This window comes from Salibacter halophilus (genome assembly GCF_008806325.1).
GTDB lineage: Bacteria > Bacteroidota > Bacteroidia > Flavobacteriales_G > Salibacteraceae > Salibacter > Salibacter halophilus.
Window position 1 is genome coordinate 1 of the sequence record NZ_WACR01000011.1, and the last position, 57671, is coordinate 57671.

Sequence of the window (57671 nt, forward strand, 5' to 3'; positions counted from 1 at the left end):
CGCTTTAAGGGTTTTTTATTTTTGTCCAATCATGAAATGGATTGTCACTATATCTTTATTAGTTTTTTTTCAATCGGTTTTTGGACAAATCGATTTGGAAGAAGAAACAAAAGATCCTCGTGTAGTTGTTTGGGAGGGTGTTAAGTTTAGGCTTGATACTTCTAATGTGGACTCTATTTCATCATTTAAGGAAAGGATTGATTTTCACAATCCTTATTCATTTAGTTTCAATTCTAACTTTTTCAATTCTTTGAGTTTCCTTGGTTCTCAGAGGATCCATCTTGATAGAGGGTACGATATGTTTTCTTCGTTATTCTCTGATTATCGTTTTGGATCTGACCAAAAATATTTCAATGTAACAGCTCCTGTAACTCATGCTAACTATTGGATAGGGCCAAAGGAGGAACAAGGGATTGAGGTTTTTCACTCACAAAATATTTCTCCCGGCTTTAATTTGTCTGCTAGATACAGAAATGTTAGTTCAGATGGTGTTTTTCCAAATCAATCTACTAAAAATACAAGTTTTTCTTTGGGAGGTAATTTCTTTAGTAGATCAGGTAGCTACTTGTTGTTCTTTGATTTTGGTATTGATAATTCTGAGGTTTCACAGAACGGTGGACTATTTGAATCTGATACTGTAGGGACTAGTGAGTTGGAAAGTAATCCTCTTAATAATAATGCTTTAATTGAGAGTGGATATTTGAATGATAGAGATTTACATTTTAATATTCAACAGTATGCTTTTTTAAAAAATGACTCAACTGGTCATTTTGGTTTTTTGCACTCTGCCAGTTTAGGGCAAAGGAAGAACAGGTTTGTTGATAATAATACAGATTCTGCACATGTCTTAATCTATGACTTATCATCAGAAATTGGTTGGATGACCAGTGAACTGAAATCCAGATCTTATGAAAATAAACTGGGCTTAAGCTATAAGCGTAGAGGACTTGTTTTGGAAGGTGGTTTTGGTTTGTGGGGATCTGAATATGACTATAAATCAACTTTTCATGATTCTAGTCTTAATAGGCAATTCTTATTCTTTGATGGAAATTTAAATATATCAGATGATCTAATACTTTCTCTTGGATCTGAATATACTTTAACGGGTTTCAATAGTGGTGGTTATGAATCATCAGTAAAGGTTAATTATTTCTTTGGTAGTTCAGATAACTGGAATATTGGTGTTCATTCTTCGCTAACAGAAAGAATGCCTTCTATCCAGTTTTTATGGTTTGAATCTAACACTTCGATTGGTTGGCGAAATATTGATCTTGAAAAGCCTCGATCATTAAATGTGGGAGCTTATATAGAGGAGAATAGATGGTTCAGACTTGGTGCAGAATACAATAGAACTGATAATTATTTGTTTTATGATTCTGATGTAAAGATTTCACAGGACGACTTAGAGTATTACAAATTATCATTTGAACCGACTATCGATTTGGGTGTTGTAGGTTTTACTTCAAGTTTAAATTATTTCGTTGTTGAATCTAAAAACTCTATTCGTTTTCCTGAATGGAGAGCTTCTGGTGATTTGTATTATGAGAATGACTTTTTTAAAGATGCTTTAAGACTCAAGACAGGATTGAAAGTGTATTCAGAAGCAATCTACACTGGTTATGGTTATGCTCCTCTTTACCGATCAGTTTATTTACCTGATGAAACAGAAGATGTAGGAGGCTTTTTGTTCCCTATTGTTTATGCAAACTTCACGGTTCAAAATGTGGAGATTTTTGTGAGTGTTTCTAATTTTTATTCAGACATAAATGAGAAAACACCGCATATTGTAGATGGTTATCCTTTACCTCCATCGGCATTGAGGTTTGGATTGAGCTGGACTTTTTTCAGATGATAACTAGAAACAATTTAAGTCTTTCTCTTTTTCTTTTTAGCAGCTGGAAACAATACGTTGTTTAAGATCAAGCGGTATCCAGGAGAGTTTGGGTGAAGATCTAAGTCTGTAGGTGGATCTCCAACAAAGTGTTGATAATCCTCTGGATCGTGACCTCCATAAAAAGTCCATTGGCCTTTACCGTATTTCCCATGAATATATTTAGCTGTCTTGAGAGCTTTCGTTTCTCCCATTATCAAAACATCAGATTTGATTGTCGATTTGTGATAGGCTGTTGTTTGCCCCATGAATCCTTTGATGACATTAGTATGGTTCTGACAGAGCATTGTAGGAACCGGATCCCATTTAGCTGAGAAATCAAAAAGTGAAAAAATATCCTGCTGTTCTGGTGTTTTATTATGTACCCGCGTGGCGTCAATGGTTGAGTATTCGTACTCGAGTGGATTCATCTTCAATTGGTAGTTGTGAAAGGCAAAAGAATTATCAAAGTTGAGTTTTTCCTGAGCATTTGGATCAGCTGGATCGCCATCATACATGTATTCACAGATATCTACATTACTTGCAGCAAGCGCTATGTCATACGAATCAGTACCTGAACACATTGAAAACAGAAAGCCTCCGCCAGCTGTGTATTCCTGAATGTTTTTGGCAACCTGAAGTTTTAGCTCCGAAACTTTACTGAACCCGAGTTCTTTTGCGTCTTTTTCAGCATCGGCAACTTGTTTTTTGTACCAGGATGCATTTCGGTAATTGGCATAAAATTTACCGTACTGACCGGTGAAGTCTTCATGGTGCATGTGTAACCAATCGTATTCAGGAAGTTTGTCATTGATCACTTCTTTGTCGTAGATTTTATCATAAGGAATTTCAGCGTAGGTCAGAACCAGCGTAACTGCATCATCCCAGGGTTGTTTTCCTTTAGGAGTATAGACCGCAATCTTAGGAGCCTTTTCTAGTCGCATCACATCCATGTTAGCTTCTGGATTGCTGATTTCCTCTTTAATTGATAGCGCTTGAGCATCGGCTATTGTTTGATACGAAACGCCTCTAATTGTGCATTCACTTTCAATTTCGCTGTAGTATTCGATTAAAAAACTTCCACCTCTGTAGTTTAATAACCAATCAACTTTTGCATTCTTGGTCAGAGCCCAATAAGCTATCCCGTAAGCTTTAAGGTGATTTTTTTGTGAATCTTCGTCCATAGGAACGAGGATCTTTCTGGCCTGGATCTGACCGAAAAAGAAAATGCAGAGAATAAATAAAAGCGCAGTTTTAGAAAGGAGCGCTTTCGTTTGAAGAGTAGTCATCGTTTTCAAGATCATCCATTCGGCTTTTTCTGATTTGTGTTGTATTGCCAAATTCGTCAGATGTTGGCATTTCGCCACTGTTGAAGTGGAATTCATCACTGGTTTCTAAGTTGGCGAATTTTGCCAGATTAGCAATGAACTTCAGGTGAATATTTTCGAGCGCACCATTACGGTGTTTTGCGATGATAATCTCACCCATTCCTTCAACACTTTCGCCCGCTTCATCAGTTGTGATGCCGTAATATTCTGGTCTGTAAATGAACATTACCATATCAGCATCCTGCTCAATTGCACCTGATTCACGAAGGTCAGAAAGTTGTGGTTTTTTGTCACCACCTCTTGTTTCAACAGCACGACTCAACTGAGATAGTGCTATAATTGGAACATTCAGTTCTTTAGCAATACTTTTTACAGAACGTGAAATGGTTGATATTTCTTGCTCACGATTTCCTTTTTCTCCACCTGCTGTCATAAGCTGGAGGTAGTCAATGATGACCATTTGGATATCATGCTGAGCTTTGAGTCTTCTGCATTTTGCTCTCAATTCAAAAACAGATAGAGCAGGTGTGTCATCAATGAAAATAGGGGCATCAGCTAATTTACCAATTTTAGCGTGAAGCTGCTGCCACTCATGATCTTGAAGTTGTCCTTTTTTGAGTTTTTCAGCCGATAGTTCCGTTTCAGATGCAATTAACCTGTTAACTAACTGAAGTGAGGACATTTCAAGTGAGAATACTGCAACAGGGTGGTTAAACTCAACAGCAGTGTTTCTTGCAAGCGATAGCACAAAGGCTGTTTTACCCATACCCGGTCGAGCTGCAAGTACGACCATATCTGATGGTTGAAAGCCGCTGGTTACTCGATCAAGGTCGTGGAATCCGGTTGGAATACCACTCACACCATCAGTCTTATGACTGAGATCTTCAACTTGCTTAATTGCTTGCTGGATCAACTCAGTCATAGAATCGTAATTCTTTCTGATATTACCTTCAGCAACCTTGAATAGGCTTGACTCAGCTTTATCCAAAAGATCGAAAACATCAGTCGTTTCATCGTAAGCATCTTTGATCGTTTCAGATGAAATACGAATCAATTCACGCTGAATGTGCTTTTGGGAAATGATACGAGCATGGAACTCAATGTTTGCAGCTGAAGCAACTCTGTTAGTTAGCTGTGAGATGTAATAAGGCCCTCCTACTAATTCCAGTTCACCATTTGTTCTCAACTGTTCAGTTACAGTTAAAATGTCAATTGGCTTTGACTCTGCAAAAAGTGTGAGAATTGCACCATAAATCTTTTGGTGAACCTCTTTGTAGAATGACTCTTTAGAAAGTACATCAATAACATCATTGACAGCTTCCTTTTCAAGCATCAATGCACCCAGTACAGCCTCTTCAAGATCGACAGCCTGTGGTGGCATTTTTCCCGGCTCAAAGGCTTGCGGGAGAGATGAAGTATCGATCTTTTTTTTGCGGTTTTGTGCTGAGCTTTCTGCCATTTCCTGTACTCCTGATTATTGTTTAGCTGTTGTTTTCGTTTTCTTAGCTGGTTCTTTGTATGCACCCATTGAGCAGAATTTTTCAATTCTGTGCTCTATTCTATCTTCAGATGAAGAGCTTTCAAGAGCCTTAATGTGCTTTTTGATTTCCTTTTTTACGTTTCCGAAAATGGTTTCTCTATCACTGTGAGCACCTCCGGGAGGCTCCTTGATGATTCCGTCAATGAGCTTATTTTTAAGCATGTCCTTGGCGGTAAGTTTCAATGCATTCGCTGCAATTTCTTTTTGCTCCCAACTTCTCCATAAGATTGAGGAACAAGATTCCGGTGAGATCACCGAATACCAAGTATTTTCAAGCATAAGAACTTTATCACCGATGCCAATTCCAAGCGCTCCACCTGAAGCACCTTCACCTATTACTATACAGACAACAGGAACTTTAAGTTGCGTCATCTCCATAAGATTTCTCGCAATAGCTTCACCCTGACCTCTTTCTTCAGCCTCCAAACCTGGATATGCACCAGGAGTATCGATGAAAGTGATTACGGGCTTGTTGAATTTTTCTGCTAGCTTCATCAACCTGAGTGCTTTTCGGTATCCTTCAGGGTTTGCCATACCAAAATTGCGGTACTGACGCATCTTGGTATTGATCCCTTTTTGATGTCCGATGAACATGTAAGTCTTTCCGTTGATTGAACCAAATCCACCTACAATCGCTTTGTCATCTTTGACATTTCTGTCACCGTGAAGTTCGATGAAATCTCCGTCAGTGATATGCTCAATGTAATCAAGTGTGTAAGGTCTATCAGGATGACGAGACACCTGAACACGTTGCCAGGGAGTTAATCCTGAGTAGATTTCCTTTTTGGTATCGAGGATTTTGTTTTCTAAATCCTTAATGGTTTTTGAAGTATCGACTTTACTCTTTTCTTCAATGTCCCTGGCTCTATCGAGTTGTTCGTAGAGCTCTCTTATAGGTTCTTCAAAATCAAGATAAGTTGGCATAGGCACCAATTTGTTTATTCTCGAAGTTATAAATATTAATGCTTGATCGTAATTTCAAGTTCAAAAAAATAAGGTCGCGAACCTACTGACTCGCACCCTATTTTACAAGTTAAATTTTACAATCGGTTTTCTAAGTTCTTAACAACTTTGTTTTTCCATTCGGAATATTCACCGCTCATGATTTTCTCTCGAGCGGTTTTGACCAAATTTAGGTAAAAACCAATGTTGTGCACTGATGCAATTTGAGCTCCAAGGTACTCTTTTGTTTTCATCAAATGGCGTAAATATGCTTTAGAATAGTCGTGATCTACATAAGTCGTACCTGCAGGGTCAACCGGAGTGTAATCATTTTTCCATTTTTCATTTTTAATGTTGATGATTCCATCCCACGTGAAGAGTAGTCCATGACGTGCATTCCTTGTTGGCATAACACAATCAAACATATCAACGCCTCTTTCAATCCCTTCCAAGATATTTGCTGGTGTTCCAACTCCCATCAGATAACGGGGCTTTTCTTTCGGTAAAATATCGCAAACAAGCTCAGTCATCTTGTACATTTCTTCAGCAGGTTCACCAACAGATAGTCCGCCAATGGCGTTACCTTCAGCTTCATGACTGGCGATTTCCTCAGCAGATTGCTTTCTCAAGTCTTCATACGTACTTCCCTGAACTATTGGGAACAAAGCTTGATTGTAGTCGTAAACCGGCTCTGACCGTTGAAATTCATCAAGACATCTTTTTAGCCATCTATGCGTCATGTGCATTGACTTTTTGGCGTAATCATAATCGCATGGATAAGGAGTGCATTCGTCAAATGCCATGATGATATCAGCTCCAATTGTGCGCTGAATTAGAGTGACATTTTCAGGTGAAAAGAAGTGGCGTGTTCCATCAATATGAGATTTGAAAGTGACGCCTTCTTCAGTGATTTTTCTCTGATTTGAAAGCGAATAAACCTGATATCCGCCACTGTCAGTAAGCATTGGTTTATTCCAACCAATGAATTTTTGCAATCCGCCAGCTTGTTTAATGATATCGAGGCCCGGTCTCAAAAAAAGATGGTACGTATTGCCTAATATAATTTGGCTTTCAATGTCTTCTTTTAATTCGCGTTGATGAATTGTTTTTACTGATCCCACAGTGCCCACGGGCATAAAAATGGGTGTCTGAATTTTGCCGTGATCAGTGGTGATTTCACCTGCACGAGCATTTGATTTAGGATCAGTTTTGTTTAATGTAAAATCCATGCTTGAAAAAATTGGCGCTCAAAAGTACAATTCTCTCCATCAATTCAGCGGTTATCCTACTTTTGAAACCCATGACAGAAAAACATCTTCAAATTATATTTTTCGTTTTTACAGCCTTAATAGTACTGCAACTGCTTTATACGGTGCTTGTTCAAATGCGTTTTATTTTTCGGGTTAAGAAAGAAAAAAAACAAGATTTACCGTTACGGTCAGAGCCTGTCTCGGTTGTCATTGCTGCCCGAAACGAGGAGTCAAACCTCAGGGAGAATTTACCCGCTATTTTGTCTCAAAACCACCCCAATTACGAGGTGGTTGTTGTGAACGACAGATCAAATGATGATACTGCTCTTGTGTTGAGAGAGTTTGAACGACAGGTAAACCACCTGAAGGTGTGTAAAATTGAAGACGATAGAAAAGGTGAATGGGGAAAGAAATACGCACTAACGATTGGATTGAAAGCAGCAAAGTATGATAGGGTTGTGCTTACTGATGCTGACTGTAAACCGGCTTCTGATTCCTGGTTGCAGAGGATGAGTTTGGATCTGACCGAAAAGCAAATTGCTCTAGGTATTTCGCCACTACTTTCTAATGGTAGTTTTTGGGGCAGGTTTATGGAAGTGGATGCGCTCAAAATTGCTTTACAATACACTACTTTGGCAATGTGTGGATTGCCTTACATGGGTGTTGGGCGAAATATTGCTTATCGTAAGGGGTTGTTTTTCAGAAAAAAAGGATTTTCGAAACATATGCACCTGTCATCAGGAGATGATGACTTATTTGTGAATGAAGCTGCTAATGCTAAAAACACTGCCGTTGTGACACATCCCGATGGTTTCACCTTTTCCAAAACAGCACGAAACCTGAAACATTTTATTAATCAAAAGAGGCGACACGTCTCAACTTCGCCTCATTATCGCTTTAACACTAAATTAACGCTTTTAAGTCTGTCATTTAGTCAATATATAGTGTTTGGTCTATTTGTTGTGCTATTAATCACTGAAACTCACATAGAACTAGTATTACCTTTGTTTTTTGTGAGATATTTAACAGAACAAGTACAATGGATTACTTGTTGTAGTGTTATAAAAATGAAGAAATTAGCTCCATACAAAATTATATACGATATAATTTCTCCATTTGTTTATGGATACATTGGAGCTACAGAATTAAAGAATAGGAGTACAGCATGGAAAAGAAAGATGTAAAGCATTTAAATACGAAGGCAAGAGCAGACTGGGAACTTATACAAAAAGCTAAAGACGGTGATGAAATGGCTTACGATCAATTGATGAGTAAGTATTATCACCATGTATATATGGAAGTTTTGTCCAGAGTTAAACGTGATGAAGTTGCACGAGATTTAGCTATAGAGGCTCTGACTAAAGCATTTACTCAATTGCATACTTACGAACCCAGGTTTGCATTTAGCACGTGGTTAAAACGTGTTACTGTTAACCATACAATTGACTATTTGCGTAAAAAGCAACTCAATACAACTTCGATTGACGAGGTGATTAAAAATGAAGATGGAGAAATGAGTATCCAAATTGAATCTTCTGCTTTAACCCCTCAACAACAGTTTGAAAAAAGCCAGCGTATTGATATTGTACGTAATTATGTATCTAAACTAAAAGATGCTTATCGCAGTTTGATCGAGTTGCGTTATTTCAATGAGTTATCATATGAGGAAATAGCTCAACAACTCGGTATTCCGCTCGGTACAGTTAAAGCAAGATTGCACCGTGCTAAAGGAATGCTTAATCAAATGATGGTAGGTTCAAGACACACGATATAATCAATTACTTTTGCGGCATGAACGTTGCAGAATTAATTGAAAAATATTTTGAGTTAAATGATGAAGAGCGACTTAGGTTTCAAATACTTGAGTCGCTCTACTTGTTTTGGAACGATCAGATCAATGTTATTTCCAGAAAAGATACTGATCAACTTTACGAGCGTCACGTATTGCATTCGCTTGGGATAGCGAATTTTATTCAGTTTCAACCCGGAACGAAAGTTTTAGATATTGGTACTGGAGGTGGTTTCCCGGGAATCCCATTGGCAATTATGTTTCCTGATGTTCAGTTTACACTAGTCGATAGTATTGGTAAGAAAATAAAAGTGGTCAATGCCGTTAAAGATGAGTTAGGTCTTGAAAATGTAACGGCTCATCATCAACGTGCTGAGAAGGTAAAAGGTAAGTTCGACTTTGTGGTAAGTAGAGCGGTTACAAAACTCAAACCGCAGTGGAGCTGGATCAATAAAAAGATATCTGCTGAATCATTCAATATCCTACCTAACGGATTTATCGGCCTCAAGGGAGGTGATCTTACAGATGAAGTAGAAGAGATGCACCTCGATGTTGAGGAAGTTCCACTTTCAGAGTTTTTTGAAGAATCCTTCTTTGAAACCAAGAAAATAGTTTACGTTGCTAAGCCTTAAGAATTAGTAAGCTGCAACTCATTCAAGTTTTGATAAACCCCATTTTCTTTTTTAATGAGTTGTGAGTGATTTCCTTTTTCAACGATTTCACCATCTTTCAGAACCACAATTTCATCGGCATTTTTGATTGTGCTCAGGCGATGAGCAATCACAATACTCGTTCTGCCTTTCATCAATTTGTCGAGAGCATCCTGAACGAGTTTTTCAGATTCTGAATCGAGTGAAGATGTAGCTTCATCAAGGATGAGTATTTTAGGGTTTTTCAGAACCGCACGGGCGATAGCTATTCTCTGTCTTTGTCCGCCAGATAGTTGAACACCGCGTTCGCCAACAATAGTTTCTAAACCTTCTTCAAATCGTTCAATAAATTCGAGAGCATTCGCCTTTTTAGCAGCTTCAACAATTTCTTCTTCTGAAGCTTCGGGATCTCCGTAAGCAATGTTCTCTCTGATTGTTCCACCAAATAGGATAACTTCCTGAGGCACAACCGCCATTTGATTACGCAGATTGTTGAGTTTGTAATCCTCAGCCGGCTTGTCGTCAAAGAGTAATTTTCCTTCAGAAGCGTCATAAAAGCGCAAAACCAACTGAATAAGTGTGGATTTACCAGCTCCTGATGGGCCTACTATCGCCAGGTTCTGACCGTGATCGATCTTGAGATCAATATGTTTGAGAACCTCATGATTTTTTCTGCTAGGGTAGTGGAACGAAACATTTTTAAATTCTATTATTCCTTTAAAATCATCGAGCTTTTGGGCCTTTTGAGAAATATCGAGAGGTTCAGTTGTTTCGTCCATCAAATCGAAAAGATGTTCAGTGGCTCCAACAGCCTTTTGAATACGGGCAAATAAATCGGCAGTTCCGCCAAATGATGCGCCAACAAAAACGCTGTATAAAATGAATGAAAACAGCTCACCAATCTTAATTTCACCGGCCTCTTTCAGCAAAACACCCTGCCAAATAACCAAAACGATTGAACCGAAAAGCGCAAAAATGATGAAGCTGGCAAATCCGCCACGCCACGTAGCACCTTTCATCGCTATCTTCCTGATTTCATTTGTACTTTTCGTGTAACGGGCAATTTCAAAAAACTCATTAGCGAAAGACTTCACATTGGCGATGCCGGTAAACGTCTCTTCAACAATAACATTTGATTCTGATACTTTATCCTGCGTTTTCTTTGAGAGCTTTTTAATGAACTTACCAAAGAAAATAGCGATGACAATCATCACCGGTAAAGTAGCCATCATGATGAGCGTAAGTTTCCAAGAATAGAAAATAAGCAGTGCTAAGCCTACTACAATAATGATAATCTGGCGGATGAATTCTGCCAAAACTGTGGTAAACGCTTCCTGTAAAAGTGCAATGTCTGCAGAAATACGGCTATTCAATTCTCCAACTCGCTGACTATTGAAAAAGCTCATCGGTAATTTGAGAAGGTGCTTGTAAGTATCTTGCCTCAGTTTTGCGAGCATCCTTTCCGTGACATCATTGAATATATAGATTCTGAAAAATGAAAAGATTGCGTTTAAACCAAAAATGAGGAAAAGGGCAAGAGCAACATCATTTATGTTATCGAGGTTTAGTAAAGAATCCTGTTCAGATCCGGTTGATGTTCCCGCATCAACTAGTTTACCGGCCAACCCTGGGAAAACCATAGAGGCCAGGCTGGAAAGGAGAAGGAAAACTAAACCGATGCTGAATTTACCGCTGTAAGGTTTGAGATAGGCGAAAAGTCGCAATGCCTTTTTCCAGGCTTGTTTTGAAACTTTGACTTTTTCTTTCTTATTTCGTTTAGGTGCAAACACTAGTATAGAATTTTGCGCAAAAGTAAATCTTTCAAATACTCCGTTGTCATGGAAGAGTAAAGGAGTTTAAAAATGATTGCATCTTAATTTTGTTCAAAACCAAAAATTAAAATACATTTGCAGTCCTTTAAGAAATAGCAATAGCTCGAAGATATGAAACGTACATTTCAACCATCAAATAGAAAGCGCAAGAACAAGCACGGATTCAGAGAAAGAATGTCTTCAAAGAACGGACGTAAAGTTCTTTCTCGTAGAAGAGCTAAGGGTCGCAAGAAGGTATCTGTTTCCAGCGAACCACGTCACAAGCGTTAATTGAACGATACGTAAAAGAATTCAGCCTTTCCTGTTTTCAGGAAGGGCTTTTTTTATTTGTACAAAATCGGTAAGTCACTCATGACGTCTTCACCAAGGAGGGCATGACCTTTTTCTAACTCGATGAAATTTTGGCTCTGACCAATGGACTTACTGAATTCTCTTCCAATATCAGGCGGAATAACCCTGTCGTATTTTCCATAATACTGATAAACCGGTATTCCTTTTTCAATAATTGTGTTTTTTACTTCATCCATATTCGGATTCAGCTTCCTGTAAGTGAGCCACACCGTTTTAGCTAATTCTCTTTGACGGTCAGATCCTAAATTGTGTTCAGCGAACTTTTTCAGCCTCGGGTGAACAAGCCTGAGTTTTGTGGAGAAATTCATAAGATTCTGAATAGCATGTGGGCTTTCCAGTAAGTACCGATAAGTTTTTCTTCCTAAAATAGAATTTGTGGCAAGGTTGTACCAAAAGTTGACTTTCACTCCATCAGGGGCAAAAAGCCAAACTTCATCAATCACGTGAGACATTATTTCAACAGAAGAAAGAGCGATTTTTCCACCAAGACTGTACCCACAAACTGATATTTTAGAGAGATTCAATTCATTTATAAAAGACTCAACAGCGGTTGCTAATTCCTTTTTTGTGATAGGAGCTGAGTCGTTACGTGATTGTTTAAAAGAGCTATTCCCGTGGTGAATAAGGTTGAAAGCGTAAACAGTATAATCGGTTCCGACTTTTGAGGCAAATGGTTTAAAATCTGAAGCATGTCTGCCAAACCCGTGAAATGCAAGCATGGGCTTTTTTCCCGAACCGTAGATGTGATACTCGAGTTTAGCGTGTTTGGTTGTGAATAAATTCCGATTCATACCTGTTTTTTAACCAATGAGTTTAGCCTGAAATTTTACATTTGCAGGAATATTTTCACCAGCGCAAAATTGCGACATCATGCCGAAAGATAACTCAATCAAATCAGTACTTATTATTGGAAGTGGTCCAATTGTTATTGGTCAAGCCTGTGAATTTGATTATTCAGGGTCTCAAGCAGCTCGATCATTGAAAGAAGAAGGAATCGAAGTTACACTTATTAACTCGAATCCGGCAACGATCATGACTGATCCAGTAACAGCCGATAATGTTTACTTACTTCCATTGACAGTTGATTCAATTCGTCACATTCTTTCAGAACGCCAAATCGATGCCGTGCTCCCAACAATGGGTGGGCAAACAGCTTTGAACCTCGCGATTGAGTGCCAGGATCACGGTTTATGGAAAGATTTTGGTGTCAAAATGGTTGGTGTTGATATCGATGCAATTGAGATTACTGAAAACCGCGAGGCTTTTAGGAAATTGATGAGCGATATAGGCGTTGGTGTAGCGCCCTCCGGTACGGTGAAATCATTTCTAGAAGGCAAAGAGATGGCACAGGAACTAGGGTTTCCATTAGTAATCAGGCCATCATACACGCTTGGAGGGTCAGGAGCATCGTTTGTTCACACACAGGAACAATTTGACAAACTCCTCAACCGCGGACTTCACGCTTCACCAATTCACGAAGTGATGATTGATAAAGCGGTACTCGGGTGGAAAGAGTATGAGTTGGAGTTGCTACGCGATAAAAATGATAACGTAATCATTATTTGTTCTATCGAGAATATGGACCCAATGGGGATTCATACCGGTGATTCGATTACAGTTGCCCCGGCAATGACGCTATCTGATACCACTTATCAGCGCATGCGTGACATGGCGATCAAAATGATGCGTGCTATTGGTGATTTCTCAGGAGGTTGTAATGTTCAGTTTGCGGTTTCTCCTGATGAAAAAGAAGATATTATCGCAATTGAAATTAACCCAAGGGTTTCTCGCTCATCTGCACTTGCATCAAAAGCGACAGGTTATCCAATCGCTAAAATTGCTGCAAAGCTAGCACTAGGTTATACGCTTGATGAATTGAAAAATCAAATTACTAAAACCACATCAGCGTATTTTGAGCCAACTCTTGATTATGTGATTGTCAAAATTCCGAGGTGGAACTTCAATAAATTCAAAGGATCTGACCGTGAACTTGGCTTGCAGATGAAGTCTGTTGGTGAAGTGATGGGTATAGGCCGCAACTTCCAGGAAGCGCTTCAAAAAGCTTGTCAATCACTTGAAATTAACAGAAATGGACTCGGAGCTGATGGTAAGGAATGGCGCGATCAGGACAGGATTTTAGAAAGCTTAAAACATCCTTCTTGGAATCGACTTTTTCACCTTTACGATGCCGTGAAGTTGGGAATTCCTTTTAGCACGATTCATGATATTACGAAGATCGATAAGTGGTTCTTACATCAAATTGATGAGTTGATTTCACTTGAAAACGAGATCGAAAAATACCACCTCGATTCGTTACCAAAAGAGTTGTTGCTCAAAGCAAAACAAAAAGGTTATGCGGATAGGCAAATAGCACATTTATTGCGTTGCCTAGAAAGTGAGCTTCACGAAAAGCGCACTCAAATGAATATCAACAGGGTATACAAACTCGTTGATACTTGTGCTGCAGAGTTCCCTGCAGAAACACCTTATTATTACTCAACTTTTGAAGAAGAAAATGAATCACCCAAAAGTGATCGTAAAAAAGTTGTGATTTTAGGTAGCGGCCCTAACCGAATTGGACAGGGGATAGAGTTCGATTATTGCTGTGTTCACGGTGTTTTAGCTGCTAAAGAAGAAGATTATGAAACAATCATGATCAACTGTAATCCGGAGACTGTTTCAACAGACTTCGATACAGCTGATAAACTTTATTTCGAGCCGGTTTTTTGGGAGCATATTTACGACATCATTAAGCATGAAGATCCTGAAGGCGTTATCGTGCAGCTCGGTGGACAAACAGCACTCAAGCTCGCTGAAAAACTCGAGCGATACGGTATTAAAATTTTAGGTACCAGCTACAGAACGCTTGATATGGCTGAAAACAGAGGAGAGTTTTCTGACTTACTTAAAAAGCTGGAAATTCCCTATCCAGAATATGGATCTGTTGACACAGCCGAGGAGGCTATAGAGTTGTCTCGTGAAATCGGTTTTCCATTATTGGTCAGACCCAGCTATGTTTTAGGTGGTCAAAGCATGAAAATCGTGATCAACGAGCAAGATCTGGAACATCACGTAGTGAATATTTTACGTGACTTGCCGGATAATAAAATTCTGCTCGATCATTTCCTCGATGGAGCAATTGAAGCTGAAGCAGATGCGATTTGTGACGGGGAAGATACGCTCATCATGGGAATAATGGAGCACATAGAGCCAGCCGGAATTCACTCAGGTGACTCTTATGCTGTACTGCCTTCATTTGATATGAATGACGATGTTCTCGATCAAATAAAAGAATACACCAAAAAGATTGCTGTTGCCCTTGAAACAAAAGGTTTGATCAATATTCAGTTCGCTATTAAGGACAATAAAGTTTACGTGATTGAAGCCAACCCAAGAGCTTCACGAACAGTACCTTTTATTGCGAAATCTTACGGTCAACCTTATGTGAACTGGGCAACCAAGGTAATGTTGGGAACACACAAAGTGAAAGACTTTGATTACGATCCAAAACTCGATGGTTATGCGATTAAGATTCCAGTCTTCTCATTTGATAAATTCCCTGATGTTGATAAGGAATTAGGTCCTGAAATGAAATCTACCGGTGAAGCAATACGTTTCATCAATCACTTGAGAGATCCATTTTTCAAAAAGGTGTATGCTGAGCGTAACCTATATTTGAGTAGATAATAAATGACTTACCAGGCTGATTTTATCGGATTACTGAGAACCATAGCGATCATAGCACTCGTCTACTTTGGAATAAAGTTGATTGCGAGATACGTGTTGCCATTTTTACTGAGGTGGGGAGCCAAAAAAGCTCAGGAAAAGATGTATGATGATATGAATCAGCGTCAACAAAACCGTCATAATCAGCGATCTGATAAACAGCAGGTGAAGGATGACGGTAAAGTGAAAATAGAATACATCAAGAAAAAAAAGCGACAATCGTATTCAGATAATGATGGCGAATACGTAGATTTCGAGGAAATTAAAGACGATTAAACCAAACTGCTATGCAAATTGACAAGAACAAAACCTTAATTCATGGAATCGCTATTGTCTTATTTTTAGTCATTAGCGGAATATTTTTTTCACCTGCTTTCAAAGGTTTTGTTTTGTCACAGGGCGATATTCAGTCCTGGGTAGGAATGTCACGAGCTATCCTCGACTTTAGAGAAGCTTACGGTTCTGAACCACTTTGGACGGCCAACATGTTTGGCGGAATGCCGGCATTTCAAATATCCATGATTACTGATGGTAATTTACTGGGCTACATCAATGAACTGAGGAATATTTACCCCAGGCCACCATTTTACTTTTTCATCATGATGTCTTCTTTCTACATCCTGATGCTTACTCTAAAGGTAAAACCGAGACTTGCAGTATTAGGAGCACTTGCATTTGCTTTTTCAAGCTTTTTCATGATTTCATTGGAAGCCGGACACAACAGTAAAATAGATGCAGTGAGTTATCTGCCCGCAATAGTTGCCGGTATGATACTTGTGATAAGAAAAAAATATATCGCAGGAAGTATTTTAACAGCCGTTGCGCTAAGTCTTCAAATTTCTGCAAATCACTTTCAAATTACATATTACACAGCAATTACACTCTTAGTTATTGGGATAGCTGAAATGGTCAGAGCCCTAAAGCAGCAGGAACAAAAACACCTGTTGAAAGTGATTGGTTTCCTCGTAGTTGCTGCCCTTTTAGCAGTGAGTTCAAATATCACGCGTTTGTGGACCACCTATACTTATGTAGAAAGTACAATGCGCGGTGAGAATGAACTCACAATTGAAGCTGATGGAGCGAGAAACTTAACAGGACAGGAATCAGGACTTGATAAAGATTACATCACGAACTGGAGTTTGGGAATTGGCGAAACATGGTCACTATTATTTCCAAATGCAAAAGGAGGCCCAACTGGGGCGATAGGCAATAACGAAGATGCTCTTGAGGAAGTATCGCCAAGAGCGAGACAGTATGTTGGGCAAATGAATCAATACTGGGGCAACCAACCTTTTACAGCCGGACCGGTTTATGTTGGAGCGATAATTGTCTTGTTATTTTTATTGGGGGCATTCACAGTTAAACACTGGCTTAAATGGCCTTTAGTTGTACTCACAGCTCTGAGTATCATGCTGGCATGGGGTAAGAACTTCATGTGGTTCACTGAATTGTTTATCGATTACTTCCCGATGTATAACAAGTTCAGATCTGTGACAATGATGCTGATGGTTGCCGAATTCGCTATGCCACTTTTAGGAGTTCTATTCTTAAAAGAACTTATTGAAAAAGATGGCTTTTGGGCAGAGAACAAGAAAAAAATATTCATCGTATCGGGAGTGCTTGCTGGAATCATGCTGCTTTTCATGATGACACCATCTTCATTTTTTGACTTTTACGCCAATGGTGAATTAGCGAGGTTTGAAGCACAAAAAAGCTCAAATCCGCAAGCTGCCAGTCAGATTGATATGATGCTGGCAGAGTTAGAAATAGCCAGAGAGTCGATTTTTAAAGCTGATCTACTGCGCAGTTTCTTTTTAGTCCTTCTAGGATTTGTAGGAGTATTTTTGATCGGACTCAAAAAGATTCAGCCAAAAGTGATAGTGCCAATACTGGCAGCTGTCATTCTTATCGATTTGTGGTTTGTTGATAGAAGGTATATCCACAATGAAAAAAGTGGCAGGAATTACGAAAAGTGGGTTAAGAAAGAAGGTCAAAGACAGCCTTACAAAGCTCAACCGTATGATCTTCAAATTTTACAAACAGAACTTCAAAACAGGCCAGAAGTATCTCAGGAAGTAGAAAGAAACATGGCTGAGCTTCAGCAGAAAGAGGGTAATCTCGATGAATCTGATAGAAACAGAGTTATGTTTTCTACTCTAGATTCAATGAGTAACTACAGAGTTCTCGATCTTGTAAACAATACTTACAATAGCTCTCGATCATCCTATTTCCACAAAACTATTGGCGGTTATAATGCAGCTAAGTTGATGCGTTATCAGCAGCTGATCGAATTCCACATGAGCAGTGGAGGACAGTTCAACCGTTCGGTTCTGAACATGCTCAACACAAAGTATATTATCCAAAAAACTCAGAACGGACCATCAGTCACTCAGAACCCAGAGGCTATTGGGCATGCGTGGTTGGCGAAGAATGTAAATTGGGTTCCGAATGCTGATGAAGAAATTAAAGCGCTAGATAATTTCAACCCTAGAACTGATGTAGTAATCGATGAGCGATTTAAAGATAAAGTATCGCAAAAGGAATACAGTCAGGAAGGGACGATTACGCTGGAACAATTCAAGCTCAATGACCTCAAGTATTCAGTGGATCTGACCGATAAATCGTTCGTTGTGTTCTCTGAAATATTCTATCAGCCCGGTTGGCAGGCTTATATTGATGGAGAAGAAGTCGATCATATAAGGGTTAACTGGATATTGAGAGGAATGGAAGTACCTGCCGGAGAGCACGATATTGAATTTAAGTTCCGCCCGGCAAGTTACGAAGTTGGTGAAAAGGTTTCTTTTGCCAGTTCATTAATTTTGGTGCTTCTAGCAATTGGTGTTCTGATCAAAAGCCTGAGAGGAAAAAATGAATAAGCGAGTATTGATACTCACTTATTACTGGCCACCAGGCTCAGGTCCTGGAGTTCAGCGATGGCTCAAATTTTCTAAATATCTTATTGATTTTGGCTGGAAACCAGAAATCGTAACGGTAAGGGATGGGAGTTACCCATCTTATGATGAATCTTTGATAGATGAAATTCCTTCTGAAGTAAAAGTTCACAAAACTAAAACTATTGAGCCATTTAAGGTTTTCAATGCTTTGACAGGAAATAGAGGGAAGAAGTCATCGGTAGGAATGAGCGGAATTAAAGATTCGGGTTCTCCGGTGAAAAAGTTAGGCCTCTATGTTAGGGCAAACTTTTTTATTCCAGATGCAAGAATGGGCTGGAATAAGTTTGCTCAAAAAAAATGTGAACAGCTGCTCAGCGATAAAGATTACGGAGCTGTTATTACAACAGGACCTCCTCACAGTACACATCTAATAGGTCTAAAGCTGAAAGAAAAGTTTGGTGTAAACTGGATAGCAGACTTCAGAGATCCCTGGACAGGGATTTATTACAATGAGTTTTTACCGCGAACACAAACAGCAAAGAAGAAAGATGCGGAACTAGAGAAATCTGTTCTAAAGTCTGCTGATTCAGTTATAACTGTTAGCGAGGGACTCAGTCAAGAGTTGGCTGATATTTCCAATAGAGAAAGTGGAATAGAAGTTTTGTTCAATGGCTTTGATACTGATGATTTGCCTACCCAATTTCAAAAACGTAAAGACTTCTTTGTAATTAGTTATATTGGTAATTATAAGGACAATCAGGTTGTGCCTGAATTAGAGAGTGCTCTTGAAGAGTTACTCAATGACGATGAAAACTTTAAAAATGATTTCAGGCTCATTATTACCGGAAATATCTCACCGCAAACCTCGAACAGATTTCAAAAAAGCCTGGGAGATGCTTTTATTAGAGAAGACTTTGTTCAGCACAAAGTAGCAGTTGAAAAGATGGTGAGTTCTGGAATGTTACTTTTTGTGATTCCCCAAACGAAAGGAAATCATTTAATTTTAACAGGAAAACTATTTGAGTATTTAGCATCTGGAAGTGATTTATTGAGCATTGGTCCTGTTGATGGAAATGCCTCTAAAATAATTGAGTCTGCTGAACGCGGAGATATGATCGATTATTCAGATAAAGCGTCAATCAAAGATGCTATTATGAATAGTTATGAAAACTGGAAGCAGTCTAAAAAAGAAACTGAAAAGTTTTCACTTTCAAAAAAAGTGCTTGAATATTCGCGTAAAGGTCAGGCAAAAGAGTTGATTAAAATTATTGAAAATTGCAGGAATGAAGATTAACCTCACAGACTTTCAAAGAGATCATGCCTTTTACGGAAACATTGATATTGTAGCAACGATAAAGAGTTTTAACCTCCAGGCAATTCGTGAACGTTATTTAAAGTCTCAAAAAAACGTTTCTGGCAGATCTGGTAGTGTAGAAAGGAGAAAGGTTGATAAAGGAGGCATTGTTTCCATGTCATTGGAGAATGGAGCCTTAAAATTAAATGAAGAGTTTAGAGGCATTCCTGAACCTCGCGGAATAGATTTAAAAAAGAAAACTTTTTCTTTTTCAGCTGAGAAAGAGGTTTATATTCTCTGGCCAAATGGTGAAAAGCAGACAATAAGCAATCCATGGTTTAGCTATATTCACACCGTTGAGCTAAACAGGAATATTACAAAGCTTTTGGTTTCGTCATCTGGCTTTGATATGATTCTAGAGTATGATCTTGATTCAAAAAAACAATCTGCAGAATGGCTGGCCTGGGAAAACGGATTTGATAAGGCAGTTGATCCAAATTCTGGGAAACCATTTCGACTCACAAGAAATAGTGAATTGAAAAATGAAGATGGTTACAAAGTAATTGACGATCCTGAGAATCAGGTTTTACCTACAGCAATGAGATCGGCATTTATCAATTCAGTTTCTTATTGCGAGGATGAAAAAAACGTGTTGGCTACATTTTTTCATGAAGGAGCTGTTTTTAAAATAAACTTGAGTAATGGTCAGAGCCAAAAGCTACTTAGCGGAATGAAAAAACCTCACGGAGGTCGTGAAATACCTAGCGGTTTTATGGCGACAAGTACTGCTACGGGAGAGGTGTTTTTGAGGATTGATGGATCTGACCGAAAAATAGACTTTACTAAACTACCCGGAAAGCCTGATTTTTTATCTGATGCAGAGTGGTTGCAGAACACGATTTATTTAGATGAAAACTTTATTACAATCGATTCAAACAGAACGAGTTTTGTGATCTTCAACCTCAATGAGGAAAAATTCGATGTAATTCCTTTTGATGATAACTGGGCTGTTCAGGATCTTGTTAGCGGAACTCTCTCAGATGCTCAAAAAGAGTTCATTCAAACGATTAGTCAAGAATCCACCTAATAACTTCAAATGCCTCAGCATATTCTGATCCAACCTGTACACCTCTCATCTTACCTAAACTGTAGAAAAACTCATCTTCTTTGTAGGCTCTAAAACTTTGGGATTCATATTGGTTGATAGCCTCGATTTTTCGAGAAATATTCGAGCGATCTAACTTGACATAAAATCGATTTTCAAAAGCTACATCGTTCCAGGGAAGTTCGTAGCCTAAAACTCTTGTCATTTTGAAAGCCCTTAGTGCTTCTTTGTGGATTGTGTTATGATCCTGGTGAATATCTTTGCTGTTGGGAGCTATGACAAGATCAGGTTTAAACTCCCGATTCATTTTGACGAGTTCCTCGAGAATAGCTTGTCTGTGATCACTTAAATATCTTACAGGAAAGTCAAATGTTGTGACGTTTTCTGGTTTAATGCCTAACTTTGATGTCGCTTTGTTGAGCTCCTTGTATAGGATGTCTTTAGGCAATCCATGAGGAACAGAAGCTTCACAAGGTGAAAAAGCTACATAGCGAACGGTAGCACCATTTTGGATAAATTTATTTAAAGTTGCACCGCAACCAAATTCCCCATCATCGGGATGAGGTGCGAGTATTAGTACTTTTTTTATGTTTGGGTTCATGAGCTGACTTTGTATTTAGTTCATCTTGCAAAAATATTCATGTTTTGAGAAAAAAAATTAAAGTATTAGGCAATAATACTGGCTTAGGAAATCAAATCCAATTTATTCCAATAATTGAATTGCTTAAAACTAAATACGATGTTTTTAGTGATTCCAATGTTTTTTACGAATTAGGAATCCTTGGCCCGGCAGCTCCTGCTAAGAAAGCTGATATAAATATAACAGTATTTGGATATGATGTTAAAAAATTTTGGAATGAAAAAATAAGAAATTCTGGTAAGTTTTTTGGATTTAAATATAGGGTGAAAGGAGTTCATACTGGATTTGGATATGATAAATCAATTCGTTTTGATGAAAATAAAAATGAAATTGATAATAACATAGAAGCATTCAGATATTTTTTTAATGATCATTCTTCAGAAATCACTTACAATATCAATAAAAATAGAGAGATTAACTCTAATAAATTAGTAGTTGGAATATCACCCAAGAAAGAAAAAACATTACCTATTAGTTTATGGAAAAGGCTAATTGAGAATTTTGAAGAGATGGGATTCACTGTATACACAGTGGATCATGATATTGGTTATGGTAACTACGTTTCAACTCCTAGTCTATCAGGTCTAAAAGACTTTCTCAAAGACGCTGCTTATTATGTTGGGACAGATAGCGGTGTTATGCATCTGGCTGATATATTAAATATCCCATTATTGATCATGTTTGGTAGTACTAGCATTGTTAAAAATGGACCCTACAATGCAAAAAGTAAAGTCATAAGTAGAGAACTCTCCTGTTCTCCTTGTTACGATTGGGGCAGAGTTAATTGTCCTTATGAATTCAGGTGCATGAATTTTAATGAAGAATATATCTTAAACAATTTTAAAGAACTATGTCAAAGCCAATAATCTTAATATGTGGTGTTCCACATTCTTTTACTTCTATGACTGCAAACTTCTTAATGAATAATGGAGGTTATTGCGATGATACATGGGATAACCCTGAGTTTGATCTAAATTACTCACGCTTTGAAAGTAAGGAATTGCAATTATTCCTTAGAGATAGAAAAAACTTTAAGGATAGAGACTTGAGTGAATTTTTTGATAATTTACCTAAAGACAAGGTCGTTACTTTAAAAGCCCCGATGTTAATCATGTTTATCAATGAGTTTGAAAAATTTACAGATAGGCCTATAAAAGTTGTTTTCGTTTTTAGAAATCCTGAAGACATAATTTTAAGTTCCATGAATAAAGGAAAAAAGAAATCCTTCATATATTTCTTTGAAAGAATTTCCTGGCTCTATGATTTCATGGTTTCATCAAATCTGCCTGTTTTTACTTTAGTTTCTGAGAGGTTATTAAATAAAAATGAAGATGATGCAAGAAGATTATTGGACTTTTGTGAGTTAAATCGGGATGCAATTGATTTTTCCACAATAGATTCTAAAAAAACGAAAAAGAGAAAAGTTACTTATGGTAAGTATCGGTTCGCTAATTTTTTCTGGAAACGGTTAGCTTCTTTTTTCAAAGCAGTGTAATTAAGGAACCACTTTTTTGAATAATTTTTTCATTTCATTTGAAATATTCCAATATTGAATACTTACAATGATTAATAACAATGTAGTGGTTAAATTTACTATTGTTTTGATTAATGTTGATTGTAGGGTGTTGTAATAGATTATTGATTGGATAAATACTAGGATAATAACTGTTTTAAAAGTTGTTCTATTAAAGGGCTGAATTTTAATTTTTATTTTAACAAAAATCAATTTCATTACACTCAAAAGCATTATTGAAATTGCTGTTCCCAAAGCAGCACCCACAATTTGATATTTCGGGATTAGTATATAATTCAATCCAATTACAGTAATTAATGAAATAAGGTTCCAAATGAATGACCACTTGTAATATTTTGATTGAACAATTATGGCACCGTTTACACCTGTTGCTACATTAAATAACTTTGATAGACCCAATAAAAAAGTGACTGCAAATAAGTCTCCAATTTTTTCAAATTTTAAAATGGAAATTATTAAATCAAAGCCTCCAATTATTAGAGAAAATATTGCGCCACATATAATTAGCTGATTTATTGATGACTGTTTATACAGTTTTTCAACTTCTCTAATGTTATTATTTTTGAAGTATTTAGCTAGTAATGGTGTCGATATTTGATGAATTGTCCTGGCTGGAACAGCTACTACGTTAGCCAGAAATAGAGCGATACTATAGACTCCTGCATTCTCAAAGTTCGTCATAGCTCCTAGCATTACAACATCAACGTTATTTAATGCTGTATTTGGAAGTTTATTAAGCACCATGAACCCTGAAAACCGATATAATTCTTTAAGAGTGACTTTTGTGTTCAGCGTAATTTGCTTGCTTAATACAATTAACTTTCTATAGTATAAATATCCAATTATTAATATGGCTTGAATACCATAGGCAATTGCAAACGTCAAGATAAAGCCGTCAAAGTCTAAATAGTTCAGGTAAAAGGCAGATATTACTCCGGTTTGTAGAAGTCTTAAAAAGAATTCTTTTATAAATACCGGAGGAACATTCTTCATTTGAGCTCTGGCATATCCAAAGAGTATTTCACTTACAACAGATGTAACTGAGATTAATATGATACTGTAGTAATAATCAGTAAGTAAGCTGTTGCCTTTTCCAAATTGACTGATGATTAAGGGCTTGAAAAAAAATAATCCTATAATCAGTGTAGCTGATAATATCAGTGCAATCTTGAGTATCCAATTGAAAAAGCCATGGTGGCCTTTTTCCTTGTCCTCAAGATGTGGGAAGTATTTGATAACTGTATTTGATAAACCGAGCTCACCAAATTGAGCCAGAATCATTGAAGTGGATATAATTACTCTGATTAAGCCAAACCTTTCAGCTCCCAGGATGTTTGGGAACAGAACTAACATATTTAAATATCCCAGAGCGAGTCCAAGGTAATTCCAAACTGATGCGAGCGCACTTTGTCTAAATACTACCCCCATCTCAACTAATTTGATTTTTTATATCAATCAATTTTCCTTTACCCCTTGTCCATACGATATTCCAATATGTTTCTGGGACCGGGCTGAAGCGCTCAAAGAATTTGGCTATAGATGGTTTATTGCTGCCATAAAAACAGAACTCTTTTTGTTTATTTACTGCTCCCTTGATCCCAAAATCAATCAGTTGAACTTGATCTCCGGCAATTGAATGTTCCTTATTAATGCCTGAAGCTAAAAAGTAGACCTTTAGATGATCTTCAAGAAAGAGTGCTGTAGCAACAATATCTTTCTTTTCATTCTCAATTCCTTTGATCAAAACACTGTGTTCGTTTCCTACTTTGTTAAGAGCATTTTTTAACCTGTTCTTTTCGTAAGGTAGATTAGCTCCCTGATTTAAAAATGAAGCTTCATTTAAGGAGGTAAATGTCTCAAAATCGGTATCAACTATTTTATGGTGTTCAGTACTCTTTTTGATAAGTGATTTGTGTGACTTATGGTATTGCTGAGGTTCATGGGTATTCAAAGAGAACATGTTGATAGGTTTAACATTAAACTCATTCCATTTGAAGGGCAGCCAATATTCTTCATCGACACAAAAATTCACATAATGAAACTCTTTAAGCTGATAGCTTATGTTCTCAATGATCTTTCTCTTTTTAGAGTAAAGCTTAGAGTTTGTGAGGTTTTGTGGCAAGTCGTAAACAAGTCCGTTTAGTGTGGTCATTTGAGGAGAAATAGCCATCTTAATACCGTATTTAGACTTAACTTCTAAAGGCAAATAGGCAATATACTTGCCGGCTTCTTCATAACCAAAAACATCCCAATTTCCATTTGTCATTGCATCAATCCAGGAGGGCTTGCAATAAAATGGAACTTCGTTATTCTCACAAAACTCGAGATACGCTTGTTTTGCCTGTTTTGACACTTAAAATGGTTGACTTATTCCGATGATATAACGCATTTCTACATATTCCTCTTCAGATGGTGGCCTGTTGAGGAATAACGGCAAATCTACTCGAATATTTAGTGGCAACAAATCATTGTACTTTCCCCACTTTACTTTAATAGCTACTCCAATTCCGGCATCAGCTCTAAAGTCGCCCCATTTAAGATCATTTTCAGGTGAATTGACATTCAGGATTCCGGCATCTCCAAAAAGATAACTCTCAAAATTCAGGAAGTCATTCAAATCAAAAGGATTGAGACTCGATAATTTTGTGAATAGTATCTCTGCATTGAAGGCAGCTCCGCTTGTTCCTCGATAATTACTGACAACTTCCCCGTTTTCAAATTGATAAGGAGCCAGGTAACCACTATAACCACGTAAATTCAAACCTCCACTATGGTGAAACGTATTCGTTGAATTTCCTAACTCGGCTAGTTCAGCTGGCACAATACCTGCGGCTCGGGTAAAAGGGTTGTCAACCATTTCGAGCGGATTTGCACCTGAGAGGTAAAGACTCGATTCCGGAGCCCAGTCCTCGCCAAAACCCATTTGACCAAATATTCTGGTTCTGACCGGTAGCTTACCTAAACGATGCTCATGCTTGCTTTCAAATTGCATGTAGGAATACGAATAATCAGAGAGTAATGCACTTGTAGCCACTTCCAGCCTGATGTTTCCATATCCTTTGTTGTATTGATAGTTGTGGTCGAGTCCAAAATGAATGTTGCTGTTTACGCGATCAACGCCCCAGCCGTAAGGCATAAGCATATACTGTAGTGCGATCTCATCTGGAATGTAATTGAGCTTGTAGAACCCGAAAAATGAAGTTTTTCCATTTGAACTGTTGAATCGCATTCCACCCTTTGCTAATTTGAGTCCTGACATTGAGCGCAATTCAGCAAAAACTTCTGATCCTCTCCACAATCCCGGAGTAGCAGTGTTATATAAAAACTGAACATCCAGTTTGTCAAAATCGTTGTTGTTTTCATCTGAGACATCGTACTGGCCCAAACCTGTGTTGTATAAAAAACGCAATTCAAAATTGTGGACGTTATTCATATATCCACCATTGAAAACAGCACCAACTTTAGCACCATCAAAATGATTATACCAGAGATCAGGACGCCAGTAAAATTTGTATTCATCTTCGTTGTAAAGGTCTCGCTGAAACTTGTTCAACTCGAAAGAAACCGGTTCAAATCGGTGGTTGTTTAAGAAATTGACATCAGGCGTGACCATAGCAGAGTCAACTGCGTATTGACGGTCAGATCCAGCAGGCATTCCCACTTCGTAGCTCGCGTGGTTGACATCGGTTAGCTCTCCCTGGCTCTGATCGTGATGAGAAATTGAAAAGCCGCCAGTGTTTTTAACAGTATAAAAAACCGAGTCGTTTTCATAGTGTTCGTTCGTGAGCTTGTAGTCGAGCGGTTCTGACTGATAGAGGAAAAAAGCCAGCGATTTATAATCGGGGCAGCTTGCAATAATATGATTGGTGAAAGAATCAATCGTTTTTCGGTTCACGCTATTGTAAGTTTCCCAGCATCTCTTTGGAATCTGGCTCTTGGCGTAAAGTAGTTTCTTGAGCAGGTAATAGCTTTTAAAAGCTTCACGATGATTATCGTAATAACTCTCGGTGAAATGTTGGTTCAACGAATCGAGATTGAGATTAGGATCATTCGCTTCATCCCAAAAATGTGAAAAGTCAATCCTTTCAAAATCAGTATACTGTTGATTTTGAGGAAAGCCTGAAAGAGTGATTATAATGGTCAGAACCGAAAGAAAGATCGTTCTCATTTTCATAATTACATCGCTTTTAAGCTGAGGTCAAGGCCGGTAGCTGAATGGGTTAATGCTCCAACTGAAATAAAATCGACACCGCATTTTGCGTATTCACCAACAGTGTCAAGATTAATTCCCCCGCTCGACTCAGTTTCATATCTCGAACCGATTAACGCCACCGCTTTTTTTGTGTCTTCATAGTTGAAGTTGTCGAGCATAATACGATTTCCAATTCCCACACTTAGGATTTCTTCAACTTCTTTTAAATCGCGTGCTTCAATCTCAATGCGTAAATCCTTGTTATTCTTTGAGAGGTATTCCTGCGTTTTTTCGAGAGCTTGTTTTATTCCGCCAGCAAAATCAATGTGATTGTCTTTGATCATAATCATATCGAATAAGCCAAAGCGGTGATTGTGCCCGCCACCAATTTTGACTGCCATTTTCTCAAACTCACGCAAATTTGGTGTCGTCTTGCGAGTATCTAGTATTTTCGCTTTTGTTCCCTCACATTTTTGCACATACTGATTAGTAAGCGTTGCAATTCCGCTCATTCGTTGCATCAGGTTTAATGTGAGTCTTTCGGCCTGTAAAATATTTCTACTACTGCCTTCAGCAGTAAAAGCGATATCTCCATTTTCAATTTGATCTCCATCATTAAGCTTGAATTCGAGATTGACTGAAGGGTCAAATTTTTCAAATACTTTTTTGGCAATTTCAATGCCGGCTAAAATTCCGTTTTCTTTTACAAGTAATTTGGCCTTTCCTTTTGCAGAGGAAGGAATGCAAGCTAATGAAGTATGGTCGCCATCACCAATATCTTCTTTGATGGCTTCATCGATGAATGTAGAAATATTCATTTTTTGGGAGTTAATCCTTATCGATCATCAATTGTTGAATGCGGAGTTTTCCGCTATCTTTTTTCATGTATAGTGAAACTCTGAACTCTCCGTTTTTTGTGGAAAGAGTTCCAATCGAGTATTCTAATCCGGTTTTCGATTTACCTGAGTGTAGGATTTTGAAATCGGAGGGCGGGTTCTGATCAAAAAATGCCTGTAATTTTTTTTGAGCTTGAGCTTTAGGTACAATTGCATCTTCATCGAGTAGTGTGAGATCTACTTGTTTGGTGAAATATGGAGCTAGTTTGCTCGCTTTGCCCGTTTTAAATGCTTGTGAAATTTCATCGGCAATTGGTGTAAAGGCAAAGATGAAGGGCAGAAATAGGATAAACAGTATTTTTGACGTTTTCATACACGACTATTTTGTTTCACTAAATTAAGCAAAACTCTATTAATTGATTGGTTAACACTCATGAGAATCAAAATTCTTGCCATAGGGAAAACCCGCTCAAATTATTTGAACGAAGGTATCGATTTGTTTTTAAAACGGTTGCAGCATTATGTCAATGTTGAGCTTAAAAATATCCCTGATGTTAAGGGAGTAAAAAACTTATCAACTGATCAACAAAAGGAGAAAGAAGGTGAGTTTATTTTAAAAGAGCTTTCGACAAGTGACCGGGTTTATTTGTTAGATGAAAAAGGGAAGGAATACACATCAAAAAAGTTTGCTCGATTTATTGAAAAACAGCAGGTAGCGGGATACAAACAAATTGTTTTTTTAGTCGGAGGTCCTTATGGTTTTAGCCAGAGTGTTTACCAGAGGGCTGATGGTAAAATTCAGTTATCATCAATGACTTTTTCGCATGAAATGGTGCGGTTGTTTTTTGTTGAACAGCTGTACAGAGCTTACACGATTTTAAATAACGAGCCCTATCATCACGAATAAAAATCCCCTTTCGATCTTGTCAAAAGGGGATTGTAGATTGTGAGAATCTAAATGTTAAATATCGAGATTAGCGTATTTAGCGTGTTTTTCGATGAATTCTCTACGTGGCGGAACTTCATCCCCCATCAACATAGAAAAAATTCGATCAGCTTCAGCACCAGATTCAACAGTAACCTGTCTCAGCGTTCTGTTTTCAGGATTCATTGTTGTATCCCATAGCTGAATTTCATTCATTTCACCAAGACCTTTGTATCGCTGTACGCTAATGTTTGATGATTTAGCCGTCCTCAATTGTTGTAACAATCGATCGCGTTCGTCATCATTCCATGCATAATGCGACTGCTGGCCCTTTTTGATTTGATAGAGTGGCGGAGTTGCAATGTAAATGTAACCCGCTTCAATCAGCTCGCGCATGTGGCGGAAGAAGAATGTTAAAATGAGTGTTTGAATGTGAGATCCATCGACATCGGCATCACACATGATTACTATTTTATGGTAGCGCAACTTTGAAGTATCCAAAGCTTTGCTGTCTTCTTCGGTTCCCACTCTAACACCAAGTGCAGTATAGATATTTTTGATCTCCTCATTTTCAAAGATCTTGTGCTGCATCGCTTTTTCAACGTTCAGGATTTTACCGCGTAAGGGCAAAATAGCCTGGAAGTCACGATCTCTACCTTGTTTTGCTGTTCCACCTGCAGAGTCACCCTCAACGAGATAGATTTCAGATTTATAAGGATCCTTTGATGCACAATCAGCAAGTTTACCCGGTAAGCTGTTTGAGCTCATTACCGTTTTACGCTGAACCATTTCACGCGCTTTCTTAGCAGCATGACGAGCCTGAGCAGCTAAAATTACTTTCTCTACAATTACCTTAGCATCTTTTGGATGCTCTTCAAGATAATAGGAAAGCATTTCACTCACGCCCTGTGATACAGGTGCTGAAACTTCTCTGTTACCGAGTTTTGTTTTTGTTTGACCTTCAAACTGTGGTTCTGCAACTTTAATTGAAATGACAGCTGTAAGACCCTCGCGGAAGTCGTCACCGGAAATTTCAAACTTGAGTTTTGATAGCAGACCTGATTCCTCAGCGTACTTTTTTAGTGTATTTGTTAATCCGCGTCTAAAACCTGTAAGGTGCGTTCCCCCTTCGTGAGTACTGATGTTGTTCACGTAAGAGTGAAGGTTTTCAGAATACGAATTGTTGTAAACCATTGCCACCTCGATAGGTATTCCTTCACGCTCACCATCCATGTAAATTACATCTTCAATGATTGGGTCACGGGTTTTATCGAGGAACTGAACAAATTCTTTGAGACCACCTTCAGAGAAAAACTCTTCACTGCGCGGATTGCCCTCTTCATCGAGCTCGCGCAAATCAGTAAGGCTGATACGAATTCCTTTGTTGAGGAAAGCCAGCTCTCGCATACGCTTCTCGAGGATCTCGTAATTGTAATTTGTTTCCTGGAAAATGTCAGCATCTGGTTTGAAAGTGATTTTTGTTCCGGTCAGATCCGTATCACCAACTTTCTTAACATCTTCAATTGGCTTTCCAATATTGTATTCCTGAACCCAAAGTTCACCTTTTCTGTGGACTTCAGCACGTAAATCTGAAGATAGAGCGTTCACGCAGGATACACCCACACCGTGCAATCCACCAGATACTTTGTAAGAATCTTTGTCGAATTTACCACCGGCATGGAGAACGGTCATTACAACCTCAAGCGCAGATTTTTTCTCTTTTTCGTGGTAGTCAATCGGAATACCACGACCGTTATCTTCAACAGTTATTGAGTTGTCTTCATTTATGACAACTGATATTTTATCGCAATGGCCTGCTAAGGCTTCATCAATCGAGTTATCTACTACTTCATAAACGAGATGGTGCAATCCTTTTACACCTACATCTCCAATATACATGGCGGGGCGCTTTCTTACAGCTTCAAGTCCTTCGAGGACCTGAATACTCCCCGCGGAGTAATCCTTATTTTCTTTCTTTTCTTCGCTCATTTTCTATAATTCTATTTATAGCATGAATTCATACAAAGATAACATTCTGCACGCCATACGAGTGGTTCTGACCGAACCTTTAGACCTGACTTTTCAACATGAATTTAACAGTCTCTTAATTGCCCCAAAAACTGTAGGTAAATCCTGCCAGCACTGATATCCGCTGAACGGGATAATTCATCCAGCGATTGTATTGGATTGATGCGAGATTGTATCCTTTGAGAAACGCACTAATTTTCTTGTTGTACCGGTATTCAACACCGAGGTTTATATCTACGTAAGTTGGCAGTTTTTGTGCGTAAATACCGTTGGCTACTTCTTCATCAGAATTGGATTCATAGAGTGTTTGTGCATAGCGATCAGTTACAGCGAAAATATCTGCCGTGGCGATAATTTTATCGCGCATGTTGTAACGACCACTTAATGTAGCTTTAAACCTGGGCATGTGCCATGCTTTGGGGAAGTTGTTAGGATCGTAACTGTAGTAATCAACTCTTGCTGTTGCATTGATCTTTTCAGCGTGGAAGTATGAAACCTCAGCAGTTAATTGCGTTACATTCATTGTGTCATAAACTACGCTGAATGTTCCATTGTCGCGAAAAATTTGATCGACTGATGGAGGTATAAACATATTTTGCACCCCAAAAAATGGATTGTTCGCAATTTGTTTGCGAGCTGCTTTTAAGTTGAAGGAGAGCTCAGATGTAAAGGCACCGCGAACACCACCGTAAAAGTTGTAGCGAGTATTTTTGTTTTCAACAGTTGATATAGGGGCTACAAACCTGTTTGTTTGACGCAATGAATTTAGGTTTACGCGTTCCAAACCTCCGTCAATACCGGCATAAGGAATAATGTAATCTTCGTAAATGTTGTAATTCACAAAAACATCAGGGTAGAAACGGAAATCTGTTTCGTTTTCATTTTCGATGAATGCACTTATTCCAAACTTAGCACGCCATTTTTTTCCTTTTACTTCAATTTTTGGGTTGATTTCAACGAAGAGATTAGGATCATTGTAAGCAGAGTCGTAAATTGTTTGATCATTGTAATCTGCATTGATATCAATTACTCCAAGTTCAGATCCAAAATAGCGACTAAAAGTTGAATTCAGTTTAAGGTGATGTTCCTGAACAGCATCGTCTAAGCTCGTGAAAAGGTAGTCGTACTCAGCGTCAAAGCGGTAATTTACCATTTGCGAATCGGCATGAAAGCTGGCAAATTCTGCTGTTGCATTCAAGTTGTTGTAAATCCTTTTGATTTCATCCTTTTCGATGTCATCATAATTATAGGTAACACTGTCAGAGAAAAACTCAGGATAACCGTAATTATGATGTACATCGCGACTGTAATTGACATCTCCTTTTAACTGGTGCGATTTAAAAAAGCGAGTTCCGTAAACTGATGCGCTATTATTGCTGTATCCGCTAAACGGGACATCATCAATTTCACCCTGGCTCGATAAATGGTCCAGAGCAACACCCCACCGGCCATTTCGCGAACGAGTGTTGTTTAATCTTACTTTTCCGTATGTAGTGAGGTAATTCCCCATTCCTAATTCTGCATAGCCACGGTAAAGCCTGTTTAATGGCTCTCCTTTTATGCGTGCTGCTTTTATCGTATCGGGCAGATAAGATGTTTGAAAGTTTGTTGGGATAAACTTGTAGTCAAACTCCATTTTTTCTGGCTTAACATCGAGTCGTTTTGGTGAATCTGTGATTTTAATGGCGTTTGAAATTGTGGGTTCAAACTCCTTCACGATAATGACGTTCTCCGTTGATAACGTGTCGCCATTTCCGCGTTGGATCTGACCAAAACCATTGATACCAAACGTCAATAAAAGCGCGAATATGATTGTTGCTCTTGTTCTCATGATTATTCGTTTTCCCATTCTTCGGTTTCCATTTCTTCCTCAGGCATGAGTTTTTCGTAGTTCACCGAGTCGATGGATAAATCGATTTCTGTTTCTTCCTGTTTCTCAGGTTGAGGGTTTTCAGCTTTGATGATTTTGTCGAGTTTTTCCTGAGCTTCGGTCAGAACCGACTCGTCACCATCGTAGTTTTCTAAAATACTCTCAAGCGTGGCTTTGGCCTGGAATGAATCGTCCTGTGCAAGGTAGATATCCGCCAGGAGAATTAGTCCATTAGCCAGCCAGTAGTCGTAAGTTGGTGTGTGGTTGATCAGTTTGAAGACAGCCTTTTTAGCTGTGTCGAGCTGAGCCGAATCTGCCTTATTTTGTTCGTAGAGCAAGCTCGCAATTCTGTATTTCGATTCTGCCGCTTTTTGATTTTGAGTGGTATCGGTAACAGAAGTGTAGTACTCTATCGCTTTATCTTTTTGCCCTGATGTTTCAAGACTCTTAGCAATAGTAAAGAGCGACTCAACATAAAGAGGCTCTTTGATTTTTTGCATGTCTTTTACCTGGCGGGCATACTGGATAGCATCGCTGTATTTTTCGAGTTCAAAAGATGTTCTCATCAACCCGATGATCGCTTGCTGTTTGTTTTCCTCGTATTGTGCAATGCGCTGCAATTTTTCGTAATAGCGGTGAGCTTTTATGAAGTTGTCGTTTTTGTAGTTGAGATAGGCAGCCTTGCTGATAGCCGGTTCTGAAAATTTGTTGATTGGCTCGTCAGCTACACGCTGGTAGTATTCCATTGATTCTGGCAGGTTGTTCTTTTTGTAAAGGCATTCTGCGATGTAGAAATTTGCGTTTTTCTCAAAAATCGGTTGGTCGAATTTTTCGAGGTAAGCTTTGAAGTCTTTCACTGCCTGACCACAATTTGATGCCATGTACTGAAGCTCGGCACTTTCATAATTGAGCGAGTCTAGAGCGCCATCGCTTACATTCATGAAATCGAGTCCTGTGATGTAATCCTCGTATTCCTGAACGCGGCCGGTTTCTTTGTAAATGTTTTTGATGGCCCGCATCGCTTCTTTAGAATCAGAATAGCTCGGATTTTCATCAACCACTTTCTTGAAAATGGAAAGTGCTTTTTCGTTTTGGCTCTGATTATAATAAATAAGCCCGATGCTGACCTGTGCGCGTTTTTTATACGGACTGTAAGGGTAATTCTCTACGATGTCTTCAAATGTTTGAAGTGCTTTATCTGTGTTCTGATTATTGAGATAACTGCGTCCCAGTTCATAGGATGCAGCTGCAAAATAGTCTGAGTTTGGATATTCGTCAACAAGCTTTGTGAGGAGTCTTATTTTTTCTTCAGGCTTTTTGAGAACACCATTTGCCTGAGCGTATTGATAGAGAACATAATCAGTGTCACGTAATTTGAGGTTCAGCGCTTTTTGATAATACTCTAGTGATAGCAAGTATTGTTTTGTCACGAAATAAGCGTCACCGGTTCTGATGTATGCATCGTTGAGTTTGAGACTGTCAATTCCTTTTTTGTTGATGTACTTTCTGAACCAGTTTGCTGCCTCAGTGTATTTTTCTTGTTGAAAATAGGCGTACCCGATGTTGTAATGAGCAGGCTTAAACTCATCGAGCAGAATTGCACGTGGTTCAAATAAAAACGCTTTATACGATTCTATACTACTGTTGTAGCGGTTTAGCCTGTAAAGAGCTTCGGCTTTCCAATAGTGCGATTTTGTTGAAATTTCTTTATCGCCAGATGTCTCTGTGATTTTTTCAAATGTTTCTGCTGCTTCGTTGTACTGTCCGTTTTGGAATTCTTCTGTCGCCAGGTTGTAGAGTAGTTTTTGGTAAACTTTCTCCAATCTGGGGTCGAGATCTTTTGTGTTTTCGAGTGAGGCAATTGCAGAGCGATAATTTTTTGAGTTGAGGTAAATGTTTACCAAATAGTTGTATGCTTCTTCTTTCCTTATTGCATCAGGGTATTTTTCAAGGTATTGGATGAAAGCATCAATAGCTTTGCTGTACGGGTCGTAATCCAATTCATACGATAACTGTGCGAATGAGAACAGTGCATCTTCGGCAACTTCCTCGTTGTACTTCATTTGTGAAGCATCGTAAAAACTACTGCGAGCTGCTTTTTTGTTGCCCTGTTTTAACTGGCACTCTGCAAGTAAATAATTCGCTTGTTGGGCGAGTGAGTCTTTTTCATAAGTAACACGTTGCAAGTACTTGATGGAATTCTCGCAATCTGTTGTTTTGTGGTAAGCAAAGCCTAGTTGAAAGTAATCCTGTCTTTCGGCTGCGCGGCTTATTTTGATGTATTCCTCCAGATAAGGAATCGCGTTGTTGTAATCTTCCTGGGCAAAATAAGCTTCACCGATGAGTCGGGAAATTTCATCCTGTCTCTTTGTTCTTGGATTTTCTAAAAATGGCTTTCCGTAACTGATGAGTGAATCATACTCTTCCTGCAGGTAGTAAAGTTGTGTGATATAGTAAGGGACAATTCGCTCAAACTTCTCGTCCTTCTCAATTTTTTTGAAACGCGTTATAGCTGTTTGGTATTTGCCCTGCTCATAAGCGATCTGACCGTAATAATAGTTAGCCGGAGAGTAGTACAGGTTAGGCACATCGATTATTTCGTAAAAGTTTTGTTTCGATTTTGTGAGTGAGTCGAGTTGGTAAAGTGCGTAACCATTTCTAAAGTAAAACTCGTGACTTTCTTTATTGGTCAGATCCAGGAAGTCCAGCTTATCGTACCAGTAGAGAACATCTTCCCAGTCTTTTTTTCGGTAGTAGTATTTTCCCAGTTGGAAGTAAGCATTTTTAACCCTCGGGCTCTCAGGGTAATCCTGAACAAACTTTTTGAGAAGATAAGCGGCATTCCTATTAAACAGATTGAGGGAGCTCAATGCTTTGTAATAAGCCGAGTTTGAATAAACTTCTGATGTGGGATCGTCAACCTCTTCCTGCGCCTTCTCAAAAGACTTGATGGCCGCACTGTATTTTTCTTTTTCATACAAATCCAGCCCTTCATTGTAATATTTGATATCACTAACGCGAACCTCAGTTTGTTGTGCAAAACCGATCACACAAACTGCATTTATAAGGAGTAGTAAAACTGCTTTTCTCATAACTTTATAGACAGTATTATTGCCAATCTATTGAGGTGTAAAATTACAGTTGTAAGTCCAGAGAAAAGTTGTGGCTTATTTTAGTTTTCAACCTAAAACTGTTGAACGCAAAACGCACAGGTTATCATATTCATGTGTCCATTAATGCTAAATTTGTGCAAAACCTGAAAGATGAGCGAAAACACGGTAATTGAAATTAGTAACGGCAAAATAAATCAGGGAAAGACTACTGTCCTTGAGGAAGTAAATGTGCAGGTAGACAAAGGTCAGTTCATTTACCTGGTTGGTAAAACCGGGTCAGGTAAAAGTAGTTTGCTCAAAACGCTTTACGGTGAATTACCTTTAAAAGAAGGTGAAGGACAGGTTGCCGGTTATCAACTCAATAAGTTGAAAAAGAAAGAAATTCCGTTTTTGCGTAGAAAGCTGGGTATCGTTTTTCAGGATTTTCAATTATTGATGGATCGCTCAGTTAATCAAAACCTTGTTTTTGTGATGAAGGCTACCGGCTGGACAGACAAGAAAAAGATGAAAGAACGGATCGATAAAGTGCTTACTCAGGTTGGTTTACAAGATAAAGGTCCCAGTATGCCGCATCAACTTTCAGGAGGTGAACAACAACGCATCGCCATTGCGAGAGCACTTATCAATGAACCCGAACTAATTCTCGCTGATGAGCCAACAGGAAATCTCGATCCTGAAACATCTGATAAAATCATCCATCTCCTCAGTGATATCAGCATGAATGGTACGGCAGTTCTCATGGCAACTCATGATTATGCACTCATGGAAAAGTACAAATCCAAAACCATCACGTGTAAAGATGGTAGGGTTGAAATGAGTTGATGATGAGGTTGTCGGTTCTAATCCCGGTAAAAAATTACACGCTCGTCCCTTTCGCAAGTGAATTGGTTGATCAGCTCGGTCAGAGCCTTGATAAAGCTGACTTTGAGTTACTCATTGCTGAAGATGGTAGCGACAGCGAACATGTTGAGCTCAACAGTGAAGTGAATCAACTTGAAGGTTCAAAGCAGCTTGTGATAGCAGAAGATATTGGGAGAGCTTCTGTCAGAAACTATCTCGCTAACGAAGCCAATGGAGACTGGCTTATTTTTCTCGATGCAGATTCTGATATCGATTCTGACTTTATCGCAAATTATTTGAGAGAAATTGAAAAGAACGAAGCTGAGGTTATCGTAGGCGGAACTAAATACAGAGACGAAATGCCGGCTGAAGGAAAGCTTCGCTGGTATTATGGAAAAGCTCGCGAGGAACGCTCTGGATCTGACCGAAACAAATATCCTTACAGTGGTTTTGCGGCCAATAATTTCGCGATTCTAAAAAGTGCTTTTGACAAGGTCAGGTTTGACGAATCATTAACTGAATACGGTCACGAAGACACATTATTTGGAAAAGAATTACAGCGTAAAAAAGTTAAGATTCAGCATATAGAAAATGCTGTTTATCACATCGGGTTGGAGACGAACAGTGATTTTTTGGACAAGTCAAAAGTAGCCGTTGAGTCACTTTTTAATCTTTGGCAAAACGGAAAATTGAAGACTCGGGATAGTCTGTTATTGCAGACATACATAAAGATGAAGCCTTTCATTCCGGTTCTGAGGTTTTTTAAAAAAGGTTTTGAACGGAATTTGATATCAGCCACTAAACCAAAGATTGGCTATTTTGATTTGCTGAAATTGATTTGGCTTTACCGGGCAGATAAAGCTCGCTCATAAACCTCAAGCAATGTTTTTTCGTCCTTTTGCCAATTGTGAACTTCACGTGCTTTTTTAGCGTTTTCGATTAGTTGCTGTCGGTACTGCTCATTTTCTAGGACTTCCTTGATTGCGCTTGCAAGTGTTTCGGCATCCAGTGAGTCGATCAATTTTGCTACTTCAAACTCATTATTGAAGTTTTCATACTCAGGATATTTCATCGCAATTTGCGGAATTCCGCTGTGGTAATAATCGAAAAAACGATTTGCGAGGGAATGTTGATTACTGAGACCTGCATTGCTGAATAGCGTGAATCCGAGTTTGGCTCCCACTGTGAATCGCTTTAATTCATCGGGATCGACATAGCCCTTAAATGTGATTTTAGAATCAAGTTTTTCATTTTTCACAAGTTCTCGCATTTCATCGTAAGCATTTCCCAGTCCGCAAATGATGAGTTCGTGATCGTTGATTTGATGCATTGCAAGAATAAGCTCTTTCAGACCTCTGCCAACATTTACAGCTCCCTGATACAGAATGTAAGGTCGATCGTTTTGAATAGGATCAGGATCTGGTTTTCGTTCACTAACATTGCGCACAATTTGATAATCAACTCCGTATTTCTCCTTAAAAAGCCTGGCGTAACCTCTTGAAACTGTATAGCCAAATTTGATTTTAGGAACAGTCCATTTTTCAATTCGGGTCCATACTTTTTTGACGAAGGGGCGCTCAACAACTTCTTCCATTTCAGTGAAGTACTCGTGAGCATCGTAAATGATGGTCTTGTTTTTAATTCTGGATGCTGAATAAGAGGCTGCAATTGAGTCGAGGTCAATCGTATTGATAACATCTAACTTTTGACCTAATAAAAAGAAAAACAACCTGATGTTGTATTCGGCATAGAACAAAAATCCTTTTTCAAACCAGCCATTTAAACGGTGTTGTTCAAAAGGTTGATCAGTTAGCGGTTCACTAAAAGGACGCTTTCTACCCACTAGAAGTACATCGTAGCCGGCTGTGGATAGCGATGTGCATATACGCTTCATCCGCTGATCGTAATTGAGATCAGTAGTTACGGTACAAACGATTTTGGTCATTTTATTTTATCGAGTTTGTCGAGGGTAAGTTCAACTTTTTGGCCGTTTTTGATAGCGTAGGGAGGTGGGAAAGGAGGCAGGTGCGTTGCCCTAATGTGTTTTTCGATTTTTTCTTTAGGCCAGTTTAAATCTATCTTTTTTACTTCATCAATCTCGTGGCGGTAATGGTATGATGAACCTCTTTCTTCTTCGAGATCTGATTGTGAAACAGGGGAGTAGTTTCCTTTAATCAAATCCTCAATTTTTTCGCTGAAGAGCTTTTTAGAAGTTTCTACAGTATTTTCATACAGCTCTTTAACTGTACATTTCTCAGGAATTGGGAATCGCTTTTCAAACAATATGCTGCCGCTGTCAATTCCGGGTTCTAATCGATGAAGTGTGGTTCCAAAAGTTTTGGCTTCGTCCAGAATTGCAAATGTGAATTGATTACATCCGCGGTATTCGGGAAGTGGAGCCATGTGTAAGTTCACAGCAATTTGGCTTGCCAGCTCGATGTGCTCTGACCGTAAAATCTCATGATGCTGAACCGATAAAATGATATCGAGATCATCGATTTCTTTTAAGTCGTTAAGGCTTGTCAGAACCGGAATTTCGTTCTCTTTGGCTAATGACGAAACGGTTTCACCGGAATCGAGTTTATTGGCTTTTGTCAGTACAGCTATAACTTCAGCCTTGAGTTCATCCTGCCTGTTGATCAATTCTGAAAGACAAAATGCCCCAATAGCCTTACTGCCCAAAAACGCTATTTTGCGAATCTTACTCACTGCTCACAAACCTACTAAATAGCGCGTTCACAGGGCGTGGTTTATAAAAGTTTTTGTGATTGAAAGTGTCGAGCTCAGGTTTGATTTAGCTTTGAAATGTAATAGAACCATTATGAAAATTGAGAAGAATATTGATTTGAGTCCGTACAACACGTTTGGGATAAAAGCTCTCGCGAGTAAGCTGGTTAAAGTTGAGCGTGTTGAAGACTTACAGGAGTTGGCCAAAAAGGGAGAACTCAAAATTGAGGATGTGTTGCTGATGGGAGGAGGGAGCAATATGCTTTTGCGCAATGATGTGGATGGGCTTGTGGTTCTGAATGAAATTCCGGGTATTGAAAAAGTTGACGAAACAAGCGATGAGGTTTTTGTAAAAGTTGGCGGAGGTGTTGTGTGGCACGATTTCGTGATGTGGGCTGTTGGTCAGAACCTGGGAGGAGTCGAGAATCTGTCACTTATTCCGGGAAGTGTTGGAGCCGCACCGATGCAAAATATCGGGGCTTATGGAGTTGAGTTGAAAGAAACCTTTTGGAAACTCGAAGCTGTTCATCGAGAATCTGGTGAAATCCACACCTTTAACAAGGAACAATGCGAATTTGGTTACCGATCAAGTGTTTTTAAAACTAGTCTTCGAAATCAGTATGTCATAGCAAGAGTTTACTTCAGATTGCAGAAATCACCTCACCTCAATACGAGTTACGGAGCAATTGAAGCCGAACTTAAAGAGATGGGGGAGGAACCATCGGTCAGAACCGTTTCTCAAGCTGTTATCAACATCAGGCAGAGCAAACTTCCCAATCCGAAAGAAATAGGAAACAGCGGTTCATTTTTCAAGAATCCTATTGTTTCAAAAGAGTTTTATGAGGAATTGAAAAAACAACATCCTGATGTTGTTGCTTATCCGGTAAAAGAAGGGGTTAAACTAGCTGCTGGTTGGTTAATCGATCAGGCAGGATGGAAAGGAAAAACTTTTGGTCATTATGGTGTACATAAGAAACAGGCACTCGTGCTTGTAAATTATGGCGGAGCAACCGGTGAAGAGATTTACCAGCTCAGTGAAAAGATCATTGAAGATATAGACTCCAAATACGGAGTAAAACTCGAAAGAGAAGTGAATATCATCAAATAAAAAAGGCGAGCATTTGCTCGCCTTTAGTGGTATATGAAAGATTTTTCTTCTCTCTTAGATATCCATTCCGTCAAGAACTTCAAGTACAGATTTAACTGATTTTGCAGAATCTTCGAGAAGTCCTTTTTCGTCATCGTTGAGGTCGAGCTCAATAATTCGCTCAATACCGTTTTTACCCAATACAACAGGAACGCCAAGGTAAAGATCTTTCATTCCGTATTCGCCCTGTAGCCAAGAGCAAACTGGGAATACACGCTTTTGATCTTTTACGATCGCTTCAACCATTTGAGCTGCTGCTGCACCCGGAGCATACCATGCAGAAGTACCGAGAAGTTTTACAATCTCACCACCTCCAAACTTAGTACGCTCAACGATAGAGTCTAGTTTTTCTTTGCTGATCAGTTCAGTTACCGGAATACCACCAACAGTTGTATAACGCGGAAGTGGAACCATTGTGTCTCCGTGTCCGCCCATCAATACAGCCTGAATATCCTTAGGCGATACATTCAATTCCATTGCGAGGAAAGAGCGGTAACGAGCTGTATCGAGGATGCCAGCCATACCAAATACTTCGCGGCTATCTTTCTTAGAGCTGAGGAAAGCCTGATAAGTCATCACGTCAAGTGGATTAGCCACAACAACGATTTTAGCATCAGGAGAATGCTTAACAACATTTTCAGTAACAGATTTAACGATACCGGCATTTGTCGCGATAAGATCGTCACGGCTCATACCCGGCTTACGTGGAATACCTGAAGTGATTACCACAACCTCAGATCCGGCTGTTTTTTCATAATCGTTTGTTGAGCCAGTGATGCGAGAGTCGTAAAGGTTAATCGGGCTGGTTTCCCACATATCAAGAGCCTTACCTTCAGCAACACCTTCTTTAATATCAACTAAAACAACTTCATTGGCTACTTCATTGTGAGCCAAAACATTTGCGCAAGTAGCACCTACGTTACCGGCACCTACAACTGTTACTTTCATAATAAATTTATCGTTTATTTTGTTTTTATTCTAACGAGGTCAAAATTAAAAAAATAGCCTATTCCACGGCAGTCATTTACGACTATCTTGCGAGGTTTTTAATACTTTAGCCTTCTCTACCAGCCAACTCCTAGCCTCATTACACGTTTTATTAGTGAATAATAGTTTGAAATTATGAAGAGTGTATTGGGATTTTTAGTAGTGTTTTTTCTGACACTAATTGTTAATGGTCAGAACCATGATCCGCGTGTTGATGAGGTTTACGGGACTTCTTTTATAGAAAAGCACGAGGGAACAAATGTCTTGAGCTGGCTTGAATTCAAAGCTAAAAATGGCTACTCTTTTGAAACGGTTCCGACCGAAAAACTGCAAGAATTAGAATTAGCAAGTTCCTATTTTCCAAATGATACAGATTGGAGTACTACTGAGAAATTCAATGTATTAAAGTTTAACGGGAAGCACGATCCTGATGAACGTGTTTATTTACGAGTTCCCGGTGAGGATAAAGTACTCATAATTTACTCACATGATGAATTGCTCGAGCAATATAAAGCGAGCAAAATGGAGGAGAAGTAAGATGAAAAGGAGCATTTGCATAATAATTTTTTTACTGGTACTTTTTTCAATTGATTTGAGTGCCCAGCAAAATATAACCATGCATACTGGCAACGTTACAATGACCGGTTGTAATGGTAACTTTTTTGATGACGGAGGTAACTCGGGGAATTACTCTAATAATGCTAACGATACATTAACGATTTGTCCGGGGCCTAACACCGGCCTTCCTCAAATATCTTTTTCAAGCTTTAATCTTGGAGCTGGAGATATTATGGAAGTTTATCAAGGGACTAATTATACACCTCAAACTTTAATTGGGACATTTGATCAAACAACTAATAATCCTGGGGTTATTCAGGGCAATACTAATGTTAGTCAAAATGGATGTTTGACTTTTGTATTCATCTCAAACAATTCAACCACTGATCAGGGATGGAGTGCCGAGATTGGATGTTATTATCCTTGCCAGGTAGTCGATCCATTTATATCGACTATTAATCCAGATTCAACTGACGGGTTTCTTGATTTATGCCAAAATGATACCGTTTCTTTCTATGCAGGAATTAACTTCCCTGAAAACGATACTTTCTATCATCAAAGTGCAAATACAACTACATTTTACTGGTATATTGATACTGTTGCAAATGTTGTTGATTCGGGACAGTTTGTTCAAATACCTTTTGATAGTGCTAGAGGTCAAATTTTAGGGCTTTACGCAGTTGATTCTAATGGATGTAGCTCAATTTATGATAATGAATTACCAGTTCGTGTTTCAACAACTCCGCATTTTGACAGCGCTGGAGCTTCAACTGATACTGTTTGTTTTGGGGAAACATTTGATCTTGAAGGTAATGTAGAGCCGGTTGAATGGTCAAATGCCACTCCAACAAATATTGCTGGAGTTACTTATTTGCCTGATGGTAGTGGTGTATCATATAGTTCAACACTGACATTTAATGATTTTGCTCCAGGTGCAACAGTAAATAATGTGAATGATATTATAGATGCTTGGTTAGATATTGAGCATTCATATTTGGGAGACCTTGAGATAGAGATTATTTGTCCTAATAATCAGAGTACTGTGTTAAAACAGAATCCGGGAGGAGGAGGAACATGGTTAGGTGAACCCTGTGATAATAATTCAACCTTGACTCCAGGGAATGGCTATGTCTACAGTTTTCCAACTACTACGCCAACTTTTGGAGTAATGAATACAGCAGCTACTGTACCTGCAAATGATGCATGTAATAACAGCCCAGGGAATACCTTACCTGCAGGATCATACACATCTGACCAACCTCTTTCTAATTTAGTTGGATGCCCTCTCAATGGGACATGGGAGCTAAAGATAACGGATAATATACTTATAGATAACGGCTTTATTTTTGCTTGGGGAATTAATTTTCAGAGCTATCTTTATCCATCAAATATTTTGACTTATAAGCCTGGTATTGATAGTCTTGGCTGGATTGTAGATTCCAATTATAATGATGTGCTTTCTTCAACCACAATGGGGGATACAATGACTGTTGAACCAACTGTTTTTGATACTACTCTTGAGTACACTTTATTTTACAGAGATAGTTTTGATTGTACTTATGATACTACGATTTCCGTATTTGTTCGTCCTCCCTGGGAACCTGTGTGCTGTGAAGCTGTACCACCAAATATGACGAGTTATCCTGTTGGATGTCCGGGGGATAGTACGGGTTATGCAGTAGCAAGTCCTGTAGATTCATTGGGGCCAGCTCCATGGTGGTATACCTGGACTGATCAAAATGGCGATACAATAGCACAAGTAGATTCTGTGTTTACAGCTGATACGCTTTTCAACTTACCTTTAGGCCAGTACACAGTTGAGGTTCGAGACAGTATTGGGTGCTTTGCTTACAATAATGTTCAGGTGAATGAAGTTCCGCCAATGCAATTATCGATTAGTGATATTGAAGCTATTTCGTGTGCAGGTAACTTTTGTGATGGATCAGCTACGGTGAATATTAATTCTGGCGGTACTAGTCCTTACTCATTTCTTTGGTCGAATGGTGACACTAATCAGATCCCAAATTCATTGTGTTCTGACACAAACACTGTGTTCGTAACTGATGCAAGAGGTTGTATGGATACAATTGGCACGAATATTCCATCCCCTGATTCCATTGATGTAGTGGCTTCCGGTTCTGACACAATTTGTATTTCGAACTCTACTCCAATATCGGCTCAGGCAACCGGAGGGAATGGAGACTATGTTTACAATTGGACAAACACAGGAAATGGTTCACCATTAAATGTTTCACCAATAGTTACAACTACTTATGAGGTTGTGGCGACAGACTCGAATAATTGCCCATCAGCAGTTGATTCTGTAACGATTTATGTTCGCGACTCTATTAGGGTTAATCTTGATTCACCAGATACAATTTGCCCCGGAGATACGGCTCTGATTCTTGCAAATACAACAGGCGGAGATGGTAATTTTACTTATAACTGGAAAAACGGTTGGGGATCTGACAGTTTAGGCGCAGCTCCATTGCAACAGCCTGGTTATGTAGATGTAGCGATAAATGATGGTTGCGGATCGCCAACACGTGTAGATTCTGCATTTATTCAGGTTGGAGGTTACGACCAGTTGAAAATTGCAACAAATGGAGATGATACTATTTGCCTTGGTGAAAGTGCTGTACTCAGTGCTCAGGGACGCGGTGGAGATGAAGAATTCACCTACGTTTGGGATAATGGTTTGGACACAGGCAAAGTACATGCTATTGTTCCGCAAACAACAACGACTTACAATGTTACAGTAAGTGATAATTGCTTGACTCCAACTAATACGGCTTCGATTACAATAACAGTTGGAAATCAAAAAGACTTTGATTTACTGGTTGATCAGCCTAAGGATTGTAAACCGGGTGAGTTCAAATTTGCTTTTGATACGATCAGGCCTGATTTTAATTATGAAATCAACTTTGGTGATGGTTACAGACCGGTTTTTGAAGATTCAATAGGTCACACATTCCCAGGTATTGGTTGTTATGATATCAAAGCCAAAATTTACACTGATCTGGGTTGTCTTACACAAAAGACATTCCCGTGCTTAGTTGAGGTTCTTGAAACACCAATCGCAGATTTTTCATTTAATCCGTTAAATCCAACCATTTTAGATGGGCAGGTTGAGTTTATCAATGAATCGGCTTATGCAGATTACTACAAATGGTTTATCGATGATTCACTTTCTAGTCAGAACCTTGAGTTTGCGCACTTGTTTGCAGACTCGGGAAAATACGCTGTTAAGTTGATCGCAGAAAATGAAAACGGTTGTGTTGACTCAACTCTTAAAGATGTGTTCATCGATTATAAATCTGCTATTTGGATACCAAATGCTTTTACACCAAATGGTGATGGTGTTAATGATACATTCCTTCCTAAAGGTGACGGATTAACTAAGAAGAATTACTCACTTTTCATTTATAACCGTTGGGGAAATGTAATGTGGAGCACCAATAATCCTAAACAGGGCTGGAACGGAATTGGTCCTGAAGGTCTTCCAGCTGAAAACGGAAGTTATGTTTATGATATTTCATACATGCTTGAAGGAGGTAGAGAAATACACGAAAGAGGAGAGTTTAAATTGATCAGATAAGTTTATTCATCATATATTCATTAGAAAAACCATTGCATATTTGCGATGGTTTTTCGTTTTTAAAAGCTAAAATTACTACGATTTGAATTGGTTTAAACAGTTTGCAAAGGGCTTTAGCGCAAATTTTAAAGCCATGAGTTTTATTAAAGATCACAATATGTGGGGATTTTTCATTTTCCCAATTGTGATCAATATTGGTCTGTTTTACCTGGGCTTTTCAGTAACAAGCGGATTGAGCGATTCCATTTTTGATTGGCTCAAAGATTTTTTAGGAATTAGCTCTTGGGAATTTGATGGAGCTGATACACTTTCTTCTGTCATTTGGTTCTTGATATGGATTGTATTGAAAATCCTCTTCTTCTTTTTATATGCCTATCTGGGTGGATATATTGTTCTTATTTTAATGTCACCTATTCTTGCATGGGTGAGTGAGCGAACAGAAAAGCTTGCTACCGGCCGAGATTATCCCTTTAGCTTGAAACGGTTTATTACAGATGTAATTCGAGGTATCTTTATTGGTGTGAGGAGTTTCGTACTCGAAGTGATTATTACGCTGGCTATCGTGATAATTGGCTTTATTCCAATCCTTGGCTTTTTGAGTCCCATCTTACTTTTTGCCGTGTCGGCTTACTTTTACGGTTTTTCATTCATCGACTATTCCAGCGAGCGAAAAGGGCTTAAGATGAAAGAATCGATGAGTTATGTGTCGAGGCGAAAGGGATTAGCGGTTGGAACTGCTATGCCTTTTTCAGCACTTTTACTGATTCCGTATATAGGTCAAATGTTAGCCGGGTTTACTGCTGTCATCGGGACTGTGGGAGCTACTTTGGCCGTTTTAGAGGTTGATGGTCAAAGCCAAACTGAAATCACTTCACACGCTTGAGCTCGATGTTTTCAGATACGGTTGTGAGGTAATTGTTCAGTACTTTCAATCCCTCAGGCATTTCAATCATGCCAACGATTTTTTTCTTCTCACCACGGTAGTTGATCACGGTTGTTACAGTTGGAAGATCAGTGACTTTAGGCTCTACGTAGGCAGAGTCCATTTCCATAATCTTATTGCTATCGATGAGGTTGCCGATTTCCTCTAATGTGGACTTGCGAACTTTCCCTTCAAATACACCTTCGTACTCAACATATTTTCTCCCGATGTATTTGACACTTCCATCGTAGTTGATGCTCATCTTAAAGATCGGGCAAGTACCAAAGCAGCCAGATTTCTCGATGGACACAAAAAGCTGCTCACCATCCATCTCACTGATTACATCCTTTGCAGTCGGTTTGGTTTGGCTCTGACCGTTGTTGTTCTCTGTTGATTTTTCACTGTTCTTGCAGCCGATAATGCTCAGTGAAATGGCTAAAAGTGTGATAAGAGTAAAGCGCATATTATTTATTTCTTCTCATTTTGCGATTTGAGGCTTGCTGTTGTTGATCCTGCATATCCTGTAATCGCTGTTGAAATTTACTCTTTTTCTTTGGCTTTTTCTTGTTCTCTTCAATTTTCGCCCTGATTTTGTCTTCATTGATGAAGAACTTGCGAATTACAAACTGTTGACCTAGTGTGGTCATGTTAGCCGTGAAGTAGTACAAACTGAGACCAGCACTGTAATTATTGAACCAGAAGAGAAGCATTACAGGCATGAAGTAAATCATGATGGCCTGAATTTGCTTGGCTTGAGCATTTCCGCCTCCCATTGATGCTGATTGCATGTTGTATTTTGAAGTGAGGAACATTGAAATGGCCATGAGAATTGTCAGTCCACTCACGTGATCTCCGTAGAGTGGAATGTCAAATGGCAAATCAAATAGCACATCGTAAGAAGAAAGGTCATCAGCCCAGAGGAAACTTTTTTGGCGAAGTTCAATTGAGGCAGGGAAGAAGCGGAACATCGCGATCAAAATTGGAAGCTGAATAAGCATCGGGATGCAACCGGCAAAAGGATTGACGCCTGTTTTTTGGTACAGGGCCATCGTCTCCTGTTGCTTCTTCATTTGATCTTTTTCACCGTACTTCTTATTGATCTCTTCAATTTCGGGTTTTATAGCACGCTGCTTGGCACTTGATAAGTAGGTTTTGTAAGTAATGGGGAAGAGGAGTGTTTTGATAAACAAGGTGAGAATCAAAATCACTAACCCGATGTGTATATTAAAAGATGAAAGGAAGTTGAAAGTTGGGATGATCAATATTTGGTTCATCCAGCGGAAAAGTGCCCACCCTAACTCAACCTGATCTTCCAGGTCTAAATCGTATTTCTTGAGGATACTGTACTTGGTTGGACCCAAATACATTTTGAAATTTCCGTTATTGCCGGCCGGTATTGTAAATGTGGCTGACATATCCTTCGTAAACTCATCGCTTTTAGCTGTATTGTACGCTAAATTTGAGTTTGTGGCTTTGAATTTATCTTCAGCTATGAGGGTTGTGGAGAAAAACTGCTGCTTGAAGGAGATCCATTTGAGGTCTTCTTCAGGCGATTCGCTGTCTTCGTCACCCATGGTGGTCAAATTATCTACATCATCACCGTAAAGCTTGTAGTAGATAGTCGTGTATTGACGTTCATTATCAACGGCTTTTTCAGATTTTGGAGCGAGTTGATTCCAGTTGACAAGTAGATCATTCGTAGCGATGTTTTGGCGATTCATGCTGAATTCAAGCATGTTATCGTTAGCTCCTAAAGTGTAGTTGATGGTCAGAGCCGCTCCTGTGGCATCCTTCATACTAAATACCAACTGAGAGTCGCTCGGTTGCTCAACATCAAAAAAGAGCTCAGTAGAATTGATCTTTCTGTTTTGATGGTCAAATTGGAGGTTGAGTGTATTGTGATTCTCAGTAAAGAGCATTAGGGGAAGCGAATCATAAGTCGTGTAGTTTTTCAACTGCGCTTCAACCGGTACAGCTCCTTTGTTGGAGAATTTGACAATTACTCGTTCGTTTTCAAGCGTAAAGTATTCTTTTTCACCAGATCCAAAAGGAGCGAGGCTTCCGTATTTTTGCTCGTTGAGAACACTTACAACTGAGTCATTATTCGCTTTTTGGATGGTGTCCTGTACCTGAGCTGATTGTCCAGCCTTCGGTTCTGACTGTGAAGCTTCCTGCTTTGCTTTTTGATCAACCCTTTCCTTTGCTTCAACGGCTTCAATAGAATCCTGCTTCTTGCGCATAGCTTCCATTTCAGCATCAGATGGTTGCATCCAAAATTGCCATCCCAGTAGAATAGCACCTATAACGAGTAATCCAATAACAGCATTTCTGTCCATAGTCAAGATAAATTGGCTGCAAATGTACTATTTAACAGCAGCCTTAGAAGTTTTTTTGTTTTTCAATTCTTTTACCGCTGCATTAACGAACTTCACGAAGAGTGGATGCGGGTTGGCAACGGTACTTTTGTATTCTGGATGAAACTGAACGCCAACGAACCACGGGTGATCATTCAGCTCTACAATTTCAACCAATTCAGATTCAGGATTAGTACCGGTTGCAATCATTCCTGCATTTTCAAATTGCTCCAGGTATTCGTTGTTAAATTCAAAACGGTGACGGTGTCTCTCCTGTATTTGGTCAGATCCGTAAACATCAGCAGCTAACGAGCCGGGTTTTATGTTACATGGATAAGAGCCTAAACGCATCGTACCACCTTTGTCAGATACATTTTTCTGCTCTTCCATCAGGTCGATTACCTTGTTTTTGGCAGATGACTTTAGCTCAGCAGAGTGACAATCTTCAAGGTTCAAAATATTTCGGCCAAATTCAATTACCGCGCATTGCATTCCGAGGCAAATACCCAGGAATGGGATTTTGTTTTCCCTTGCAAATTTTACTGCATTCAATTTTCCTTCTATTCCGCGCTCGCCAAAACCGGGAGCTACAAGGATAGCATCCATTTCACCCAGTTTTTCCTGAACGTTGTCCTTTTCAATTGACTCTGAATGTACCCACTGCAAGTCAATGGCTGTTTCGTTTTGAGCTCCGGCATGGATAAAGGCTTCAGCAATTGACTTGTAAGAATCTTTTAGCTCAACATATTTACCCACCAAAGCAATTTTCAATTCATGCCTGGGCATTTTGACTTTACGTAAAAACTCTTTCCACTTAGTGAGTTTCGGTTCAGCCTCAACCGGAAGTTCAAATCGTTGAAGAACCACTTCATCCAGGCGCTCTTGCTGCATCAGGATCGGAACATCGTAAATCGTTTCAGCATCAATTGACTCGATGACTGCATTTTGCCTGATGTTACAGAACAGCGCTAATTTTTTTCTGATGTCGTTTGTCAAATGATACTCAGTTCTACACACAAGGACATCTGGCTGGATACCTGCGCTCAATAATTCTTTCACACTGTGTTGAGTGGGTTTTGTCTTGAGTTCTCCTGCAGCACGTAAGTAAGGCACTAAAGTGAGGTGAATAACCATCGAGTTCTTTTCGAGCTCCCAACGCAATTGACGAACAGCCTCTATGTAAGGTAGTGACTCAATATCGCCAACAGTTCCGCCAATTTCCGTTATAACAACATCGTAATTCCCTGTATTCCCCAGAATTTTTATTCTGCGCTTAATTTCATTCGTGATGTGTGGTACAACCTGAACAGTTTTGCCGAGATAATCACCTCTTCGCTCTTTGTCGATAACGGCAGAGTAAATTCTACCGGTTGTTACATTGTTTGATTGAGAAGTAGGGCGATTGAGAAAACGCTCGTAGTGACCGAGGTCGAGATCCGTTTCAGCGCCATCATCAGTTACGTAACATTCACCGTGTTCATACGGGTTTAATGTACCCGGATCAACATTGATATAAGGATCAAATTTTTGAATGGTTACGTTGTAGCCCCTTGCCTGGAGTAGCTTGGCAAGAGATGCTGAGATTATTCCTTTTCCTAAGGAGGAAGTTACACCACCGGTAACAAAAATGTATTTACAGGGAGCCGCCATCTTACTGGTATCAATTAAAGATTAACGGGAGACAAAGGTAATATTAATTGTTCCTCTGGCGGACTTTCTATCCTTTAAATAAAAGCTATTTTTTTAGAATGAGAGCGTCAACCCGGCACTTGGCATAATTGGGAGCTGATCAACTCGTTCGTATTCAATTCTATCAAAGTAGAAAATGTTGTCTCGGTTATAGGCATTGGTAACACCAACATTGGCTTCCAATACAGTGTTAACCGATAGCGCGAATGTTCGTTTAACATTCAGGTCGAGGCGGTGATAGGATGGTAATCGTCCTTCGTTGATTGTTGCGTATTCAATTCCGCGGTCACCATTTGCTTCTGTATAATCAGTTCCAATGCCATCGCTAAAGTCAAACTTCTCGTAAAAACCCTGAGTTTGTGTGAAAGGGAATCCTGAACCGAAGTTCCAGCGAGCACTAACTTCCCATTGCAAATCTTCTCCAAATGTGTAATTGGTAACGAAGTTTACGTTGTGTCTGCGGTCAAAAACTGGATTGTAAGTTCTCACTCCATCCCAGCGATCAACATAAGTTAAACTGTAAACAGCCCACAGGTAAAATTGCTTGTAGTCCCATTTTAAGTTGAAATCGACACCATAAGCCTGGCCGTCTTCAATAATAAAGTCTTTCGTGAGGCGATCAGGTTGATCGGGTTGATCTTCGTTAAAAATTCGGTAACGGTTGAGTGTAGTTAGCTGTGGGAAATACTTGTAATAACCCTCAAGGTTAACGGTAAGGCTGTTGGTCAGATCCACTTCAGCTCCCACGATTGCGTGATAAGCACGTTGTAATTTTGAATCTACTGTACGAGTTCCGCCATCGCGAGTAGTGAAATTGTCTTGTAGGTTTTCAGGAGCAGAAAGGAATCCGTTAAAGAGGTTCACGACATCGCGGTTACTCTGTGCCGATATCAGGTTCTGACTGTAAAGACCACCGGCAGCTTTTAATCGGAAGTTATCTGTGGCGTTGTATTTCAAACCGAGTCTCGGTTCAGGAGAAAGCTCGTTGAGTGCTGCGTAATACTGAAGTCTAATACTAGGATCCACAACGAATTTCCCACGCTTGAACTTATACTTGAAATAACCCGCGAGTTGAGTTGTGTTTTGGTTCTGAGAGATAAGTCTGTCAAGCGTGTTGCGGTAGCTGAATTCTGTTGAGAATCCCTGAATTTGAACACCGTACTCGATAGCATCTTCACCCATGAAATAATTGAAATCGAGCGACATGTTAAATCCGTTGATTCCTGAAGTTCTAATTCTGCCAGCTTCCTGCTGCTCGATAAGGTAATTAGAGAAGTTGAAAGCACCTTCAATCAAAACAGGGGAACTACCGGGAACGAGCACGAAATTAGCTCCGGCACCATACGAGTTCCAGTCTAGCTTTGAAGTTGAGTAGTCAACTTTATCAGTGAAATTAAATCCAAAAGCACTGAATTTACTACCTGTTTTACCATTGAATGAGATCTTCCCAAAAAGATCAGTAAACGAATACGGCAAGCCCTCTTCGTTTTCGATGTATGGATAAAAGAGGTCGTCTGTTCTATCGAGGTAAGATGATTTGGCAGACAGGATAAAAGAAGCAGAGTTGTCACCAGGTTCATCTGGTTTGTTGAGCGGACCTTCTAAAATTGCTTTACCACCAAATGTGTTGATTCCTACTTTTCCTGCAAGGTGCTGATTGTTTCCGTCTCGGGTTGTAATGTCCATTATAGAGGAAATTCGGGTTCCGTATTCAGCACCAAATCCGCCTGTGTAGATGTCAGCGTTTTTCATGATGTCGGTTTCAAAAACGGAGAACAATCCAATGGAGTGGAACGGATTGTAAATAACCATTCCATCGAGAAGCACTTTGTTTTGAATGGGAGAACCACCTCTAATGTAAAGTTGTCCACCCTGATCTCCAGTGAAAACTACACCGGGGAGTACCTGTAAATATTGAGCTAAATCTGCATCACCACCAATTGAGGGGATTGACTTGATCTCTTTAGGAGTCACTTTTTGGACAGACATCTTAACTTCTGTCTTTCGTTCCTGCTTCTCAGCCGAAACTTCAAAGCTTTTCAAAGTCACACCCTTCTTCGATAGAAAGAGTTTTTGGTTGGTGATATCGCCTTTTTCAATTGTTACCTGAGCGCGGGCAGTATCAAAACCCATTGATGTAGCGAGGACAGTATAAGTCCCGGGTTTTATCTTGGTAATCGAGTAGTAACCATTGATATCCGTTGTAGTTCCTATTTGCGTGCCTTTGAGAAAGACATTCGTGAAGATTGCCGGTTCGCCAGATTCCTTTTCGTAAACAAATCCTCTAAGCGTTCCCTGTGCCAGGCTGAGGGTACTCACACAGAATAACAATACAATGGTTAACAAGATATTTCGCATGCTCAAAATTTTAAGAAAGGTGACAAATGTAATTGAACTTGCCCCAGCATTCAAGAATTTTTTGGAATCTACCTGAAATACTAAATAATCAATGCATAAGACGGTGAACGAATTCTTTTATGAGCTCGCCCTCAGGAATGTTTCCTGCATTTACTCCTTTATACCTCGCATCGTATTCGCGAATGAGTGAAATGTTTTCCTGTACTTTTTTTCCGCTGTAGTTTTTAGCAGCAATTAAATAATCATCCACAAAAAATGGATTCACTTTTAACTTTGAAGCTAAATGTCGCTTGTCTTTGTTCTTTTCAAAAAAGATGCACATCACTTTTGAGAAGTAACTGCTCAGTATTGAAAGCGTCATCACGAATGGATGATCTTTCGTGTTTTGAGAGAAATAGCGAGCAATTTGTGTCGCTTTGAAAACATCCTTTGCTCCAATGGCCTTCTGTAGCTCAAAGTTGTTGAAGTCCTTACTGATCCCAACATTTTTTTCAATGTCGTTTTCGTCAATTGTAGCACCAGGGTCAATATTCAACTTTAATTTATCCAGCTCATTGGCGATTTTCCCCAGGTTATTCCCCAAAAACTCCCCCATCAAGATTGAAGCCTTGGGTGTTATTTGATAGTCAGAACTCTTTAGATAGTTCTGAATCCAGTCTGGGATCTGATTATCGTAAACGATTTTCGACTCAAAGACAACTCCACTTTTCGCAATGTTTTTGGCAAACTTCTTACGGCCGTCTACCTTTTTGTATTTGTGAGCAATGACCAAAATAGTAGTTGAAGTAGGGTTGAGAGCATAATTCTCGAGTTTGTCGAGCTGTCTCAAATTTTGCGCTTCACGAACGATTACAACCTGTCGTTCAGCCATCATGGGGAAGCGTTTTGCCGCTTCGATGATTTGATCAACATCAGTATCCCTGCCGTACAGAATGGTTTGGTTGAATTCTTTTTCATCTTCAGAAAGTGCATGCTCTTCCACGGCATGGGTGATTTCATCGATGAAGAATGGTTCTTCACCGTGAAGAAGATAAACAGGCTTGAACTTTTGTTGCCTTATGTCAACTATTAATTGCTTGTAATTCATGATCAATCAAATCGTAGGTGACGAACAGATTTACGATTATCTTTAATTTCCATCAATGACTCAATCCCAATGCGGATGTGTTTTTCCACAAAGTTTCCGGTTACTTTTTTATCGCTGGCAATCGTCTTTACTCCTTCAGGAATCATCGGCTGGTCAGATACGAGGAGTAGAGCACCGGTTGGAATTTTATTGAAAAATCCAACACTGAAAATCGTTGCTGTTTCCATGTCTATAGCCATTGCACGCAATTCACGCAAATAATCTTTAAATTTTTCATCGTGCTCCCAAACTCTGCGGTTTGTTGTGTAAACAGTTCCCGTCCAGTAATCGAGTCCAAATTCGCGAACGGTATGGGAAACAGCTCGCTGTAGAGTAAAGGCCGGTAGTGAAGGAACTTCAGGCGGAAAGTAATCATTTGAAGTACCTTCTCCGCGAATGGCAGCAATCGGCAAGATAATATCACCGATTTTATTCTTCTTTTTGAGTCCGCCACATTTCCCCAAAAACAAAACAGCTTTAGGTGAAATAATACTCAACAAATCCATGATTGTTGCCGCATTTGCACTGCCCATGCTAAAATTGATCATCGTAACACCATTGTGAGTAGCATTAGGCATTGCTTTATTTTTACCTTTGATCTCAGCTCCGGTAATTTCAGCAAATATCTCAACGTAATTATTAAAATTTGTGAGCAATATATATTGTCCAAAATCATTTAACTCCGTACCAGTGTAGCGCGGAAGCCAATTTTTGGTAATTTCATCTTTTGTAAGCATAGTGAATCAGTTTTATGCAAAAATTAAACTTTCCCAAATATGAATTTTCTATTCGGAGTGTAGCAAAGAAAACGCAAATTTTCGATCAAACACGAAAGCGGTACTATGTTTTAACACCCGAGGAGTGGGTAAGGCAACATCTGGTTGAATTTTTAGTTCACGAACGCAACTTTCCAAGAAGTTTGCTCGAAATTGAAAAGTCACTCACCCTTAATAAAATGCACAAAAGAGCAGATTTACTTGTACGCGATAAAAGCGGAAATCCTATTTTGCTGGCTGAATGCAAGGCGTCTGATGTCAAGGTGACTCAAAAAACATTCGATCAGGCTGGTCGTTATAATATGGTGTTTCGGGTTCCATACTTGCTAATCACAAACGGAGTACAACACTTTTGCGCGCAAATTGATTTTAACCGAAATTCGTATAAATTTTTGAGAGAGATACCATCGTATGAAGAGCTTTAAACTCATTTTATTTTTCCTCGCTTTTGCCGGTTTAGCTTACGGTCAGAACCAGCAGGCTGGTAAGGCGATTGTCAAAATAAAGCCGCAACATCTGGCTTCTTGTGGATCTGACCATATAGAGATAGAAGCCTTGCAACAATACTTTCAAAATCAGGGGATTTCAATTATCCAAAAATTCCCCAATGCAAAGGCGCCTGTAGCTCGATCGTTTGATGGAGCAGGAGTGGAGATAAGAACCATTTATGAACTCACTTTTAATCAGAGCCAGAATATTCAAAAGATAGTCAATCGGCTAAAAAGATTTGAGCAGATTGAATACGCTGAGCCTAAATTCATCGATAATGTTGTTTTTCAGCCTAACGACACGCGATACGCTGATCAACAGCCAGATTTAGAATTGCTTAATGCTCCGCAAGCCTGGGATATTATCCAGGGAAATCCGAATGCTGTTGTAGCGATCGTAGATAACGGAACAGATCTCGATCATCCAGATTTGGTGAGTCAGCTTTACCAGAATTCTGCAGAGCAACTTGACGGATCTGACAGTGATAACAATGGTTATGAAGATGACATAAACGGTTGGGATTTTGTCAATGAAAATGGAAACACTGAGGTAGCCGATGGCGATAACCACGGAATTCACGTTGCCGGTATAGCAGCAGCTTCAACTAACAATAACAGAGGTGTTGCTTCAACCGGATTTGATGTGACGTACATGCCTGTAAAAGTTGGCGAAGGAAGAACAATTAACTTCGGTTACGATGGAATAGTTTACGCGGCTGATAATGGAGCTCAGGTGATCAATTGCTCGTGGGGAGGTTCAAATTATTCTGATTATGCCAATGATATTGTCAATTACGCCACGATAAATCAAAATGCTTTAGTTGTTGCCGCTGCCGGGAATAATGGTGTTGACGAGCCGTTTTATCCGGCCGCTTATAAAAATGCAATGGCTGTGTCTTCAGTAAATTCTGCCGGAGAGCCATCGTTCTTTTCTAATTTCGGTTACTGGGTTGATATTGCAGCACCGGGTGAAAATATTTTGAGCACCGTTGAAGATGGAACTTACAACAACAATACTGGTACTTCAATGGCAGCTCCGGCTGTATCTGGAGCAGTGGCATTGTTGCTGGCTCAATATCCCAGTTTGACACCCAATCAAATTAGAGCTCATTTAAAAGCCACAGCATCATCTTTTTCACAACTCGACTCCTCAAACTCTCGGTTTGGTAAGTTTGGAGCCGGAATATTGGATATGGAGCAAATGCTTACGAGCAGCTTAACAACCCCATATTTTTCGATGGATAATGTTGTGGTGACAGACAGTGCTGATAACATTCTCGAAGTTGGCGACACAGTTTATGTTTACGCTTCATTGACGAATTATCTTGCACAGTCAAGCGATGTTTGGTTACACCTCAATACCGATTCAAATTTTATCGTTGTGGATGACTCGGCAGGTTTTGGTAGCTTTTCCGTTTCTGAAAATAAAAACAATCTCGATCAACCATTTAGGATTGTTGTAAATAGCCCTAATGAACTCGATATAAATTCGGTTTTACAGTTTGATTTGTATGAGGTTAACAGTACCAGTATTTTACAGACTTTCTACAAAGAAGTAATTCTCAATCCGGGTTTTATCAATGTTGATGACAATCGTATTTCTACAACAGCTACATCAATTGGCAGAGTTGGCTATTATGACAACAACAATACGCTCGGGTTGGGGCTTGAGTTAGAAGGAGGGCAGTCTATGCTTTTCGAAGCCGGTTTGATGGTAGGATCTGATCAAAGTGGCTCTCCAGTAGTAGTTGATGATATCCGTAACGATCAGAGCCGTGACCGCGACTTTTCGCCTCTAAACTCAATAACGCGCATCCCAAATCCGGGCTTTGCATTTCTGGGGCAGGGAAGCTTTACTGATACGATTCCAAATTTATTACGAAACGATAGCCTGGGCATTCTTGTCAACCAGCGTGTGATGGCTTACGATGAATTTGGCCAGGATCAATATGTATTGTTTGAATACAGAATAAGAAATGTGACGAATCAACTTCAAACGGGAGTTAGAATAGGATTCTTTACAGATTTTGATGTAGAAAACTTCAACCAAAACAAGGTTAATACTGATGAGGGAAGAAGAATTGTCCTTACAAAAGGAACCGGAGAAACCGATCCATTGGCAGCGATTCAGTTGATTGAAGGAAATGGTTTTAATGCTTACGCTGTGGATAATGTAAATGGAGGAGGTGGTGGAATTGATATTTCAGATAGTTTGCCTTCTTCAACTAAGTGGCAACTACTATCTGAGACGAGAAAAACAGCAGGCAACACCCGCGATGTTGGAAATGATGTAATTCAGGTGTTGAGCTCAGGGCCATATGATATAGCTCCAAATGATGAGGTTAAAGTTTGTTTTGCACTTTTTGCCGCTGAAACTGAGCGCGATTTGTAT

Annotated in this window: 45 protein-coding genes (1 of these 45 running past the window's edge); 21 read left to right on the plus strand and 24 right to left on the minus strand. The window is 39.2% G+C overall.

Annotated features, from left to right (window positions below; all coding sequences use genetic code 11):
• Positions 1 to 1852 (plus strand): putative porin (locus F3059_RS11935; RefSeq protein WP_223274610.1); only part of this gene is annotated, 1852 nt, incomplete at its 5' end.
• A gap of 14 nt (positions 1853 to 1866) precedes the next feature.
• On the opposite strand, the gene F3059_RS11940 is transcribed toward F3059_RS11935, so the two are convergent.
• From F3059_RS11940 to tgt, 4 genes are all read right to left on the minus strand, one after another.
• On the minus strand, positions 1867 to 3174 hold the full coding sequence (locus tag F3059_RS11940) for an asparagine synthetase B (RefSeq protein ID WP_223274611.1): 1308 nt from the start codon (positions 3172 to 3174) through the stop codon (positions 1867 to 1869).
• The gene (gene dnaB / locus F3059_RS11945) at positions 3125 to 4657 is read right to left on the minus strand and encodes a replicative DNA helicase (RefSeq protein WP_151169571.1); all 1533 of its coding nucleotides are present in this window, start codon (positions 4655 to 4657) and stop codon (positions 3125 to 3127) included. The genes F3059_RS11940 and dnaB overlap by 50 nt, the downstream gene beginning before the upstream one ends.
• Positions 4658 to 4672: 15 nt before the next feature.
• On the minus strand, positions 4673 to 5662 hold the full coding sequence (locus tag F3059_RS11950; protein ID WP_151169573.1) for an acetyl-CoA carboxylase carboxyltransferase subunit alpha: 990 nt from the start codon (positions 5660 to 5662) through the stop codon (positions 4673 to 4675).
• A 116-nt stretch (positions 5663 to 5778) separates the two neighbouring features.
• A complete protein-coding gene (gene tgt, locus F3059_RS11955) occupies positions 5779 to 6909 on the minus strand; it encodes a tRNA guanosine(34) transglycosylase Tgt (protein WP_151169575.1) in 1131 nt (376 codons plus the stop codon).
• Between the two features lie 2 nt (positions 6910 to 6911).
• Between tgt and F3059_RS11960 the strand changes: the two genes are divergently transcribed.
• From F3059_RS11960 to rsmG, 3 genes are read left to right on the plus strand one after another with little or no spacing between them, the layout of a single operon-like run.
• The gene (locus F3059_RS11960; RefSeq protein WP_170265171.1) at positions 6912 to 8114 is read left to right on the plus strand and encodes a glycosyltransferase; all 1203 of its coding nucleotides are present in this window, start codon (positions 6912 to 6914) and stop codon (positions 8112 to 8114) included.
• Positions 8096 to 8704, plus strand: a complete 609-nt coding sequence (locus F3059_RS11965) for an RNA polymerase sigma factor (protein ID WP_151169579.1) — start codon at positions 8096 to 8098, stop codon at positions 8702 to 8704. Before F3059_RS11960 ends, F3059_RS11965 begins: the two co-directional genes overlap by 19 nt.
• 17 nt (positions 8705 to 8721) lie before the next feature.
• A complete protein-coding gene (rsmG, locus tag F3059_RS11970; protein WP_151169581.1) occupies positions 8722 to 9351 on the plus strand; it encodes a 16S rRNA (guanine(527)-N(7))-methyltransferase RsmG in 630 nt (209 codons plus the stop codon).
• Here the strand turns inward: rsmG and F3059_RS11975 are convergent.
• Positions 9348 to 11159, minus strand: coding sequence for an ABC transporter ATP-binding protein (locus F3059_RS11975; protein WP_151169583.1), 1812 nt, complete (start codon positions 11157 to 11159; stop codon positions 9348 to 9350). The two genes, rsmG and F3059_RS11975, sit on opposite strands and share 4 nt — an antisense overlap.
• Before the next feature lie 153 nt (positions 11160 to 11312).
• Here F3059_RS11975 and rpmH point away from each other — a divergent pair, with 153 nt between their 5' ends.
• Positions 11313 to 11471: a 50S ribosomal protein L34 gene (gene rpmH, locus F3059_RS11980; protein WP_151169585.1), complete on the plus strand. Its 159-nt coding sequence runs from the start codon at positions 11313 to 11315 to the stop codon at positions 11469 to 11471.
• Positions 11472 to 11524: 53 nt separating this feature from the next.
• On the opposite strand, the gene F3059_RS11985 is transcribed toward rpmH, so the two are convergent.
• Positions 11525 to 12343 (minus strand): alpha/beta fold hydrolase, encoded by an 819-nt coding sequence (locus F3059_RS11985; RefSeq protein ID WP_151169587.1) that lies wholly within the window; start codon positions 12341 to 12343, stop codon positions 11525 to 11527.
• Positions 12344 to 12422: 79 nt separating this feature from the next.
• Between F3059_RS11985 and carB the strand changes: the two genes are divergently transcribed.
• From carB to F3059_RS12010, 5 genes are read left to right on the plus strand one after another with little or no spacing between them, the layout of a single operon-like run.
• Positions 12423 to 15239, plus strand: a complete 2817-nt coding sequence (gene carB, locus F3059_RS11990) for a carbamoyl-phosphate synthase large subunit (RefSeq protein ID WP_151169589.1) — start codon at positions 12423 to 12425, stop codon at positions 15237 to 15239.
• Positions 15240 to 15242: 3 nt separating this feature from the next.
• Positions 15243 to 15554, plus strand: a complete 312-nt coding sequence (locus F3059_RS11995; RefSeq protein ID WP_151169591.1) for a DUF4834 family protein — start codon at positions 15243 to 15245, stop codon at positions 15552 to 15554.
• Between the two features lie 11 nt (positions 15555 to 15565).
• The gene (locus F3059_RS12000) at positions 15566 to 18154 is read left to right on the plus strand and encodes a YfhO family protein (protein WP_151169593.1); all 2589 of its coding nucleotides are present in this window, start codon (positions 15566 to 15568) and stop codon (positions 18152 to 18154) included.
• The gene (locus F3059_RS12005; protein ID WP_151169595.1) at positions 18147 to 19466 is read left to right on the plus strand and encodes a glycosyltransferase family protein; all 1320 of its coding nucleotides are present in this window, start codon (positions 18147 to 18149) and stop codon (positions 19464 to 19466) included. Before F3059_RS12000 ends, F3059_RS12005 begins: the two co-directional genes overlap by 8 nt.
• Positions 19456 to 20553, plus strand: coding sequence for a hypothetical protein (locus F3059_RS12010; RefSeq protein WP_151169597.1), 1098 nt, complete (start codon positions 19456 to 19458; stop codon positions 20551 to 20553). The genes F3059_RS12005 and F3059_RS12010 overlap by 11 nt, the downstream gene beginning before the upstream one ends.
• On the opposite strand, the gene F3059_RS12015 is transcribed toward F3059_RS12010, so the two are convergent.
• Entirely contained in the window at positions 20534 to 21172 is a 639-nt protein-coding gene (locus tag F3059_RS12015) for a PIG-L deacetylase family protein (protein WP_151169599.1), read from the minus strand. The genes F3059_RS12010 and F3059_RS12015 overlap by 20 nt on opposite strands.
• 44 nt (positions 21173 to 21216) lie before the next feature.
• Here F3059_RS12015 and F3059_RS12020 point away from each other — a divergent pair, with 44 nt between their 5' ends.
• On the plus strand, positions 21217 to 22077 hold the full coding sequence (locus F3059_RS12020; RefSeq protein ID WP_151169601.1) for a glycosyltransferase family 9 protein: 861 nt from the start codon (positions 21217 to 21219) through the stop codon (positions 22075 to 22077).
• The gene (locus tag F3059_RS12025) at positions 22062 to 22706 is read left to right on the plus strand and encodes a hypothetical protein (RefSeq protein WP_151169603.1); all 645 of its coding nucleotides are present in this window, start codon (positions 22062 to 22064) and stop codon (positions 22704 to 22706) included. Before F3059_RS12020 ends, F3059_RS12025 begins: the two co-directional genes overlap by 16 nt.
• Here the strand turns inward: F3059_RS12025 and F3059_RS12030 are convergent, their stop codons facing one another.
• The 5 genes from F3059_RS12030 to F3059_RS12050 all read right to left on the minus strand — a co-directional run bounded on the left by F3059_RS12030 (position 22707) and on the right by F3059_RS12050 (position 28146).
• Positions 22707 to 24173, minus strand: a complete 1467-nt coding sequence (locus F3059_RS12030) for a lipopolysaccharide biosynthesis protein (RefSeq protein WP_151169605.1) — start codon at positions 24171 to 24173, stop codon at positions 22707 to 22709. It lies immediately after the preceding gene.
• A gap of 1 nt (position 24174) precedes the next feature.
• Positions 24175 to 25011 carry a hypothetical protein gene (locus F3059_RS12035; protein WP_151169607.1) on the minus strand — a complete coding sequence of 279 codons (837 nt, stop codon included), beginning with the start codon at positions 25009 to 25011 and terminating at the stop codon, positions 24175 to 24177.
• An 87-nt stretch (positions 25012 to 25098) separates the two neighbouring features.
• Positions 25099 to 26919: a BamA/TamA family outer membrane protein gene (locus F3059_RS12040; RefSeq protein ID WP_151169609.1), complete on the minus strand. Its 1821-nt coding sequence runs from the start codon at positions 26917 to 26919 to the stop codon at positions 25099 to 25101.
• A 2-nt stretch (positions 26920 to 26921) separates the two neighbouring features.
• A complete protein-coding gene (nadC, locus tag F3059_RS12045; RefSeq protein ID WP_151169611.1) occupies positions 26922 to 27755 on the minus strand; it encodes a carboxylating nicotinate-nucleotide diphosphorylase in 834 nt (277 codons plus the stop codon).
• Positions 27756 to 27765: 10 nt separating this feature from the next.
• On the minus strand, positions 27766 to 28146 hold the full coding sequence (locus F3059_RS12050) for a DUF4783 domain-containing protein (RefSeq protein WP_151169613.1): 381 nt from the start codon (positions 28144 to 28146) through the stop codon (positions 27766 to 27768).
• Positions 28147 to 28206: 60 nt separating this feature from the next.
• Here F3059_RS12050 and rlmH point away from each other — a divergent pair, with 60 nt between their 5' ends.
• Positions 28207 to 28680 (plus strand): 23S rRNA (pseudouridine(1915)-N(3))-methyltransferase RlmH, encoded by a 474-nt coding sequence (gene rlmH / locus F3059_RS12055; protein WP_151169615.1) that lies wholly within the window; start codon positions 28207 to 28209, stop codon positions 28678 to 28680.
• Between the two features lie 54 nt (positions 28681 to 28734).
• Here rlmH and gyrB read toward each other — a convergent pair whose 3' ends face one another.
• The 3 genes from gyrB to F3059_RS12070 form a co-directional block, all read right to left on the minus strand.
• Positions 28735 to 30687 (minus strand): DNA topoisomerase (ATP-hydrolyzing) subunit B, encoded by a 1953-nt coding sequence (gene gyrB, locus F3059_RS12060; RefSeq protein ID WP_151169617.1) that lies wholly within the window; start codon positions 30685 to 30687, stop codon positions 28735 to 28737.
• Positions 30688 to 30802: 115 nt separating this feature from the next.
• Complete coding sequence (locus tag F3059_RS12065) at positions 30803 to 32557, minus strand: porin family protein (protein WP_151169619.1); 1755 nt, start codon at positions 32555 to 32557, stop codon at positions 30803 to 30805.
• A 2-nt stretch (positions 32558 to 32559) separates the two neighbouring features.
• Positions 32560 to 35688 (minus strand): tetratricopeptide repeat protein, encoded by a 3129-nt coding sequence (locus F3059_RS12070; RefSeq protein WP_151169621.1) that lies wholly within the window; start codon positions 35686 to 35688, stop codon positions 32560 to 32562.
• A gap of 171 nt (positions 35689 to 35859) precedes the next feature.
• On the opposite strand from F3059_RS12070, the gene F3059_RS12075 reads away from it, so the two are divergent.
• Both F3059_RS12075 and F3059_RS12080 read left to right on the plus strand, forming a co-directional pair.
• Complete coding sequence (locus tag F3059_RS12075; RefSeq protein ID WP_151169623.1) at positions 35860 to 36531, plus strand: cell division ATP-binding protein FtsE; 672 nt, start codon at positions 35860 to 35862, stop codon at positions 36529 to 36531.
• A complete protein-coding gene (locus F3059_RS12080; protein ID WP_151169625.1) occupies positions 36531 to 37421 on the plus strand; it encodes a glycosyltransferase in 891 nt (296 codons plus the stop codon). The genes F3059_RS12075 and F3059_RS12080 overlap by 1 nt, the downstream gene beginning before the upstream one ends.
• Here the strand turns inward: F3059_RS12080 and F3059_RS12085 are convergent.
• On the minus strand, positions 37394 to 38494 hold the full coding sequence (locus F3059_RS12085) for a glycosyltransferase (protein WP_151169627.1): 1101 nt from the start codon (positions 38492 to 38494) through the stop codon (positions 37394 to 37396). The genes F3059_RS12080 and F3059_RS12085 overlap by 28 nt on opposite strands.
• Positions 38491 to 39231, minus strand: coding sequence for a formyltransferase family protein (locus F3059_RS12090; protein ID WP_223274612.1), 741 nt, complete (start codon positions 39229 to 39231; stop codon positions 38491 to 38493). The genes F3059_RS12085 and F3059_RS12090 overlap by 4 nt, the downstream gene beginning before the upstream one ends.
• 139 nt (positions 39232 to 39370) lie before the next feature.
• On the opposite strand from F3059_RS12090, the gene murB reads away from it, so the two are divergent.
• Entirely contained in the window at positions 39371 to 40384 is a 1014-nt protein-coding gene (gene murB / locus F3059_RS12095; protein WP_151169629.1) for a UDP-N-acetylmuramate dehydrogenase, read from the plus strand.
• A gap of 54 nt (positions 40385 to 40438) precedes the next feature.
• On the opposite strand, the gene mdh is transcribed toward murB, so the two are convergent.
• Positions 40439 to 41371: a malate dehydrogenase gene (mdh, locus tag F3059_RS12100; RefSeq protein WP_151169631.1), complete on the minus strand. Its 933-nt coding sequence runs from the start codon at positions 41369 to 41371 to the stop codon at positions 40439 to 40441.
• Between the two features lie 174 nt (positions 41372 to 41545).
• On the opposite strand from mdh, the gene F3059_RS12105 reads away from it, so the two are divergent.
• The 3 genes from F3059_RS12105 to F3059_RS12115 all read left to right on the plus strand — a co-directional run bounded on the left by F3059_RS12105 (position 41546) and on the right by F3059_RS12115 (position 46449).
• Positions 41546 to 41947 (plus strand): hypothetical protein, encoded by a 402-nt coding sequence (locus F3059_RS12105; RefSeq protein WP_151169634.1) that lies wholly within the window; start codon positions 41546 to 41548, stop codon positions 41945 to 41947.
• Positions 41948 to 42026: 79 nt separating this feature from the next.
• Entirely contained in the window at positions 42027 to 45566 is a 3540-nt protein-coding gene (locus tag F3059_RS12110; RefSeq protein ID WP_170265172.1) for a T9SS type B sorting domain-containing protein, read from the plus strand.
• Between the two features lie 133 nt (positions 45567 to 45699).
• The gene (locus F3059_RS12115; protein ID WP_151169638.1) at positions 45700 to 46449 is read left to right on the plus strand and encodes an EI24 domain-containing protein; all 750 of its coding nucleotides are present in this window, start codon (positions 45700 to 45702) and stop codon (positions 46447 to 46449) included.
• Here F3059_RS12115 and F3059_RS12120 read toward each other — a convergent pair.
• The 6 genes from F3059_RS12120 to F3059_RS12145 form a co-directional block, all read right to left on the minus strand.
• A complete protein-coding gene (locus tag F3059_RS12120; protein ID WP_151169640.1) occupies positions 46433 to 46951 on the minus strand; it encodes a DUF6438 domain-containing protein in 519 nt (172 codons plus the stop codon). The genes F3059_RS12115 and F3059_RS12120 overlap by 17 nt on opposite strands.
• 1 nt (position 46952) lies before the next feature.
• Positions 46953 to 48824 carry a membrane protein insertase YidC gene (gene yidC, locus F3059_RS12125; protein ID WP_151169642.1) on the minus strand — a complete coding sequence of 624 codons (1872 nt, stop codon included), beginning with the start codon at positions 48822 to 48824 and terminating at the stop codon, positions 46953 to 46955.
• A gap of 27 nt (positions 48825 to 48851) precedes the next feature.
• Positions 48852 to 50492, minus strand: coding sequence for a CTP synthase (locus tag F3059_RS12130; protein ID WP_151169644.1), 1641 nt, complete (start codon positions 50490 to 50492; stop codon positions 48852 to 48854).
• 93 nt (positions 50493 to 50585) lie between these two features.
• On the minus strand, positions 50586 to 52889 hold the full coding sequence (locus tag F3059_RS12135) for a TonB-dependent receptor (RefSeq protein ID WP_151169646.1): 2304 nt from the start codon (positions 52887 to 52889) through the stop codon (positions 50586 to 50588).
• 88 nt (positions 52890 to 52977) lie between these two features.
• Positions 52978 to 53976: a DNA polymerase III subunit delta gene (holA, locus tag F3059_RS12140; protein ID WP_317132369.1), complete on the minus strand. Its 999-nt coding sequence runs from the start codon at positions 53974 to 53976 to the stop codon at positions 52978 to 52980.
• A 2-nt stretch (positions 53977 to 53978) separates the two neighbouring features.
• Positions 53979 to 54752, minus strand: a complete 774-nt coding sequence (locus F3059_RS12145; RefSeq protein WP_151169648.1) for an AMP nucleosidase — start codon at positions 54750 to 54752, stop codon at positions 53979 to 53981.
• 14 nt (positions 54753 to 54766) lie between these two features.
• Between F3059_RS12145 and F3059_RS12150 the strand changes: the two genes are divergently transcribed.
• Together F3059_RS12150 and F3059_RS12155 are read left to right on the plus strand one after the other, a co-directional pair.
• Positions 54767 to 55216, plus strand: a complete 450-nt coding sequence (locus F3059_RS12150; protein WP_151169650.1) for a type I restriction enzyme HsdR N-terminal domain-containing protein — start codon at positions 54767 to 54769, stop codon at positions 55214 to 55216.
• Positions 55203 to 57671: the 5' portion of a S8/S53 family peptidase gene (locus tag F3059_RS12155; RefSeq protein WP_151169652.1), read on the plus strand. 306 nt of this gene lie beyond the right edge of the window; 2469 of the gene's 2775 nt are visible here — the first part of the coding sequence; its start codon is at positions 55203 to 55205; the stop codon falls past the right edge of the window. The genes F3059_RS12150 and F3059_RS12155 overlap by 14 nt, the downstream gene beginning before the upstream one ends.

Bases quoted from the DNA above. Each gene is read 5' to 3' on its own strand.
- F3059_RS11940 (WP_223274611.1), bottom strand. From the start codon at position 3,174: ATGATCTTGAAAACGATGACTACTCTTCAAACGAAAGCGCTCCTTTCT.
- dnaB (WP_151169571.1), bottom strand. From the start codon at position 4,657: ATGGCAGAAAGCTCAGCACAAAACCGCAAAAAAAAGATCGATACTTCA.
- F3059_RS11950 (WP_151169573.1), bottom strand. From the start codon at position 5,662: ATGCCAACTTATCTTGATTTTGAAGAACCTATAAGAGAGCTCTACGAA.
- tgt (WP_151169575.1), bottom strand. From the start codon at position 6,909: ATGGATTTTACATTAAACAAAACTGATCCTAAATCAAATGCTCGTGCA.
- F3059_RS11965 (WP_151169579.1), top strand. From the start codon at position 8,096: ATGGAAAAGAAAGATGTAAAGCATTTAAATACGAAGGCAAGAGCAGAC.
- rsmG (WP_151169581.1), top strand. From the start codon at position 8,722: ATGAACGTTGCAGAATTAATTGAAAAATATTTTGAGTTAAATGATGAA.
- rpmH (WP_151169585.1), top strand. From the start codon at position 11,313: ATGAAACGTACATTTCAACCATCAAATAGAAAGCGCAAGAACAAGCAC.
- F3059_RS11985 (WP_151169587.1), bottom strand. From the start codon at position 12,343: ATGAATCGGAATTTATTCACAACCAAACACGCTAAACTCGAGTATCAC.
- carB (WP_151169589.1), top strand. From the start codon at position 12,423: ATGCCGAAAGATAACTCAATCAAATCAGTACTTATTATTGGAAGTGGT.
- F3059_RS11995 (WP_151169591.1), top strand. From the start codon at position 15,243: ATGACTTACCAGGCTGATTTTATCGGATTACTGAGAACCATAGCGATC.
- F3059_RS12000 (WP_151169593.1), top strand. From the start codon at position 15,566: ATGCAAATTGACAAGAACAAAACCTTAATTCATGGAATCGCTATTGTC.
- F3059_RS12005 (WP_151169595.1), top strand. From the start codon at position 18,147: ATGAATAAGCGAGTATTGATACTCACTTATTACTGGCCACCAGGCTCA.
- F3059_RS12010 (WP_151169597.1), top strand. From the start codon at position 19,456: ATGAAGATTAACCTCACAGACTTTCAAAGAGATCATGCCTTTTACGGA.
- F3059_RS12015 (WP_151169599.1), bottom strand. From the start codon at position 21,172: ATGAACCCAAACATAAAAAAAGTACTAATACTCGCACCTCATCCCGAT.
- F3059_RS12025 (WP_151169603.1), top strand. From the start codon at position 22,062: ATGTCAAAGCCAATAATCTTAATATGTGGTGTTCCACATTCTTTTACT.
- F3059_RS12030 (WP_151169605.1), bottom strand. From the start codon at position 24,173: ATGGGGGTAGTATTTAGACAAAGTGCGCTCGCATCAGTTTGGAATTAC.
- F3059_RS12035 (WP_151169607.1), bottom strand. From the start codon at position 25,011: ATGACAAATGGAAATTGGGATGTTTTTGGTTATGAAGAAGCCGGCAAG.
- F3059_RS12040 (WP_151169609.1), bottom strand. From the start codon at position 26,919: ATGAAAATGAGAACGATCTTTCTTTCGGTTCTGACCATTATAATCACT.
- nadC (WP_151169611.1), bottom strand. From the start codon at position 27,755: ATGAATATTTCTACATTCATCGATGAAGCCATCAAAGAAGATATTGGT.
- F3059_RS12050 (WP_151169613.1), bottom strand. From the start codon at position 28,146: ATGAAAACGTCAAAAATACTGTTTATCCTATTTCTGCCCTTCATCTTT.
- rlmH (WP_151169615.1), top strand. From the start codon at position 28,207: ATGAGAATCAAAATTCTTGCCATAGGGAAAACCCGCTCAAATTATTTG.
- gyrB (WP_151169617.1), bottom strand. From the start codon at position 30,687: ATGAGCGAAGAAAAGAAAGAAAATAAGGATTACTCCGCGGGGAGTATT.
- F3059_RS12065 (WP_151169619.1), bottom strand. From the start codon at position 32,557: ATGAGAACAAGAGCAACAATCATATTCGCGCTTTTATTGACGTTTGGT.
- F3059_RS12070 (WP_151169621.1), bottom strand. From the start codon at position 35,688: ATGAGAAAAGCAGTTTTACTACTCCTTATAAATGCAGTTTGTGTGATC.
- F3059_RS12075 (WP_151169623.1), top strand. From the start codon at position 35,860: ATGAGCGAAAACACGGTAATTGAAATTAGTAACGGCAAAATAAATCAG.
- F3059_RS12080 (WP_151169625.1), top strand. From the start codon at position 36,531: ATGATGAGGTTGTCGGTTCTAATCCCGGTAAAAAATTACACGCTCGTC.
- F3059_RS12085 (WP_151169627.1), bottom strand. From the start codon at position 38,494: ATGACCAAAATCGTTTGTACCGTAACTACTGATCTCAATTACGATCAG.
- murB (WP_151169629.1), top strand. From the start codon at position 39,371: ATGAAAATTGAGAAGAATATTGATTTGAGTCCGTACAACACGTTTGGG.
- mdh (WP_151169631.1), bottom strand. From the start codon at position 41,371: ATGAAAGTAACAGTTGTAGGTGCCGGTAACGTAGGTGCTACTTGCGCA.
- F3059_RS12105 (WP_151169634.1), top strand. From the start codon at position 41,546: ATGAAGAGTGTATTGGGATTTTTAGTAGTGTTTTTTCTGACACTAATT.
- F3059_RS12110 (WP_170265172.1), top strand. From the start codon at position 42,027: ATGCATACTGGCAACGTTACAATGACCGGTTGTAATGGTAACTTTTTT.
- F3059_RS12115 (WP_151169638.1), top strand. From the start codon at position 45,700: ATGAGTTTTATTAAAGATCACAATATGTGGGGATTTTTCATTTTCCCA.
- F3059_RS12120 (WP_151169640.1), bottom strand. From the start codon at position 46,951: ATGCGCTTTACTCTTATCACACTTTTAGCCATTTCACTGAGCATTATC.
- yidC (WP_151169642.1), bottom strand. From the start codon at position 48,824: ATGGACAGAAATGCTGTTATTGGATTACTCGTTATAGGTGCTATTCTA.
- F3059_RS12130 (WP_151169644.1), bottom strand. From the start codon at position 50,492: ATGGCGGCTCCCTGTAAATACATTTTTGTTACCGGTGGTGTAACTTCC.
- F3059_RS12135 (WP_151169646.1), bottom strand. From the start codon at position 52,889: ATGCGAAATATCTTGTTAACCATTGTATTGTTATTCTGTGTGAGTACC.
- holA (WP_317132369.1), bottom strand. From the start codon at position 53,976: ATGAATTACAAGCAATTAATAGTTGACATAAGGCAACAAAAGTTCAAG.
- F3059_RS12145 (WP_151169648.1), bottom strand. From the start codon at position 54,752: ATGCTTACAAAAGATGAAATTACCAAAAATTGGCTTCCGCGCTACACT.
- F3059_RS12150 (WP_151169650.1), top strand. From the start codon at position 54,767: ATGCAAAAATTAAACTTTCCCAAATATGAATTTTCTATTCGGAGTGTA.